Origin of the sequence: Pantoea sp. OVA07A (assembly GCF_019969975.1) — a bacterium.
Lineage (GTDB): Bacteria > Pseudomonadota > Gammaproteobacteria > Enterobacterales > Enterobacteriaceae > Pantoea > Pantoea agglomerans.
Genome location: NZ_JAHXYM010000001.1, coordinates 916,368 through 973,034 on the forward strand (window position 1 = coordinate 916,368; position 56,667 = coordinate 973,034).

General features: G+C 54.6%; 58 protein-coding genes, 3 tRNA genes, 1 other RNA gene and 1 other annotated feature (2 of these 63 running past the window's edge). Of the genes, 28 read left to right on the forward strand and 34 right to left on the reverse strand.

The features are described 5' to 3' along the window. Positions 1-60 carry the 3' end of an FUSC family protein gene (locus tag LC417_RS04360; RefSeq protein WP_223565531.1) on the forward strand. It extends 1,941 nt beyond the left edge of the window, so the window shows 60 of its 2,001 coding nt (coding positions 1,942-2,001); its start codon lies off the left edge, out of view; it ends in the stop codon at positions 58-60. Here the strand turns inward: LC417_RS04360 and LC417_RS04365 are convergent, their stop codons facing one another. From LC417_RS04365 to LC417_RS04380, 4 genes are all read right to left on the reverse strand, one after another. After that, positions 61-528 carry a hypothetical protein gene (locus tag LC417_RS04365; protein ID WP_010245563.1) on the reverse strand — a complete coding sequence of 156 codons (468 nt, stop codon included), beginning with the start codon at positions 526-528 and terminating at the stop codon, positions 61-63. Between the two features lie 130 nt (positions 529-658). Further along, positions 659-1,177 (reverse strand): superoxide dismutase family protein, encoded by a 519-nt coding sequence (sodC, locus tag LC417_RS04370; protein WP_010245567.1) that lies wholly within the window; start codon positions 1,175-1,177, stop codon positions 659-661. An 84-nt stretch (positions 1,178-1,261) separates the two neighbouring features. Then, a complete protein-coding gene (locus LC417_RS04375; protein ID WP_033757493.1) occupies positions 1,262-2,158 on the reverse strand; it encodes an aldo/keto reductase family oxidoreductase in 897 nt (298 codons plus the stop codon). A gap of 68 nt (positions 2,159-2,226) precedes the next feature. Continuing rightward, positions 2,227-2,466, reverse strand: coding sequence for a DUF1289 domain-containing protein (locus LC417_RS04380; protein ID WP_010245573.1), 240 nt, complete (start codon positions 2,464-2,466; stop codon positions 2,227-2,229). 174 nt (positions 2,467-2,640) lie between these two features. On the opposite strand from LC417_RS04380, the gene LC417_RS04385 reads away from it, so the two are divergent. From LC417_RS04385 to rnt, 4 genes are all read left to right on the forward strand, one after another. Further along, positions 2,641-3,237 (forward strand): TetR/AcrR family transcriptional regulator, encoded by a 597-nt coding sequence (locus LC417_RS04385; protein ID WP_010245576.1) that lies wholly within the window; start codon positions 2,641-2,643, stop codon positions 3,235-3,237. Positions 3,238-3,287: 50 nt separating this feature from the next. After that, positions 3,288-4,385: an alkene reductase gene (locus tag LC417_RS04390; RefSeq protein ID WP_045140411.1), complete on the forward strand. Its 1,098-nt coding sequence runs from the start codon at positions 3,288-3,290 to the stop codon at positions 4,383-4,385. 116 nt (positions 4,386-4,501) lie between these two features. Beyond that, positions 4,502-4,909 (forward strand): lactoylglutathione lyase, encoded by a 408-nt coding sequence (gene gloA, locus LC417_RS04395; RefSeq protein ID WP_010245580.1) that lies wholly within the window; start codon positions 4,502-4,504, stop codon positions 4,907-4,909. A 120-nt stretch (positions 4,910-5,029) separates the two neighbouring features. Beyond that, positions 5,030-5,698, forward strand: coding sequence for a ribonuclease T (gene rnt, locus LC417_RS04400; RefSeq protein ID WP_010245582.1), 669 nt, complete (start codon positions 5,030-5,032; stop codon positions 5,696-5,698). Between the two features lie 43 nt (positions 5,699-5,741). Here rnt and LC417_RS04405 read toward each other — a convergent pair whose 3' ends face one another. Beyond that, positions 5,742-6,077 (reverse strand): Grx4 family monothiol glutaredoxin, encoded by a 336-nt coding sequence (locus LC417_RS04405; RefSeq protein WP_170933470.1) that lies wholly within the window; start codon positions 6,075-6,077, stop codon positions 5,742-5,744. 365 nt (positions 6,078-6,442) lie between these two features. Between LC417_RS04405 and LC417_RS04410 the strand changes: the two genes are divergently transcribed. After that, positions 6,443-7,240 carry a C40 family peptidase gene (locus LC417_RS04410; protein WP_010245589.1) on the forward strand — a complete coding sequence of 266 codons (798 nt, stop codon included), beginning with the start codon at positions 6,443-6,445 and terminating at the stop codon, positions 7,238-7,240. Positions 7,241-7,286: 46 nt separating this feature from the next. Here LC417_RS04410 and LC417_RS04415 read toward each other — a convergent pair whose 3' ends face one another. Continuing rightward, on the reverse strand, positions 7,287-7,376 hold the full coding sequence (locus LC417_RS04415; RefSeq protein WP_010245592.1) for a YnhF family membrane protein: 90 nt from the start codon (positions 7,374-7,376) through the stop codon (positions 7,287-7,289). A gap of 280 nt (positions 7,377-7,656) precedes the next feature. On the opposite strand from LC417_RS04415, the gene purR reads away from it, so the two are divergent. Next, positions 7,657-8,682, forward strand: coding sequence for an HTH-type transcriptional repressor PurR (gene purR / locus LC417_RS04420; protein WP_010245595.1), 1,026 nt, complete (start codon positions 7,657-7,659; stop codon positions 8,680-8,682). On the opposite strand, the gene punR is transcribed toward purR, so the two are convergent. Beyond that, positions 8,679-9,584, reverse strand: coding sequence for a DNA-binding transcriptional activator PunR (gene punR / locus LC417_RS04425; RefSeq protein ID WP_010245598.1), 906 nt, complete (start codon positions 9,582-9,584; stop codon positions 8,679-8,681). The two genes, purR and punR, sit on opposite strands and share 4 nt — an antisense overlap. A 107-nt stretch (positions 9,585-9,691) precedes the next feature. Here punR and punC point away from each other — a divergent pair, with 107 nt between their 5' ends. Together punC and cfa are read left to right on the forward strand one after the other, a co-directional pair. Then, positions 9,692-10,894: a purine nucleoside transporter PunC gene (punC, locus tag LC417_RS04430; protein WP_223565532.1), complete on the forward strand. Its 1,203-nt coding sequence runs from the start codon at positions 9,692-9,694 to the stop codon at positions 10,892-10,894. Between the two features lie 310 nt (positions 10,895-11,204). Beyond that, positions 11,205-12,353 (forward strand): cyclopropane fatty acyl phospholipid synthase, encoded by a 1,149-nt coding sequence (cfa, locus tag LC417_RS04435; RefSeq protein WP_022625742.1) that lies wholly within the window; start codon positions 11,205-11,207, stop codon positions 12,351-12,353. A gap of 336 nt (positions 12,354-12,689) precedes the next feature. Here cfa and LC417_RS04440 read toward each other — a convergent pair whose 3' ends face one another. Beyond that, positions 12,690-13,349: a riboflavin synthase gene (locus LC417_RS04440; RefSeq protein WP_010670039.1), complete on the reverse strand. Its 660-nt coding sequence runs from the start codon at positions 13,347-13,349 to the stop codon at positions 12,690-12,692. 202 nt (positions 13,350-13,551) lie between these two features. On the opposite strand from LC417_RS04440, the gene LC417_RS04445 reads away from it, so the two are divergent. The 6 genes from LC417_RS04445 to LC417_RS04470 all read left to right on the forward strand — a co-directional run bounded on the left by LC417_RS04445 (position 13,552) and on the right by LC417_RS04470 (position 17,620). Further along, positions 13,552-14,925, forward strand: coding sequence for an MATE family efflux transporter (locus tag LC417_RS04445; RefSeq protein ID WP_223565533.1), 1,374 nt, complete (start codon positions 13,552-13,554; stop codon positions 14,923-14,925). Between the two features lie 152 nt (positions 14,926-15,077). Beyond that, a tRNA-Val gene (locus LC417_RS04450) sits at positions 15,078-15,154 on the forward strand. Between the two features lie 3 nt (positions 15,155-15,157). Next, positions 15,158-15,234: transfer RNA gene (locus LC417_RS04455), tRNA-Val, on the forward strand. Between the two features lie 11 nt (positions 15,235-15,245). Beyond that, positions 15,246-15,322: transfer RNA gene (locus tag LC417_RS04460), tRNA-Val, on the forward strand. A gap of 344 nt (positions 15,323-15,666) precedes the next feature. Continuing rightward, entirely contained in the window at positions 15,667-17,079 is a 1,413-nt protein-coding gene (pykF, locus tag LC417_RS04465; protein ID WP_010245613.1) for a pyruvate kinase PykF, read from the forward strand. Between the two features lie 304 nt (positions 17,080-17,383). After that, a complete protein-coding gene (locus tag LC417_RS04470; protein ID WP_003853216.1) occupies positions 17,384-17,620 on the forward strand; it encodes a major outer membrane lipoprotein in 237 nt (78 codons plus the stop codon). 81 nt (positions 17,621-17,701) lie between these two features. Here the strand turns inward: LC417_RS04470 and LC417_RS04475 are convergent, their stop codons facing one another. Genes LC417_RS04475 through sufA form a run of 7 tightly spaced genes read right to left on the reverse strand, consistent with a single transcriptional unit; the run spans position 17,702 to position 24,364 of the window. After that, positions 17,702-18,727, reverse strand: coding sequence for a L,D-transpeptidase family protein (locus LC417_RS04475; protein ID WP_223565534.1), 1,026 nt, complete (start codon positions 18,725-18,727; stop codon positions 17,702-17,704). 56 nt (positions 18,728-18,783) lie between these two features. Further along, the gene (gene sufE, locus LC417_RS04480; RefSeq protein WP_010245623.1) at positions 18,784-19,200 is read right to left on the reverse strand and encodes a cysteine desulfuration protein SufE; all 417 of its coding nucleotides are present in this window, start codon (positions 19,198-19,200) and stop codon (positions 18,784-18,786) included. Positions 19,201-19,221: 21 nt separating this feature from the next. Then, positions 19,222-20,445, reverse strand: a complete 1,224-nt coding sequence (sufS, locus tag LC417_RS04485) for a cysteine desulfurase SufS (RefSeq protein WP_223565722.1) — start codon at positions 20,443-20,445, stop codon at positions 19,222-19,224. Next, the gene (gene sufD, locus LC417_RS04490) at positions 20,445-21,725 is read right to left on the reverse strand and encodes a Fe-S cluster assembly protein SufD (protein ID WP_052271702.1); all 1,281 of its coding nucleotides are present in this window, start codon (positions 21,723-21,725) and stop codon (positions 20,445-20,447) included. The genes sufS and sufD overlap by 1 nt, the downstream gene beginning before the upstream one ends. Next, complete coding sequence (gene sufC / locus LC417_RS04495; protein WP_010245631.1) at positions 21,700-22,446, reverse strand: Fe-S cluster assembly ATPase SufC; 747 nt, start codon at positions 22,444-22,446, stop codon at positions 21,700-21,702. Before sufC ends, sufD begins: the two co-directional genes overlap by 26 nt. A gap of 42 nt (positions 22,447-22,488) precedes the next feature. Continuing rightward, positions 22,489-23,982, reverse strand: coding sequence for a Fe-S cluster assembly protein SufB (gene sufB, locus LC417_RS04500; protein WP_223565535.1), 1,494 nt, complete (start codon positions 23,980-23,982; stop codon positions 22,489-22,491). A 7-nt stretch (positions 23,983-23,989) separates the two neighbouring features. After that, positions 23,990-24,364, reverse strand: a complete 375-nt coding sequence (sufA, locus tag LC417_RS04505; RefSeq protein ID WP_010245637.1) for a Fe-S cluster assembly scaffold SufA — start codon at positions 24,362-24,364, stop codon at positions 23,990-23,992. A gap of 389 nt (positions 24,365-24,753) precedes the next feature. On the opposite strand from sufA, the gene LC417_RS04510 reads away from it, so the two are divergent. Further along, positions 24,754-25,158, forward strand: coding sequence for a hypothetical protein (locus LC417_RS04510; RefSeq protein WP_010670035.1), 405 nt, complete (start codon positions 24,754-24,756; stop codon positions 25,156-25,158). A 33-nt stretch (positions 25,159-25,191) separates the two neighbouring features. Here the strand turns inward: LC417_RS04510 and LC417_RS04515 are convergent, their stop codons facing one another. Continuing rightward, positions 25,192-28,245 carry an FAD-binding and (Fe-S)-binding domain-containing protein gene (locus LC417_RS04515; protein WP_223565536.1) on the reverse strand — a complete coding sequence of 1,018 codons (3,054 nt, stop codon included), beginning with the start codon at positions 28,243-28,245 and terminating at the stop codon, positions 25,192-25,194. A gap of 205 nt (positions 28,246-28,450) precedes the next feature. Here LC417_RS04515 and ydiK point away from each other — a divergent pair, with 205 nt between their 5' ends. Next, positions 28,451-29,569 carry an AI-2E family transporter YdiK gene (gene ydiK, locus LC417_RS04520; RefSeq protein WP_010670033.1) on the forward strand — a complete coding sequence of 373 codons (1,119 nt, stop codon included), beginning with the start codon at positions 28,451-28,453 and terminating at the stop codon, positions 29,567-29,569. A gap of 292 nt (positions 29,570-29,861) precedes the next feature. After that, an RNA gene (rprA, locus tag LC417_RS04525) (antisense sRNA RprA) lies at positions 29,862-29,969 on the forward strand. A 69-nt stretch (positions 29,970-30,038) separates the two neighbouring features. Here rprA and ppsA read toward each other — a convergent pair. Next, positions 30,039-32,423 (reverse strand): phosphoenolpyruvate synthase, encoded by a 2,385-nt coding sequence (gene ppsA, locus LC417_RS04530; RefSeq protein WP_010245649.1) that lies wholly within the window; start codon positions 32,421-32,423, stop codon positions 30,039-30,041. Between the two features lie 437 nt (positions 32,424-32,860). On the opposite strand from ppsA, the gene LC417_RS04535 reads away from it, so the two are divergent. Together LC417_RS04535 and LC417_RS04540 are read left to right on the forward strand one after the other, a co-directional pair. Further along, entirely contained in the window at positions 32,861-33,688 is an 828-nt protein-coding gene (locus tag LC417_RS04535; protein ID WP_010245652.1) for a pyruvate, water dikinase regulatory protein, read from the forward strand. A gap of 151 nt (positions 33,689-33,839) precedes the next feature. After that, positions 33,840-34,886, forward strand: a complete 1,047-nt coding sequence (locus LC417_RS04540; protein ID WP_010670032.1) for a 3-deoxy-7-phosphoheptulonate synthase — start codon at positions 33,840-33,842, stop codon at positions 34,884-34,886. A 7-nt stretch (positions 34,887-34,893) separates the two neighbouring features. Here the strand turns inward: LC417_RS04540 and LC417_RS04545 are convergent, their stop codons facing one another. From LC417_RS04545 to LC417_RS04615, 15 genes are all read right to left on the reverse strand, one after another. Beyond that, the gene (locus tag LC417_RS04545; RefSeq protein WP_010245658.1) at positions 34,894-36,345 is read right to left on the reverse strand and encodes a YdiU family protein; all 1,452 of its coding nucleotides are present in this window, start codon (positions 36,343-36,345) and stop codon (positions 34,894-34,896) included. An 80-nt stretch (positions 36,346-36,425) separates the two neighbouring features. Next, positions 36,426-37,172, reverse strand: a complete 747-nt coding sequence (locus tag LC417_RS04550; protein WP_010670031.1) for an EAL domain-containing protein — start codon at positions 37,170-37,172, stop codon at positions 36,426-36,428. A 295-nt stretch (positions 37,173-37,467) separates the two neighbouring features. Next, a complete protein-coding gene (locus LC417_RS04555) occupies positions 37,468-37,926 on the reverse strand; it encodes a C40 family peptidase (protein WP_010245666.1) in 459 nt (152 codons plus the stop codon). A gap of 68 nt (positions 37,927-37,994) precedes the next feature. Beyond that, positions 37,995-38,744, reverse strand: a complete 750-nt coding sequence (gene btuD, locus LC417_RS04560; protein WP_223565537.1) for a vitamin B12 ABC transporter ATP-binding protein BtuD — start codon at positions 38,742-38,744, stop codon at positions 37,995-37,997. Continuing rightward, complete coding sequence (locus LC417_RS04565; RefSeq protein ID WP_010670029.1) at positions 38,745-39,290, reverse strand: glutathione peroxidase; 546 nt, start codon at positions 39,288-39,290, stop codon at positions 38,745-38,747. Between the two features lie 50 nt (positions 39,291-39,340). After that, the gene (gene btuC, locus LC417_RS04570; RefSeq protein WP_010670028.1) at positions 39,341-40,324 is read right to left on the reverse strand and encodes a vitamin B12 ABC transporter permease BtuC; all 984 of its coding nucleotides are present in this window, start codon (positions 40,322-40,324) and stop codon (positions 39,341-39,343) included. Positions 40,325-40,503: 179 nt separating this feature from the next. After that, positions 40,504-40,806 (reverse strand): integration host factor subunit alpha, encoded by a 303-nt coding sequence (gene ihfA, locus LC417_RS04575; protein WP_003853259.1) that lies wholly within the window; start codon positions 40,804-40,806, stop codon positions 40,504-40,506. Between the two features lie 4 nt (positions 40,807-40,810). Continuing rightward, complete coding sequence (pheT, locus tag LC417_RS04580; protein WP_223565538.1) at positions 40,811-43,198, reverse strand: phenylalanine--tRNA ligase subunit beta; 2,388 nt, start codon at positions 43,196-43,198, stop codon at positions 40,811-40,813. Positions 43,199-43,212: 14 nt separating this feature from the next. Continuing rightward, positions 43,213-44,196, reverse strand: coding sequence for a phenylalanine--tRNA ligase subunit alpha (gene pheS, locus LC417_RS04585; RefSeq protein WP_010245680.1), 984 nt, complete (start codon positions 44,194-44,196; stop codon positions 43,213-43,215). Between the two features lie 71 nt (positions 44,197-44,267). Beyond that, positions 44,268-44,393, reverse strand: a sequence feature (Phe leader region). Then, positions 44,344-44,388 carry a pheST operon leader peptide PheM gene (gene pheM / locus LC417_RS04590; RefSeq protein WP_106120997.1) on the reverse strand — a complete coding sequence of 15 codons (45 nt, stop codon included), beginning with the start codon at positions 44,386-44,388 and terminating at the stop codon, positions 44,344-44,346. It overlaps the preceding feature by 45 nt. 117 nt (positions 44,394-44,510) lie before the next feature. Beyond that, complete coding sequence (gene rplT, locus LC417_RS04595) at positions 44,511-44,867, reverse strand: 50S ribosomal protein L20 (RefSeq protein WP_003853267.1); 357 nt, start codon at positions 44,865-44,867, stop codon at positions 44,511-44,513. Positions 44,868-44,909: 42 nt separating this feature from the next. Next, complete coding sequence (gene rpmI, locus LC417_RS04600; RefSeq protein ID WP_010245683.1) at positions 44,910-45,107, reverse strand: 50S ribosomal protein L35; 198 nt, start codon at positions 45,105-45,107, stop codon at positions 44,910-44,912. A 99-nt stretch (positions 45,108-45,206) separates the two neighbouring features. Next, entirely contained in the window at positions 45,207-45,758 is a 552-nt protein-coding gene (infC, locus tag LC417_RS04605) for a translation initiation factor IF-3 (protein ID WP_029519030.1), read from the reverse strand. A gap of 3 nt (positions 45,759-45,761) precedes the next feature. Next, entirely contained in the window at positions 45,762-47,690 is a 1,929-nt protein-coding gene (gene thrS / locus LC417_RS04610; RefSeq protein ID WP_010245687.1) for a threonine--tRNA ligase, read from the reverse strand. A gap of 246 nt (positions 47,691-47,936) precedes the next feature. Further along, entirely contained in the window at positions 47,937-48,698 is a 762-nt protein-coding gene (locus tag LC417_RS04615) for a YdiY family protein (RefSeq protein WP_010245689.1), read from the reverse strand. A gap of 350 nt (positions 48,699-49,048) precedes the next feature. Here LC417_RS04615 and ghoS point away from each other — a divergent pair, with 350 nt between their 5' ends. Together ghoS and LC417_RS04625 are read left to right on the forward strand one after the other, a co-directional pair. Next, positions 49,049-49,366, forward strand: a complete 318-nt coding sequence (gene ghoS, locus LC417_RS04620) for a type V toxin-antitoxin system endoribonuclease antitoxin GhoS (RefSeq protein WP_159226373.1) — start codon at positions 49,049-49,051, stop codon at positions 49,364-49,366. Positions 49,367-49,444: 78 nt separating this feature from the next. Further along, positions 49,445-50,338: a fructosamine kinase family protein gene (locus tag LC417_RS04625; RefSeq protein WP_033757473.1), complete on the forward strand. Its 894-nt coding sequence runs from the start codon at positions 49,445-49,447 to the stop codon at positions 50,336-50,338. Between the two features lie 12 nt (positions 50,339-50,350). Here LC417_RS04625 and LC417_RS04630 read toward each other — a convergent pair whose 3' ends face one another. Beyond that, the gene (locus LC417_RS04630; RefSeq protein ID WP_010245694.1) at positions 50,351-50,887 is read right to left on the reverse strand and encodes a YniB family protein; all 537 of its coding nucleotides are present in this window, start codon (positions 50,885-50,887) and stop codon (positions 50,351-50,353) included. A 146-nt stretch (positions 50,888-51,033) separates the two neighbouring features. On the opposite strand from LC417_RS04630, the gene hxpB reads away from it, so the two are divergent. The 6 genes from hxpB (at position 51,034) to LC417_RS04660 (ending at position 56,345) form a co-directional block, all read left to right on the forward strand. Then, the gene (hxpB, locus tag LC417_RS04635; protein WP_223565539.1) at positions 51,034-51,702 is read left to right on the forward strand and encodes a hexitol phosphatase HxpB; all 669 of its coding nucleotides are present in this window, start codon (positions 51,034-51,036) and stop codon (positions 51,700-51,702) included. Between the two features lie 173 nt (positions 51,703-51,875). Then, positions 51,876-52,712, forward strand: a complete 837-nt coding sequence (kduI, locus tag LC417_RS04640; RefSeq protein ID WP_010245701.1) for a 5-dehydro-4-deoxy-D-glucuronate isomerase — start codon at positions 51,876-51,878, stop codon at positions 52,710-52,712. 16 nt (positions 52,713-52,728) lie between these two features. Then, positions 52,729-53,490 carry a 2-dehydro-3-deoxy-D-gluconate 5-dehydrogenase KduD gene (gene kduD, locus LC417_RS04645; protein ID WP_010245706.1) on the forward strand — a complete coding sequence of 254 codons (762 nt, stop codon included), beginning with the start codon at positions 52,729-52,731 and terminating at the stop codon, positions 53,488-53,490. Positions 53,491-53,630: 140 nt separating this feature from the next. Continuing rightward, positions 53,631-54,221 (forward strand): metal-dependent hydrolase, encoded by a 591-nt coding sequence (locus tag LC417_RS04650; protein ID WP_010245708.1) that lies wholly within the window; start codon positions 53,631-53,633, stop codon positions 54,219-54,221. Positions 54,222-54,372: 151 nt separating this feature from the next. Next, the gene (locus LC417_RS04655; RefSeq protein WP_010670021.1) at positions 54,373-55,764 is read left to right on the forward strand and encodes an L-cystine transporter; all 1,392 of its coding nucleotides are present in this window, start codon (positions 54,373-54,375) and stop codon (positions 55,762-55,764) included. A gap of 188 nt (positions 55,765-55,952) precedes the next feature. Then, positions 55,953-56,345: a DUF6515 family protein gene (locus LC417_RS04660; protein WP_033757987.1), complete on the forward strand. Its 393-nt coding sequence runs from the start codon at positions 55,953-55,955 to the stop codon at positions 56,343-56,345. A gap of 66 nt (positions 56,346-56,411) precedes the next feature. Here the strand turns inward: LC417_RS04660 and osmE are convergent, their stop codons facing one another. Next, a protein-coding gene (gene osmE / locus LC417_RS04665; protein WP_010245718.1) for an osmotically-inducible lipoprotein OsmE crosses the window boundary here: on the reverse strand, positions 56,412-56,667 show its 3' portion. It continues 80 nt past the right edge of the window; only the last 256 of its 336 coding nucleotides appear in the window; the start codon falls outside the window, past its right edge; its stop codon occupies positions 56,412-56,414.

Below are 56,667 nucleotides of genomic sequence, written 5' to 3' on the forward strand. Positions count from 1 at the left end.
GGGATTATCTGGCGGTTACGCTGTTCACTGGCACAGCTGAAGCAGGCGGTGCCGGAGTGATCACTGGCAATATTGCTGCTGTTGCCGGTTAAAATCATCCTGCAGCTGTTGCAGCGTTTTATGGCCTTCGAAGCGGGTTTTATCCATTTCGGTCATCGGTTCAATCACCAGCACTTTCTCATCGGGTGAGAAGATAAACCGGCGTGTCAGTTCGGTACCGGTAAAACTCTGACCATGAATTCCACCGCACACCATCGTCATGGTGCGGCGATAAATAGTGCTATCCGTGAAATTGGTTTCGGTGGCGCTGCGAAAGACCTGATCGCAACCCTGCGCTTCCAGCTTACGCACCATGTTGCGGCTCAGCCATTCACGACCCTTCGCGATCTTTTCACAGGTGATACGCATTGGGTTGGTATCGATGGTGCGCTGCAGTTCGCGTCCGGTTTCGGTGACCAGTTGCGTATCATTGGGTTTATCGCATCCCACCAGCAGCAGACACAGCAGTAATGCGCCCTTGAATTTCATTTTCCTGCTCCTTTCCCGATCACGCTTTCTTACCTGAATCAATATCATAGGGGGGAAATGTCAGGGATGGTACAACAATTCATAAACAGGCAGGAGAAAAGCGGGCGGCCATCGCCTGCCGCCCGGAAACTCAGATGACACCGCAGGCGTAGCGTGCCCCGCCACCGCCCAGCGGTTTAGGATGGTCGGCATGATTGTCACCGCCGACGTGCACCATCAGCGCTTTGCCTTTGATCTCTTTTAACGATTTCAGACGCGGCGCCAGCACCGGATAAGTGGCGCTGCCTTTGTCATCGACATAGACCGCGGGCAGGTCGCCCAGGTGCCCCTCTGCATAAGGCCCCAGATGTTTGCCGCTGTTGGCCGGATCAAGGTGACCACCCGCCGCACCGGCGGCGACCACTTTGCCTTCAGACTCGCCAGGCTCACAGCTACCTTTGGCATGGACATGGAAACCATGAATGCCCGGCTGAAGCCCCTGCAGATCCGGCGTGAACTGCAGACCATACTGTGTCTCGTCAATCTTAACGGTGCCCAGCGATTTCCCAATCCCTTCAGCGGTAACCTGATGGATCGTAACCTGCTCGCTGGCAGCCTGTGCTGAGCCGCAGGCGATCAGTGCGAATAGGGCAACTGCTTTCATTTTCATGGTGACTCCATTTGCATACCAGGGTTTAAGATAAGTCTGGTCGCTGTTGCACTATTTTGCCGGAGATTGACGCAGTTTTACGCTTCAGGGCACATCAAATCCCAGCGCCGCCTTGCGAATACGGAACCACTGCTGACGCGACAGGGATAAGTTCAGTGCTCCGGCGGCTTCGCTGACCCGCGCCGTTTTACCTGAGCCGATGATTGGCAGCGGGCGCGATGGCAGCATCAGTATCCAGGCATAGACCACCTGCTCAAGGCTGGTGGCACCGGTTTCCTGCCGCACGGCTTCCAGTTCGTCACGCAGCGGCTGGAAATGGGGATCGTTAAACAGGCGACCACCACCCAGACAGGACCAGGCCATCGGACGAATACGCAGCTGCTGACACTGATCCAGCGATCCATCCAGCAGCACACTTTGCTGCACCGGTGAGATCTCCAGCTGATTTGTCACCAGCGAGAACGGCAGACGGGATTGCAGCAGGGAAAACTGTGATGGTGTGAAGTTAGAGACGCCAAAATGCAGAACCTTGCCGCTGTGATGCAGCGCCATAAAGGCTTCGGCCACCTCGTCAGCCTCCATCAGCGGATCGGGACGATGGATCAGCAGCAGGTCGAGACGGTCGGTATGGATATGGCGCAGTGAGTTTTCAGCACTCTGCAGGATATGACGTTTGTCGGTAATGTAGTGGCCTATCTGATGCTCAGGCTGGGCGCGGGTGGCGATGCCGCACTTGGTGACAATCTGTAGCTGGTCGCGCAAACCGGGTGCCAGTTTCAGTGCCTCGCCAAACGCCGCCTCACACTGGTAGTCACCGTAGATGTCCGCATGGTCAACGGTAGTGATGCCGAGCCTCACGTGGTGCTCAATAAAGGCGACCCGTTCCTGTGGCGACATCCCCCACTCCATCAGACGCCAGTACCCCATGACCAGCGGTGAAAAATCGGGCCCCTGTGAAGCGATGGCTTGCGGTTCTAACATGACGTTCTCCCTGTTGCGCGTTGGCTGAAATTAGCGTGTCAGAGAGTATAACGGAAAGCGCAAAGTCGTCAGAATAACTCCGGCTGTTGTGGCGCGTGCGGCTCCTCGCCTTTCTGTTGCCGTTGCAGACGCTGACGCCGCTGCTGACAAAGACGAATGACCTCACGCTTTTGCGCATCGCTGAAGCGCAGCCAGTTGAACCGCTCATCGCGGCTGCGTAAACATCCCAGGCAGTAGCCGCGCGCATCCGTCTGGCAGATGCCGCGACAGGGGCTGGGAACCGGGAAAAACTCAAGCTGCTCGGCCACCACGCCTCCGGATTCACAGAATAAACAGTCCAGTAAAAAGCGTAGCCTGGTTGCGCAGGAAGTAAGCCCCACCCGGTCAGAATTATCCTGTTCTTTGACTCAGGAGTGAACACTCTGTGCCAAATAGAGAGGGTTGCGTTGCATTAGACCGACTGGTCTACTAATCTCACTGCCATGAATAAGACGCTACAACGCAACGAAACCCGCGAACACCTGCTCCAGACAGGTGAGCAACTCTGTCTGCAACGCGGCTTTACCGGAATGGGCCTCAGCGAACTGCTGACGCAGGCGGCGGTGCCGAAAGGCTCCTTCTACTACTACTTCCGTTCTAAAGAGGCGTTTGGCGTGGCGTTACTGGAACGCTATTTTGCGCGTTTCCTGCAGGATGTGGCGTTGCAGCTTAACCAGACCGAAGGCACGCCGCGTGAGCGTCTGCTTAACCATTTTCGTGCTGCCGTTGATCTGTTTGTTCAGCAGGGCCACATCGTAGGCTGTCTGGGCGTCAAAGTCTCCGCGGAGGTGTGCGATCTCTCAGAGCCGATGCGTGATGCACTGCAGCAGGGTGCCGGAAAGATCACGGCACTCTACGCCCGGACCCTGATTGCCGCAGAGCAGCAGGAGTCGCTGAGCCTGCCGCAGCCCCCCGCGCAGATGGCGGAATTGCTGTCGCTGCTGTGGCTGGGTGCCAGCCTGCAGAGCAAAATTTCCCGCGAGGCGCAGCCACTGCGTCTGGCATTGAGTACCATCGAACAGTGGCTTGAACGCCGCTGATTTTTAAAAAACATGTTTGTAGACGACTGGTCTACTAATCAGGAGCTATTATGGCGAGTACCCAGCTGTTTCGTCCGCTAAAAGTCGGTGCAATTACTGTCCCAAACCGCGTATTTATGGCACCGCTGACCCGTCTGCGCAGCATTGAGCCAGGCGACATCCCTACCCCGATGATGGCTGAATATTATCGCCAGCGCGCCAGCGCCGGTTTGATCATCACCGAAGCGACCCAGATCTCTTTCCAGGCGAAAGGCTATGCCGGTGCGCCAGGCTTACATACTCAGCCACAGATTGCAGCGTGGAAAGCGATTAACGAAGGCGTGCATCAGGCTGGCGGTCACACCGCAGTACAGTTATGGCACACCGGTCGTATCTCACATAACAGCGTGCAGCCGGAAGGCAAAGCACCGGTTGCGCCATCGGCGATTGCCGCTGGCACCCGTACCTCACTGCGTGCTGAAGATGGCAGCGTCTATCGCGAAGATACCTCAACGCCGCGTGAGCTGACAGTGCCAGAGATTAAGCAGATCGTGGCAGATTTTGGCCAGGCTGCGGCCAACGCGCGTGAAGCGGACTTTGACCTGCTTGAGCTGCACTCGGCGCACGGTTACCTGATGCACCAGTTCCTGGCTCCTGGCTCAAACCAGCGTACTGATGAATATGGCGGCAGCATCGAAAAACGCGGTCGCTTTGCGCTGGAAGTGGTTGATGCGGTGATCGCTAACTGGTCAGCCGATCGCATTGGTATTCGCGTCTCACCTATCGGCAGCTTCCAGAATCTGGACAACGGCCCGGAGGAAGAGGAAGCGGCGCTGTGGTATATCGGCGAGCTGGCAAAACGCAACATCGCCTATCTGCACCTCTCCGAGCCAGACTGGGCCGGCGGTCAGCCTTATACCGACGCTTTCCGTCAGAAAGTACGTGATCTCTTCCCGGGTGCCATCATTGGTGCCGGTGCCTATACCGTTGAGAAAGCGGATGACCTGATTGGTCGCGGTCTGATCGATGCGGTTGCGTTTGGTCGCGATTACATTGCTAACCCGGATCTGGTTGAGCGTCTGCAGCAGGATGCCCCACTCAATCCACAGCGTCCGGAAAGCTTCTACGGCGGCGGCGCGGAAGGTTATATCGACTACCCGACGCTGTAACCGGTTCGGGCTGCCGTCCGGGATGATGACGGCAGCCATTATTCAATGGCGATTTTCATCGCTATACTTAGCGCCTGGGTCATCGGGCGATGGCGTTTTATTTAAAAGAGGATGTTATGCGTTTACTTCATACCATGCTGCGCGTTGGCGATCTGCAACGTTCAATCGATTTCTACACCCGTGTGCTGGGCATGCGCGTGTTGCGTCAGAGCGAAAACACCGAATACAAATATACCCTGGCATTTGTGGGCTACACCGACGAGAGCGAAGGTGCGGTGATCGAACTGACCTACAACTGGGGCGTCGATAAGTATGACCTCGGTGATGCCTATGGTCATATTGCGCTGGGCGTTGATGACGCAGCAGCGGCCTGCGAACGTATCCGCAAAGATGGCGGCAACGTGACGCGTGAAGCTGGCCCGGTTAAAGGCGGCTCCACCATTATTGCCTTTGTTGAAGATCCTGATGGTTACAAAATCGAGCTGATCGAAAACAAAGATGCCGGTAACGGCCTCGGCAACTAAACCTGCCTGTCAGCCTGCCCGATCGGGTGGGCTGAATCCCCTTCTCTGCGCTTCATCTGCTGCACCCGGCCCCGTTTTTTGCCATAATACGCGCTGCCCTTTTTCTGCAACGAGATCCTGATGTCTGAATCGAATTCCCCTAATGCACTCAATCAACGTTTCCGTGGCTTCTATCCGGTGGTGATCGACGTTGAAACCGCGGGTTTCAATGCGCAAACCGATGCGTTACTGGAGATTGCCGCTATCACGCTGAAAATGGATGAAGAGGGATGGATTCAGATTGACCAGACGCTGCATTTCAACGTCGAACCTTTTGTCGGGTCGCTGCTGCATCCCGAAGCCCTGGCCTTTACCGGCATCGATCCCAGCAATCCGCTGCGCGGCGCAGTCAGTGAATATGAGGCGCTGCACGCCATTTTCAAAATGGTGCGCAAGGGCATTAAAGACAGCGGCTGCAATCGCGCCATCATGGTGGCGCACAATGCCACCTTCGACCTGAACTTTATGTCAGCGGCGGCGGAACGAGCCAGCCTGAAGCGCAACCCGTTTCACCCGTTTGCCACCTTTGACACCGCGGCCCTGAGCGGGCTGGTTTTAGGGCAGACGGTGCTGGCGAAGGCCTGTATTGCGGCGGGAATGGAGTTTGACAGCACGCAGGCGCATTCGGCGCTCTATGATACTCAGCAGACGGCAACGCTGTTCTGCGAGCTGGTGAACCGCTGGAAACGATTAGGCGGCTGGCCGCTGCCCTTCGCGGAAGGCGATGCAGAAGCCACGACATCCGCATAAGGGATGCCGCAATGAAAAAGGCCGACGTGATGTCGGCCTTTTTTTATTCTGCTTCTTTAAATTTTTCTGCGGTCTCTTTGATCAGCGTCTGCAGTTCACCACGCTGTAACATCTCAACGATGATGTCGCATCCACCGACCAGCTCGCCATCAACCCACAGCTGCGGGAAAGTTGGCCAGTTAGCGAATTTCGGCATCTCGGCACGAATGTCCGGGTTCTGCAGAATATCCACGTAAGCAAAACGCTCACCGCAGGCTGACAGCGCCTGCACCGCCTGTGCAGAGAAACCGCAGCTTGGCAGTTTCGGGGAACCTTTCATGTACAGCAGGATCGGGTTTTCTGCGATCTGGCGCTGAATTTTTTCTACAGTACTCATAATTGCCTTCCTTAATTCGTCACATCGTGTTTGTTTATTGTAGCGACTTCGCAGCGTGACTGAAAACGAGATTTTGATCGCTGCCCGATTAAATCGCCATCATTGTTAAGTCCTGCTCCGGGACACCTGAATTCCTGATTATTAACAGCAGGTAACAGATTAATAATTCGTAATAATTTCGTTGATATAAGACGCTGAAAATGTTCATTTTCAGCACAATTGCGTGGGTTGCAAAGATTAATATTAAAAGGCATTACAGTTTTTAAAAGAACTGGACTAGAATGGCCTGGGCGCTGATCCTGGATCAGATTAATCTCAACTTTGTCGCGGTGCGTAGTGGCCCTGACAACTTAACTAATCAACGGACTATGCGTTTAATCATTACGTTTTTCATGCTGGCCTTTGCGCAACTGTTTTTCAACATCGCCGCTGCGTCGCCTCACGCGCCGGTGAACGTCAGTACGCATAAAGCAGAGAAAAAGAGTGCGCGCGACGATGAGCGTCGCAAGCGTCGCCCGGTCAAAACGGTGACGAAAAAGACTCGCCTCAGCCCGGTTCAAAAACTAAAAACAAAAAAACTGAAAAAAGTCGAACTCACCGCAAAACAGACGCCTGCTAAAAAGACCTCGCTAAAAACCGCCCGTCTCAGTAAGAACAAAGAGAAAAAACGTTATGGTCATCAGCGCCTGCTGAAAACCGCTGAGGTCACCACCAGCGAAACCGGCACGATTAAGATGAGCAAATCTCACCGTCAGCGCTACCAGAAGGCCCGCGAAACCGCGATGACCAAGCTGATGGGTCAGTTGGGTAAACCCTATCAGTGGGGCGGCACCTCTCCCCATACCGGTTTCGATTGCAGCGGCCTGGTCTGGTACGCCTATAAAGATCTGGTGAAGTTTAAGATCCCACGTACCGCTAACGAGATGTACCACCTGCGTGACGCCGCGCCGATCAAGCGTGAGTCGCTGGAGAAAGGCGATCTGGTCTTCTTCCGTATCAATGGACGCGGTACTGCGGACCATGTCGGCGTTTACCTGGGTGATGGCAAGTTTATCCAGTCGCCACGCACCGGCAAAGATATTCAGATCAGCGCGTTAGGAGAAGATTACTGGCAGCGCCACTATATTGGTGCCCGTCGGGTGATGACGCCTAAAACCATACGCTGAGCAGCAGAACAACCAGAAGAGAGCCGGGATAATCCCGGCTTTTTTATTAGTGCAGAATAGCGGTAAAACTAAAGGCCACAATCATCAGCAGACAGCCCGCGGTGGTCATTAAAGCCAGTTTAAGATCGGTACTCATTGCTTGCTCCTTAGTCACACAATCAGTAGGGGTATCGCATTTTCCCACAGGGCCCGGTAAAAATCTCGTTTTATCCGTTCAGCCTTGTTAGAATCCCGCCTTTGTTGCGCAACGCGCGCAACCCTGATTCCGTTTGCGCACGTTTTCAGGCGCTTTTACGCCGCCAGCGGCCTGTTTACTGGCCAGGAAAGCTGCATTTTGCGGAAAAAACCCTGAGCAGACGCAAACGTTTAACACTACGCTTATCATAGAGTTAGATAAGCACCGGAGTCCGATTTCCATGGCAACAATTAAAGATGTGGCGAAACGCGCTGGCGTCTCAACGACCACCGTTTCGCACGTCATCAATAAAACCCGCTTTGTGGCTGAAGAGACGCGCAACGCGGTCTGGCAGGCGATTAAAGAACTGCACTACTCGCCGAGCGCCGTGGCGCGCAGCCTGAAAGTGAACCACACCAAGACGCTGGGCCTGCTTGCCACCTCCAGCGAAGCGCCCTATTTCGCTGAAATTATCGAGGCGGTTGAAAATCACTGTTTTGACAAAGGCTATACGCTGATTCTGGGTAATGCGCATAACGATCTGCAAAAACAGCGCGCCTATCTCAGCATGATGGCGCAGAAACGCGTCGATGGGCTGCTGGTGATGTGCTCTGAATATCCGGACGATCTGCTGCAGATGCTGGAAGAGAACCGCAATATCCCGATGGTGGTGATGGACTGGGGCGAGTCGCGCGCCGACTTCACCGACACGGTACTGGATAATGCTTTCCAGGGCGGCTATCTGGCGGGACGCTATCTGATTGAACGCGGACACCGGGATATTGGTGCAATCCCCGGCCAGATGGAGCGTAACACCGGTGGCGGACGTCATGCCGGTTTCCTGAAGGCGATGGAAGAAGCGGGTATTCAGCCACGCGCCGAGTGGATTGTGCAGGGTGACTTTGAGCCGGAGTCAGGCTATCAGGCGATGCAGCAGATCCTGTCGCAGAAGCAGCGTCCGACGGCGGTGTTCTGTGGCGGTGACATCATGGCGATGGGCGCAATTTGCGCCGCCGACGAGATGGGTTTGCGTGTCCCCCAGGATATTTCGGTGATCGGCTATGACAATGTGCGCAACGCCCGCTATTTTGCACCGGCCCTGACCACAGTGCATCAGCCTAAAGCCCAGCTGGGTGAGAAAGCGCTGGAAATGCTGCTGGACCGCATTACCAGTAAGCGCGAAGTGTCACAAACGATTGAGGTCCATCCCACGCTGATTGAGCGCCGTTCCGTGGCCGATGGCCCGTTCCGCGACTATCGCCGTTAATGCTCGCTTAACCACTCCTGATTAAGCGTTTGCGCATCACCCAGATAGCTGAGCAACCAGCCTGTCGCGGGTGATGCGCGATCTTCTGCCCAGCTGACGCAGCATGGACTGTCCGGAAACGCCACCGGCAGCGTCAGTTCTACCAGCTCGCCGCTGTCGAGCAGTGGCCTGGCCAGGTGACCGGGCACCATCGCCACACACAATCCCGCCTGCACGCACTCCAGCCCGGTTTGCCACTCCGGCACCACCAGCCGGCGCTGGTTATCCAGCGTCCATGTCATACGACGCGGCAGTGCGCGAGAAGTATCTTCCAGCACCAGGGAGGGCCAGCTCCGCAGCGTGTCATCATCTATCTGGCTCGCCTGTGTCAGAGGATGGTCGGGCGCAACCACGCAGCGCCAGTTAAGTGTGCCCATATCCCGAAAAGCAAAACGTCCGCCCACCGGTATCGCCTGAGTGGCACCAATCGCCACTTCCACCCGGCCATCGGCCAGCGCATCCCAGACGCCGTTAAAGACTTCATAGCTGATAATCAGCTCCATATCGGGAAAGTGGCGATAGAAATCTTTGACCAGTTGTCGGGTGCGCTGAGGTTTAGCGATACGGTCAACGGCTATGCTTAGCTGGCCGCGCCAGCCGTTAGCCAGCTGCTGACACTGTCGCCGGGTGGCAAGCATTTTTTTGATGACGCTGCGCCCTTCCCGGACAAAATGCTCACCCGCCGGGGTCAGAACCACTTCGCGATGCTGCCGTTCAAACAGCGGTACCGCCAGCCAGTTTTCCAGCTGACGCACCGTATAGCTGATGGCAGAGGGCACCCGATGTAACTCCTGCGCGGCGGCGCTGAAGCTCCCCCCACGGGCGACAGCGTCAACCACCTCTAATGCATATTCTGACCACATAATCTGCCTTCAAAAATTTTAACAGCAATCGGCAAATATTACCGTTTCACAGCAGCAAACGCACCTTTTACACTCTGCCGCGTTTATCCTGCAAAAATGAGAATCAGATGCTGTCGAATAAAGGGTTTATGCCCTACCTTGCCCTGCTGAGCATGCTGGGCTTTTTAGCCACTGATATGTACCTGCCCGCCTTTGGTGCGATGCAGCAAACCTTTAATACTTCACCCGGCCTGATCAGCGCCAGTATGAGTCTCTTCCTGGGCGGCTTCGCCGTGGGTCAGCTCTTCTGGGGACCGCTTTCCGATCGCATCGGTCGTAAACCGGTGCTGCTGTCCGGACTGGCCATGTTTGGCGCCGGCTGCGCAGGCATGCTGTGGGTGAGTGATATCTATCTGATGCTGGCGCTGCGTTTTGTCCAGGCGATTGGCGTCTGTGCCGCTGCCGTAAGCTGGCAGGCGCTGGTGGTGGATCGCTATCCTGCAGCGCGCGCTAACAAAGTCTTTGCCACCATTATGCCGCTGGTTGCGCTCTCTCCGGCGCTGGCTCCGCTGCTGGGTGCCTGGCTGATCGGCCACTTCCACTGGCGTTCGATTTTCCTGGTGCTGACCCTGATTGCGGTGGCGTTGATTCTGACCACGCTGCGTCTGCCCACCGTGCGCAAGGCAGCGGGAGAAAAAGGTGCGCAGCCCGGCTTTTTCACGCTGCTTAAATCCCGGGTCTACAGCGGCAACGTGCTGATCTATTCCGCCTGCTCCGCCAGCTTCTTTGCCTGGCTGACCGGATCGCCCTTTATTCTGGCGGATCTGGGTCTGTCGCCCGCCGATATCGGTCTGAGTTATGTGCCCCAGACGCTCGCCTTTTTAATTGGCGGCTTCGGCTGTCGCACCCTGCTCAACCGCTTTAACGGCGCACAGTTGCTGCCCTGGCTGCTGGCCGTCTACAGCCTGAGCATTCTGGCGCTGTTTGCTGTTGCGCTTGCTGGCAGCAGCACGCTGGTGAGTCTGATGGTACCGTTCTGCGGTATGGCGCTGGCTAACGGCGCGATCTATCCGATTGTGGTGTCCAGTGCGCTGATGCCCTTCCCGACCGCTACCGGTAAAGCCGCCGCGTTGCAGAATACACTGCAGTTAGGACTCTGTTTCGCTGCCAGCCTGGCGGTGTCGGCCGGCTTAACTCAGCCGCTATTAACCACCACACTGATGATGACGGTGACAATTGTGCTGGCGCTGTTGGGTTACGCCATGCAGCGTGTCGCAAGCGCACAAACTGTTGTTGCCTCTGCGCAAACTGCCTGCCAGGATAATCAGTGACACACTGACTTTTTAGTTAGCGCCCTAACAATAAGTTATTGAATATTGACCCGCGTGAGCATATACTCATCCGGGTCAACAAATCTGTAATAAATCAACAATATAATAACGTAATAATCTGATTGGCACCCTGCTGCCGGGACGGTATTCGCGCGCGTTATTCTCACCTTACCCGACCTGCTGCAGGCTGTTCCAGTCCTCTGTATCACACAGATAATCGGTTTGCGGAGCCATCCGCATCGTTTCTCATTGCCTGAATAAATTGGCTACTCTTTGTTCAGGTTCAGATTGGACAGGTGGTGGAAAATCTATGAGTTCATCTTATGCAGAAGAAGTGAGCCTCGAAGAAAACCATTGGTATCGCATCGTTCATGAACTGCTGGAAAAAGCGGATATCGAAATTAATGGTTCACGTCCCTGGGATATTCATATTAATCATCCTGGTTTTTTTAAACGTGTTCTGCAGGAGGGCTCTCTTGGGCTCGGTGAGAGCTATATGGATGGATGGTGGGAGTGTGACCGGCTGGATATTTTCTTCCACCAGGTACTTAAACATAAACTCGATCAGCAGCTGCCTCATCACTTCAAAGATACGCTGCGCATTGCCGCCGCACGCTTAACCAATCTGCAGTCAAAAAAACGGGCTTGGATTGTCGGTAAAGAGCATTACGACCTGGGCAACGATCTCTTTTCACTGATGCTCGATCCGTACATGCAATACTCCTGTGGCTACTGGAAAGAGGCGACGACACTGGCGACGGCGCAGGAAGCCAAGCTGGATATGATCTGCCGTAAATTAGCGCTGGAACCTGGAATGTCACTGCTGGATATCGGCTGTGGCTGGGGCGGACTCGCGGAATTTGCCGCACGTCATTATGGCGTTAAAGTGCATGGCGTGACGATTTCCGCCGAACAACAGAAACTGGCGCAGCAGCGCTGTAGCGGATTAGACGTCACGATTCTGTTGCAGGATTATCGCGATCTGAATGAGCAGTTTGATCGTATTGTTTCGGTGGGTATGTTTGAACATGTCGGACCGAAAAATTATGCGACCTATTTTGACGTGGTCGATCGTAATTTAAAGCCTGACGGTATTTTCCTGCTTCACACCATCGGCGCGATTAAAACTGATATGAGTGTCGATCCCTGGATCGATAAATATATCTTCCCCAACGGCTGCCTGCCTTCGGTGCGCCATGTGGCCGATGCCAGCGAACCCCATTTTATTCTGGAAGACTGGCACAACTTCGGCGCAGACTACGATAAAACACTGATGGCCTGGCATGAACGCTTTTTGCAGGCCTGGCCAGAGCTGGCCGATAAATATGGCGAACGCTTTAAGCGGATGTTCTCCTATTATCTGAATGCCTGTGCCGGTGCCTTCCGGGCGCGTGATATTCAGCTGTGGCAGATCGTGTTCAGTCGCGGTATTGAGGGGGGATTACGGGTGGCGCGGTAGGGGTTAAAAAGCGGGCAATTAAGAAAGCGCTACCCCGGCCAAAGACTTTATAAGAGTGGCCTGTTTTGCTTTAAGAGGAAGCGTTGCGCAAGGAACAGGGTCAGATCGGAAAGTCGCAAAACCTGTCATTCCTGACACGCCCGGCCCACGCGATTACGCACCTCATCCCTGAGGTGCGCCAATATCCGGGCCAACGCTTTGCGTTGTTCAAAAACGCTCCTGACGTTTTTGTCCATGGCGTGGGACGCTTTCCTCTTCTGACCCGGCGCCCTGCGCTTTTATAATGCTGACAGAGTAAAACCGATTGGGCCGTCTGCAGTGCTTAAGCGCCTTTTATTAACTCTCTGTCGTTGACTGGCCGGTCAGCATGCTCATCGCCGCCGCGGCATCGCGCTGTGCTAACACCCGCTCAACGGTCTCCACGATTGCCTGCGTGTGCGGATCGATTTCAATATTCACCCGATCGCCAAAGGTCTTCGCCCCCAGCGTGGTACGCTCCAGCGTTTCCGGGATCAGATAGACGCAGAACTTAGTCTTAGTCACATCGCCTACCGTCAGGCTGATACCGTCGATGCCGACAAACCCTTTATGCAGAATATATTTCATCTGCGCCGCATCCTGGATTTTAAACCAGACCTCGCGGTTATGTTCTGACTGGATAATCTTGCAGATTTCAGCGGTGGTCATAATATGACCAGACATCAGATGTCCGCCTATTTCATCGCTGAATTTCGCTGCACGCTCAATATTGACCACATCGCCCTGACGTAAATCGCCAAGGTTAGTCACCCGCAATGTCTCTTTAATTAAATCAAAACTGACGCGGTCGCCTTCAATTGCTGTTACGGTTAAACAGCAACCGTTATGGGCTACGGATGCGCCCAGCGCCAGACCCGGTAAGAGCTCTTCCGGCAGGCGGACAGTGTGGGTGCGAAACAGTTCTTTCTCTTCAATGGACACGATTTCTGCGGTGCCCTGCACAATACCGGTAAACATAGTCTTTGCCTCTGCGAAGTTTACGCTAGTTTATCACAGCTCAGGTCGGCTGTTAGATTTCAGCCCGCACCGCCGCTTTATAGCGGAGCAAATCGCATTGTGTGACAAAGATTGGCGAATTCTGTTACGCCAGTTACACTAGCTCGCGAAATTCCCCGGGCTTCCTGCCCCTTTTAATTCATTCAATAAGTCAGGTGTTAACGTGCAGAAGTATTTAACAGAAGCGCGTCAATTGCTGGCCCTTGCGATTCCGGTCATCCTTGCTCAGGTGGCTCAAACCGCAATGGGATTTGTGGATACCATTATGGCCGGCGCAGTCAGCGCCACGGATATGGCCGCCGTTGCTGTCGGCACCTCTGTCTGGCTACCGGCCATCCTGTTTGGTCATGGTCTTCTGCTTGCATTGACGCCCACCGTTGCGCAACTCAATGGTTCTGGCCGCCGCGAACGCATCGGTGAACAGATCCGCCAGGGATACTGGCTCGCCTTTTTCGTCTCCCTGCTGATTATGGTGCTGTTGTGGCATGCCGGTTATCTTATCCGGGCGATGCATGACATCGATCCAGTGCTGGCGCTGAAGGCAGAAGGCTACTTGCATGCCCTGCTGTTCGGCGCGCCTGGCTACCTCTTCTTCCAGGTACTGCGCAATCAGTGCGAGGGGCTGTCGAAAACCAAACCCGGCATGGTGCTGGGCTTTTTAGGCCTGATGTTCAACATCCCGCTCAACTATGTCTTTATCTATGGTCACTTCGGCATGCCTGCCCTGGGCGGTGTCGGCTGCGGCGTGGCGACCGCCTCGGTCTACTGGGTGATGTTTATCTGCATGCGCTTCTGGGTGCGCCGGATGGGTAGCATGCGCGATATCCGTATGGAGAGCCGCTGGTCACCCCCTTCCCGTCCGATTCTGAGCCGCCTGATGACGCTGGGATTGCCGGTGGCGCTGGCACTCTTCTTTGAGGTCACGCTGTTCGCCGTGGTCGCCCTGCTGGTTTCGCCACTGGGCATCGTTAACGTGGCCGGTCACCAGATTGCGCTCAATTTCAGTTCACTGATGTTTGTATTGCCGCTGTCGCTGGGTGTCGCGACCACCATCCGCGTCGGTTATCGTCTGGGTCAGGGCTCCACCGAGCAGGCACGGGTCGCGGCCTGGACCGCCCAGGGGGTTGGCATCAGCATGGCGGCGCTGACCGCCATTTTTACCGTGACATTTCGTCATCAGATTGCCCTGCTCTATAACGACAACCCTGAAGTGGTGACGCTGGCGGCACAGCTGATGCTGCTGGCCGCAATTTATCAGTTCTCAGACTCGATACAGGTGATTGGCAGCGGGATCCTGCGCGGCTATAAAGATACGCGGTCAATTTTCTTTATTACCTTTATCGCTTACTGGCTGCTGGGGCTGCCCGCCGGTTATCTGCTGGCGCTGACCGACTGGCTGTTGCCGCGCATGGGACCTGCGGGCTTCTGGTGCGGCTTTATTATCGGTCTGACCTCGGCTGCGGTGATGATGCTCTGGCGCATCAGACGGTTACAGCAGTCACCGGCGGAAATTATTCTGACGCGTGCAGCACGATAACGTTCGAGGCGGGTCATTCATGGCCCGCAATGACGAAAAAAACGACGGTTAGCACAGTTGCTGTGCAGTCATGGCGAAAAAACTATTTTCCCCTTGCCAGCCTCACACGCTGCCGTTAATATTCGTCCCCGCTGTCGCCCAGACAGCATGTTGCGCTCTTAGCTCAGTTGGTTAGAGCACCACCTTGACATGGTGGGGGTCGATGGTTCGAGTCCATTAGAGCGCACCAAGTGCGTCCGTAGCTCAGTTGGTTAGAGCACCACCTTGACATGGTGGGGGTCGGTGGTTCGAGTCCACTCGGACGCACCAATATTCAGAATGCGCTCTTAGCTCAGTTGGTTAGAGCACCACCTTGACATGGTGGGGGTCGATGGTTCGAGTCCATTAGAGCGCACCACTTTCAGAATTTCTTCAGCTTGCGCAACTCCACTTTTATTGATCTGCATCGCTTCCCCCTTCTGCTTTTTGATTGGTTTTCGCATACTTAGCGTCTATACTGTCCCGCGTTGCTTACTTGAAAGGTTTCAGCGATCACGTGCTTACTGCGATAACTCAAATGATTTGCGCAACAACAGCGTGGTGGTTACCAACCGTAACCGCACAACTTCCCTGCACGCCTGGCCTTCGTCACCTATTCTTACTCAGTACTGCCCTTTTCAGTCTCAATCAGAAATTTCACTTCGATGCGCTGCCATCGGATTCCGCCCTTATTCATCCATCACAACTTACAGAAAATCCGTCATGAAAAAGACTAAAATCGTTTGTACAATCGGCCCGAAAACCGAATCCGAAGAGATGCTGACTCAGCTGCTTGAAGCTGGCATGAATGTTATGCGTCTTAACTTCTCTCACGGCGACTACGCTGAGCATGGTCAACGCATCACCAACATGCGTGCCGTTATGCAAAAAACCGGCCGTCAGGCCGCTATCCTGCTGGATACCAAAGGCCCTGAAATCCGCACCATGAAACTGGAAGGCGGCAACGATGCGGCTCTGAAAGCGGGTCAGACCTTTACCTTTACGACAGACCAGAGCGTGATTGGCAACAGCGAGCGCGTTGCGGTGACCTACCCGGGCTTCACTGCTGACCTGAAAATCGGCAACACGGTGCTGGTCGATGATGGCCTGATTGGTATGGAAGTGACCGAAGTCACTGAAAATACCGTGGTGTGTAAAGTCCTGAACAATGGCGATCTGGGTGAAAACAAAGGCGTTAACCTGCCAGGCGTCTCTATCCAGCTGCCAGCACTGGCCGAAAAAGATAAGCGCGACCTGATTTTTGGTTGTGAGCAGGGTGTAGACTTTGTCGCCGCCTCTTTCATCCGTAAACGTTCAGATGTGCTGGAAATTCGCGAGCACCTGAAACAGAACGGCGGCGAGCATATCCAGATCATCTCCAAAATCGAAAACCAGGAAGGCCTGAACAACTTCGACGAAATCCTCGAAGCGTCAGACGGCATCATGGTTGCGCGTGGCGACCTGGGTGTTGAGATCCCGGTTGAAGAAGTGATCTTCGCGCAGAAGATGATGATCAAAAAATGTAATAAAGCACGCAAAGTGGTCATCACGGCTACCCAGATGCTCGATTCCATGATCAAGAACCCGCGCCCTACCCGCGCAGAAGCCGGTGACGTGGCAAACGCCATTCTTGACGGTACCGATGCTGTGATGCTGTCAGGTGAGAGCGCTAAAGGCCGTTATCCGCTGGAGTCGGTCACCATCATGGCGACCATCTGTGAGCGTACCGATCGCGTGATGAAGTCCCGCATCGACAGCCAGAGTGATAACCGCAAAATGCGTATCACAGAAGCTGTCTGCCGTGGTGCTGTAGAGACCGCTGAGAAGCTGGAAGCGCCACTGATTGTGGTTGCTACTGAAGGGGGTAAATCTGCTAAAGCCGTGCGTAAATACTTCCCGAACGCGACTATCCTGGCGCTGACCACCAATCCGATGACTGCCCGTCAGCTGATCCTGAGCAAAGGGATTGAGACACGTCTGGTGACTGAGATCGCTTCAACCGACGATTTCTACCGTCTGGGTAAAGAAGCGGCGCTGGAAAGTGGCTACGGCCAGAAAGGCGATGTCGTGGTGCTGGTGTCAGGCGCATTAGTACCAAGCGGAACTACCAACACCGCTTCTGTACACGTTCTGTAAAACTCTCTCTGACCATTATTTTGAAGCGCCTTTATCGGGCGCTTTTTTTTATTTCTACTTAAACCAAATGTCAGAAAATTCCAATCGAAAATAACTATTCAAATACTCTTAATATTAAGGTTAATCCGATTAAATCTCTCTGTTTTCGCTAAATTTTTTTATCATATTCTGTGATTCGCTGCTTCTTTGAGCGAACGATCAAATTTAAGCATCTTCTCATCAAAAATTTATTCTCAACTTAAAAAGCTTTGTGTAATACTTGTAACGCTACATGGAGATTAACTCAATCTAGAGGGTATAAATAATGAATCGTACTAAACTGGTACTGGGCGCGGTAGTTCTGGCTTCAACTATGCTGGCTGGTTGCTCAAGCAACGCTAAAATCGACCAGCTGTCTTCAGACGTTCAGACTCTGAACGCTAAAGTTGACCAGCTGAGCAACGACGTGAACGCAGTGCGTTCAGACGTTCAGGCTGCTAAAGATGACGCAGCACGCGCTAACCAGCGTCTGGACAACCAGGCTCACTCTTACCGTAAGTAAGAGTTCTGGTTTAAAAATGGCGCCTTTATGGCGCCATTTTTTTTGCTCCGAATTCAGTGCCCTTCACAGGCACTTATCCGGTCAGGGCTGAACCGCGTTGCCCTCAGCCTGTGTCACCGGGCTATCAGCTCCCACAGATGCGCTCTCCAGCCCCGCAGGCGGCAAGGTATCACTCTGCACCGGCTCCCCACTGCTGACCAGCACAGGCATGCCTGAGCGTCGCGCTAAGCTGGCTTTAATCAGCGCACTATCACTCTTCTCACTTTTCATAAACTGCTTCACTCCGGCAGTGAGTGCAATCGGCATGGTCTGTGGATCGTCCTTGTCGTTGCGTGACAGCGGCTGATGGACTTCCACGTAGCGTTTCCCATCCGGCTCTACAGCGTACTTCACCGGCTGATTGATGATCTGTACCCGCGTCCCTTTCGGGGCTGAATTAAACAGCGCTTCGATATCTTCTGAACGCAGGCGGATGCAGCCTGAACTGACGCGCATGCCGATGCCGAATTTCGCATTAGTGCCATGGATCAGATACTGGCCGGTGCCGCGCGCCAGACGCATGGCAAACTGCCCCATCGGGTTATCCGGTCCGGCGGGGACCACGCCAGGCAGCGTAATGCCCTCTTTGGCGTAGCGTTTGCGGATGTTCGCCGTGGGCGTCCAGGTAGGATTAGGGATCTTCTGGCTGATCTGCGTCACCATCACTGGCGTGGCCGCACCCAGCTGGCCAATGCCGATGGGATAGACAATGACCTTATCCTCCCCTTTGGGATAGTAATAGAGACGAAGCTCGGCCAGATTCACCACAATCCCTTCGCGCGGCGTATCGGGCAGGATCATCTGTAGCGGCACCGTCAGCTGGGTGCCCGCTTTGGGCAGCCAGGGATCGGTACCGGGATTTGCCTCCAGCATGCTCAGCAGGCCGACCTGGTAGCGCGCCGCAATCGCTTCCAGAGGTTGTTTATTGTCAGGAACCTGAGTCAGGACGTTTTCGCCAATCAGGCGACTGTCAGGTGGTGGCAGCGGATATTCGGTGGCGAACGCGGGTGCAGAGAGCCCAAAGCAGGTCAGCAGCAATGCACCGGCTAAACGTAAAGCAGGTTTCATGCAATTTTCTCGTCAGATAAAAAAACAGACGCCGGATGGCGTCTGTGGAGTGTAACTTAGCTGAGGTTCTGAGCGGTATGGCGAATAGACCGAATCATCGCCTCCAGCCCCTGCGACCGGGTGGGCGTCAGGTGCTGCATCAGTGCCAGTTCGCCAAACCAGTGGCGCACATCCAGCGCCAGGATATCGGCGGGCGGCAGGTTCTGATAGAGGCTAAATACGATAGCAATCAAACCCTTAACGATAGCGGCATCGCTGTCGCCTTCAAACGCAATGGAACCATCCGCCTGCGGGGTCATTCTGATCCACACCTGACTCTGACAACCCGAAATCACGTTCTCCGGCTGGTGTAAGGTTTCAGAAGATTCCGGAAGCTTTGAACCCAGCTCAATAATGTAGAGGTACTTCTCTTCCCAGTTAGCGCAACGGTTGAAGTTGCGAACCAGTTTCTCTTTTTCAGGCAAATTCGCCATCAGTGACTCCGTTAAAACTGTTCAGCCGCCCAGCAGACGATGAATGCGCGTCAAACCGGCAGCCAGACGATCCACTTCCTCTTCACTGTTATAGAACGTGAAGGAGGCACGGCACATCGCCGGTACATTGTAATGCTGCATCAGCGGCATCGCGCAGTGATGTCCGGTGCGGATGGCAATGCCATATTGATCCAGGAAGCTGCCGACATCGTAGGCGTGGTGTTTACCGAGATTGAAGGCGATAACGCCAGCTCGTGACTGCGGACCGTAGATCTGGATATCCGGAACGGTGCCCAGTTTATCGAGCGCATAGTTCATCAGTGCCGTCTCGCGCTGATGAATCGTATCCAGTCCCAGCGCCTGCACATAGGCCATCGCCGCACCAAAGCCGATAATACCGCCGGTATTCGGCGTACCCGCTTCAAAGCGCCACGGCGCACTGTTCCAGGTGGTGCCGGTAGGCAGCATGACGCGCTCAATCATTGAACCGCCCCCTTCCCATGGTGGCATCTCATCCAGCAGCGCTTTGCGGCCGTAGAGAATACCCACGCCGTTCGGTCCATAGAGTTTATGGCTGGAGAAGGCGTAGAAGTCGCAGCCGATATCCTGCACATCAACCTTGTCATGCATCACCGCCTGGGCACCATCCACCAGCGTTACCACGCCAGCGGCTTTTGCCTGAGCAACGATCGCCTTAACCGGATTAACCGTGCCGAGCACGTTTGAAACATGCGTCACCGCCAGCAACCGCGTACGGCTGTCGATCAGCCCCGCCAGTTGCTCCAGCGCCAGCTCACCGTTGTCATTTAATGGCAGGACACGCACTTCTGCGCCGGTGCGCTGGGCCAGCATCTGCCATGGAACAATATTGGCGTGATGCTCCATCTCAGTGATGATCAGGTTATCGCCAGCCTGGAGGTTACTGCTGCCCCAGGTGTTCGCCACCAGATTGATGCCTTCGGTGGTGCCTTTGACGAAGACAATCTCTTCCTGTGACTGCGCATTGATAAAACGGGCAGCCTGATCGCGCACGTTCTCCATGTCGCTGGTCGCCTGCTGGCTCAGCGTATGGATACCACGATGCACGGCCGCATAGCCGTGCTGATAGAAATGACTCTCGGCGTTAATCACCGAGAGTGGACGCTGTGCGCTGGCAGCACTGTCAAGATAGGCCAGCGGATGACCGTTGACCTCACGCTTCAGGATAGGAAAATCAGCCCTGATGCGTTCGAGATCGAAGTTCATCATATGTCGCCTCCGGGAAAACGTTGCGCGATACGCTGCAGCACGGCCTGACGCATCACCTCATTTTCCAGTGTCTCGGTCAGTTCTGCGGCAAACGCATGAATAATCATGGTCTGTGCAGCATCCTGCTCAATACCGCGCGAACGCAGGTAGAACATCTGCTCATCATCAATACGACCGATGGTGGCACCGTGGCTGCACTTGACGTCATCCGCATAAATTTCCAGCTGCGGTTTGGTATCGACTTCTGAGAGCTTGCCCAGCAACAGGTTGTTGTTGGTCATCTGCCCGTCTGTCTTCAGCGCATGCTGTGCCACTTTAATGTGGCCGTTAAACACCGCACGGCCTTTGTCACGCACGATGGTTTTATGCATCTGGCGGCTGACGCAGTGGCCCTTGTTGTGCTCCAGGTAAGTACGGGTATCCGCCACTTCCTGTTTCACTGGCAGCACCAGGCTGTTGATCGCCAGCGTGGTGTTTTCGCCGTTCAGCTGGGTACTGGTGTTGTGACGCGACAGCCCGGCACCCAGCAGGAAGCTGGTGCTGCTGACCTGGCCATCGTTACCAATGACCAGATCGTTATGCGCAAAGTGATAGCTGGCGCTGCTTTCAAAGGCCAGCTTCGTGTGCGTCAGTTTGGCATTGTCGCCTACCGCAAAGGTAAAGCGCGTGCCGGTGAAATGGGCACGCTCATCCAGTGAAACGTAGTGCTCAATCACTTCCGCTTCGGCACTCTCTTCCAGCTGCAGGTGATGACGATAGTGAACCGTGTTCATACCCGTCTGCTGACCGCTGGTGATGTGCAGCAGATAGACCGGACGCGCAGCGGATTTACCGCGTGCCAGACGCAGGGTCGTCACCTCTTCTGCCAGACTCTCTGTCAGATGCAGGAAGACTTCAGGCTGAACCGCAGCAGGCAGCGGACGGCGCTCGGCGGCCACGCTGTGCTGAACCTCAAACAGTTCGCAGTCGCGACTGCTGAAGGCTGGCTGGAACTGACCGTCAACATAGACCAGACGGATCGCATCCAGCGGCAGCGCCAGTGCATCAACCTGTTCAGCGCTCAGGGTCTGCGGCGCGTCAGGCAGTACAAACTGCTGTGACAGTAAGGTGTCCAGTGGCGTATACTTCCAGTTTTCGTGCTTGCGGGTTGGCAGGCCAACGCGCATCAGTTGCTGCCAGTGCTGCTGTGCCTGCAGAGAACGCACGTCGCCACGCGACTCAAACAGGTGATGCCACTGTTGCAGCGCAGAATCACTCTTCGTCGGTAAGCCAGCCATAACCTTGCTCCTCCAGCTGTTTCACCAGCGAGAAGTCGCCAGATTTCACGATTTTGCCCTGATACAGAACATGAACGAAGTCTGGCTTGATGTAATCCAGAATACGCTGGTAGTGGGTCACGATGATAAAGGCACGCTTCTCGTCGCGCAGGCTGTTTACGCCATTCGCCACGATTTTCAGCGCATCGATATCCAGGCCTGAGTCGGTCTCATCCAGGATGCAGAGTTCTGGCTCCAGTGCCGCCATCTGCAGGATGTCGTTACGCTTCTTCTCACCGCCGGAGAAGCCAACGTTGACTGAGCGGGTCAGCAGATCTGCCGGCATCTTCAGCAGCTCAATTTTCTCTTCAATGAAGTCCTGGAAATCGAAGCGATCCAGCTCTTCCTGCTGACGATATTTGCGTACCGCATTGACCGAGGTCTGTAAAAAGAACTGGTTGCTGACGCCCGGAATTTCTACCGGATACTGGAATGCCATAAAGATGCCTTCACCGGCGCGCTCTTCAGGGGCCAGTTCCAGCAGATCTTTACCTTTGAAGCTGACCGAACCGCCGGTTACTTCATAATCTTCACGGCCTGCCAGCGTCGCTGACAGGGTGCTTTTACCTGAGCCGTTCGGGCCCATGATGGCATGCACTTCGCCGGGTTTAATTTCGAGATTCAGGCCACGCAGAATGGCTTTATCTTCAACACTGACCTGCAAATCTTTAATGCTTAACATACTTATTCCTTCACATTGCTTCCGGCAACGCGTGTGACGGCATCAGCCCACACTGTGCTCAAGGCTGATGGCTAACAATTTCTGGGCTTCCACAGCAAATTCCAGTGGCAACTCCGAGAATACGTCTTTACAGAAGCCGTTCACGATCATCGAGATGGCGTCTTCTTCACTGATACCGCGTTGCAGACAGTAGAACATCTGATCTTCGCCGATACGTGATGTCGTGGCTTCATGCTCAAGCTGAGCGGTATTGTTGCGGGTCTCCACATACGGGAAAGTATGTGCGCCGCAATCAGGACCGATCAGCATCGAGTCACACTGCGTAAAGTTACGGGCATTGGTCGCGGTTGGCATGATTTTCACCAGCCCGCGATAGGTGTTCTGACTTTTACCGGCCGAAATCCCTTTAGAGATGATGGTCGACCTGGTGTTTTTACCAATGTGGATCATCTTGGTGCCGGTATCGGCCTGCTGACGACCGCTGGTCAGTGCCACTGAGTAGAATTCACCCACCGAGTAGTCCCCGCGCAGAATGCAGCTTGGGTATTTCCAGGTGATAGCAGAGCCGGTTTCAGATTGCGTCCAGGACATCTTACTGTGGTCGCCTTCACACAGCGCGCGCTTGGTCACGAAGTTCAGGATACCCCCCTCACCTTCGCCGCCTGGGAACCAGTTCTGAACCGTCGAATATTTCACTTCGGCATTTTTGTGGATGATGACTTCCACCACGGCCGCGTGCAGCTGATAGGTGTCACGCACTGGCGCTGAACAGCCTTCGATGTAGCTGACGTAGCTGTCTTCATCGGCAATCAGGATGGTGCGTTCGAACTGACCGGTTTTCGCTGCGTTGATGCGGAAATAGGTCGACAACTCCATCGGGCAACGCACCCCTTTCGGGATATAAACGAAGGTGCCGTCAGAGGCGACTGCCGAGTTCAGCGCCGCAAAGAAGTTATCGTTCGCCGGAACAACCGTGCCGAGATACTGCTTCACCAGCTCCGGGTGCTCCTGGATCGCTTCGCCAAAGGAACAGAAGATAATCCCCTGCTCCGCCAGCTTGCCGCGATAGGTGGTCGCCACCGAAACGGAGTCAAAAATGGCGTCAACCGCCACTTCACGGCCTTCACGCACCGGGACACCCAGCTGATTAAAGGCGTTTTCCACTTCCTGCGTCAGATAATCGCTGGCTGGCGCGCTGCCTGAAGCCTGCATTGCGCCGGGTTCTGATGCGCAGCTGTCATCACAGTTGCCGCAGGAAGGCGCGGAGTAGTAGCTGTAATCCTGGTAGTCGAGTTTTTCGTAGTGCGCTTTCAGCCAGTGTGGCTCTTCCATTTCAAGCCAGGCACGAAACGCTTTAAGACGAAACTCCAGCATCCACTCTGGCTCGTTACGCTTGGCCGAGATCGCCCGCACCACATCTTCATTGATGCCGTTGGCAAATTCTTCGGTTTGCAGTTGGGTAAAGAAGCCCTCTTTGTAGTTGAGCTTGCCTTCCCAGATTTGTACATCGTCAGATGTTTCGCTGTGTCGTGACATATTTCACTTACTCGACGCCAAAGCTCTCACCGCACCCGCAGGCGTGCTGAGCTTTAGGGTTATTGAATTTAAAAATCTGATTCAGGCCTTCACGAACGTAGTCCAGTTCGGTGCCATCAACGAATGGCATCGCCTGTAGCGGCACAAACAGCGTTGCGCCATGGAATGAGAACTGCAAATCATCCTCGACTGGCTCTTTCACCAGATCCATGACGTAACCAAAACCGGCGCAGCCGGATTGTTTTACGCCGAGCCGCAGACCCTTGACATCGGGGTCCTGAGCCGCCAGATTGAGAATTTGTTGCGCTGCGGTTTCAGTCAGCGTCAGCCCTTTCCAGACAAAATCGTCGGGTGAGAAAGAGTCTGTATTAACGGATGCCATGTTGATACCTCTTGAGTCCGGACCTTTTCAGGCTATCCCCCCTATGGTAGTGATCTGACCAATCACTTCAACCTCTTGTTTTGCAGGGATAATCATCTTGTGCGGTTTTATTTGCTTAATTATTAAGCATAGCCTCTTCAGCTCACCTTGTGGTGAGCGCGTCAGCATAAATAAGCCAGTGTTAACCTATTAATAAATCACTCTTTTTTAAATAACCATTTTTGATAAAAATGCTTATTGATAGGTTACGCCTTTCTGCGATGTAAACAGATTGTTATTTCCGATTATACCGACAGGCAGGATAAATCGATAAATTTTTCTGCCCGCCAATTGCAATCACAGCCCAATTGAATATGATAATTATTATCATTCACATTCAGGGTGGCATTATGACGCTTTCTGTCTCAGCCTGGCTGCAGCACAAAATCGACGAATATCAGTTTGCGGTGCGTGATATCACCGTCGACTTTTATATGGCGCAGGCAAAGCTCGACCGGGCCGACTGCACGATTCATCAGCTACGTCAGTTTAACGATGCCTGTCAGGATATGGCAGAAATCTGCCAGTTGAACGGTGACGACCAGAGTTACCTGCATGCCATGGGTAAACTGCATCACCGACTGGTGCAGGAGATGGGAAACAGCGATCGCGATCGCCTGTTTCGCCTTCAGGCTTATCAACTGGCGCGATTGTCCCTGACCCGCCTCTGCCATCAACTGGCAATGGTCGGAGAGTGGAACCAGGCCACTGCGCTGCAAAGTGACTTTATGCGTCACGCAGGCTGGATATTCTAATCCAGCCAGGGCGTGACGTCGCGCACAATTTTTTTACATTAGCTCTAACAATGCCTGAAGCGGATGACGCATTCCGTTGCCCTCTACACGCTTGACCTGACTGCGGCACGAATAGCCGGTGGCCAGGCAGCGCTGGCGTGGCAGTCGCTGAAGCTGGGGATGCCAGGAGAGCGCGTAGATCCCCAGCGAGTTTTCAAGGTTCTTACTTTCGTGACCGTAGGTGCCTGCCATACCGCAGCAGCCAACATTGATGTTCTCCAGCTTCGCGCCAAAACGGGAGAAGATCGCCTGCCACTGATTCGGTGTGGAGGGCAGCGCGGTCACCTCGGTGCAGTGTGCAAACAGATACCAGGATTCTCCGCCCGTGGCCTGCACGTCACGCTCTGCCAGTGCACGCTCTAACCACTCATGTACCAGCAGGACGTTAAAGTCGCCGCGTGATTCGCCCAGCGTCTGACGATACTCATCGCGATAGCAGAGCACCGTGGCCGGATCGACACCGACCATGGGCAACCCCAGTTTTGCCACCCGATTCAGGAAATCGGCGGTGCGGGATGCCGTGCGGGCGAAACGTTGCAGGAAACCTTTCACATGTTGCGCTTTGCCATTTGGCGAGAATGGCAGGAGCACGGGCCGGTAGCCCAGTTTCTCAATCAGCCTGACAAAATCGTTAACCAGCTGCGCCTCATAGAAACTGGTAAAGGGATCCTGCACCACCAGCACAGAGTTTGCGCGTTCAGTGGCTGACAGCCCTTCCAGCTGCTCCAGCGTCATGTTCATGGCGGGATGACCACTGAGCTGCTGTTTCAGATTTGGGGCCGAAAGCAGAGGCAGATCGACCATACCGATATGGGTTTTACTTATCTCTTTCAGCCACGGCTGGCGCAGGAAGAAGTTAAACACTTTCGGTGCTTTTGCCATCAGCGGCGCGTAGCCCTCCACTGCAGCCACCAGGTGATCGCTGACCGGACGCAGATAACGGGTATGGTAGAGCTGTAAGAAGCGCGAGCGGAAAGCGGGCACGTCAATTTTAATCGGACACTGGGTAGAGCAGGCTTTGCAGGCCAGACAGCCCGACATCGCCTCTTTCACCTCGTGCGAGAAGTCATACTCCCCTTTGCTGGCGTGCCAGCTATTGCGGGTACGGGCAATCAGAGTGCGAAGCGACAGCCGATTTTCGGGCAGCTGCTTTTCCAGGGTGAGCGGATCGACGCCCTGCCCGGCCAGCAGCCGCAGCCACTCCCGCGTCAGTGTTGCCCGCCCTTTGGGCGAGTGAATGCGGTTGCGGGTGATCTTCATGGAGGGACACATCGGGCTGCGGGCATCAAAGTTAAAACACAACCCGTTGCCGTTACACTCCATCGCGCCACGCCATTCATCCCGGACCGTTAACGGAATCTGACGATCATAGGTTCCGCGCTTCACCGCATCGACCTGCATCATTTCATCATTACTGTTAAATGGCGTACAGATCTTGCCCGGATTCAGGCGATTGAGCGGATCAAAGGCCGCTTTGATGCGGCGCAATTCGTTAAACAGCGTCTCACCGAAGAATGCCGGACTGTACTGGGCTCGAAATCCTTTGCCATGTTCACCCCACAGCAGACCGCCGTAGCGCGCTGTCAGCGCCACGACTTCGTCGGAGATCTGTTTCATCATCATCTCCTGCTGCGGATCGCACATATCCAGCGCCGGACGCACATGCAGTACACCTGCATCAACATGACCAAACATGCCGTAGCTCAGCCCGTGGCTGTCGAGCAGCGCGCGAAACTCGACGATGTAGTCCGCCAGTTTTTCCGGTGGGACCGCGGTATCTTCCACAAAGGGAATCGGTTTAGCCCGGCCTTTGGCATTTCCCAACAGACCCACCGCTTTTTTACGCATGTTATAGATGCGTTCAATGCCATCCAGGTCGTTACAGAACTGATAGCCAATCACGCCGCCCTGCTGCTGCGCCATCAGTGCGTCAAGGCGGCCACAAAGCTGTTCAATCTGCTGATCGATCAGCGCGGCGTTGTCACCGGCAAACTCAACAATATTCAGACCCAGCATCTCTTTGTCGGGTACATCGGCGATCAATTCGCGCACCGAGTGCCAGACAATGTCTTCACGCGCCAGGTTCAGCACCTTAGAGTCAACGGTCTCTACCGAGAGCGCCTGCGCTTCCACCATAAAAGGCGCATTGCGCAGGGCGGAGTCAAAGGAGTCATATTTGATATTCACCAGTCGGCGCACTTTAGGCAGCGGCGTGATATCAAGCCGCGCTTCCGTGACAAAGGCCAGCGTGCCCTCTGCGCCGCACAGCAGGCGCGTCAGGTCAAAGGTTTGCATATCGTCGCTGAAGACATGGCGCAGGTCATATCCGGTCAGGAACCGATTCAGCTTTGGAAACTTTTCCAGAATCAGCGCACGATGCTCGCGGCAGCGCGTCAGCACCTGCTGATAGAGCCGGCCTTCGGGCGTCGCCGTCTGCGCCAGGGTTTCAGCCAGCGCGGTGGCCATTGGCCGCGTATCAAGGATATCGCCGCCCAGCAGCACGGCGCGCAGGCCCAGCACATGGTCCGAGGTTTTGCCATAGACCAGTGAGCCCTGGCCGGACGCATCGGTATTAATCATGCCGCCCAGCGTGGCACGGTTACTGGTGGATAACTCCGGCGAGAAGAAAAAGCCGAATGGCTTCAGCCAGACGTTAAGCTGATCTTTGATCACCCCCGCTTCAACCCGCACCCACCCCTCATCCGTATTGATCTCCAGGATACGGTTCATGTAGCGCGACATATCCACCACAATCCCCTGATTCAGCGACTGACCGTTGGTGCCGGTACCGCCGCCGCGCGGGGTAAATATCAGACTGGCAAAGCGCGCTTCTCCGGCCACGCGGGCGAGCAGCGCAACATCCGCAGTCGAGCGCGGAAAGAGCGCCGCGTCGGGCAGCAATTGATAGATGCTGTTATCGGTGGAGAGTGAGAGACGATCGGCATAGCTGGTTGCCATGTCACCGGTAAAACCCTGCTCTTTCAACGACTCAAGGAACGTCAGCACCAGTTGAACGAGGCCCGGTGCCTGCGAAATCTGTGGGATCATGATTGTCTGACCGAAGGTGTTGTAAACGTTTGCGTTTATAGATTAGCGATTTCTCGTTTTATCATATTTTTCCTGCGCCTGCCCTTTTTTCAGAAAAGGCAAAAACCTTTCTCCGCGACTCTGTTTAATCCTCAGCAAATAGATCATGATAAAAACCGGCATCCGAATGCCTGAAAATGAAGGATTAAGACGAGGTTATGAGTCAATGATGAAAAGCCAGTACCGGGATATGGATTTACCGCAAATACTCTTCACCCTGATGTTCATTCTGCTGCTGATTGTCGCCTGTTTATGGGTCGTGCAGCCGTTTATTCTGGGCTTTGCCTGGGCCAGCATGGTGGTGATTGCCACCTGGCCATTGATGCTGAAATTCCAGCGACTGTTATGGGGACGCCGTTCCCTGGCGGTGATCGTGATGACACTGCTTCTGCTGCTGCTGTTTATTATCCCTATCGCCCTGCTGGTCAGCAGCCTGATTGATAACAGCGCGCCGGTGATTGCCTGGGTTACCCAGGGGCATATGATGCCGCGACTGTTATGGCTCAACGATGTACCGATGGTCGGCAAAAAGCTTTATGTCAGTTATGACACACTGGTAGCAAGCGGCGGTGCCGGCGTCATGGCGAAAATACAGCCCTATATCGGCCGTACCACCGGTTTTTTCGTCGCGCAGGCCGGTCATTTCGGACGCTTTATGATCCATCTGGGCGTGATGTTACTGTTCAGCGTGCTGCTCTACTGGCGTGGCGAACAGGCTGCCCAGGGCATTCGTCACTTTGCTTTCCGCATGGCGGGACGGCGCGGTGATGCCGCCGTACTGCTGGCGGCGCAGTCCATTCGTGCCGTGGCGCTTGGCGTAGTGGTGACGGCGCTGGTGCAGGGCGTGCTGGGCGGTATCGGTCTGGCGATCTCCGGCATTCCTTACGCCACGCTGTTGACGGTGCTGATGATCCTCTGCTGTCTGGTACAGCTCGGCCCGCTACTGGTGCTGGTTCCCGCCATTATCTACCTCTACTGGAGCGGAGATACGACATGGGGAACGGTGCTGCTGGTCTGGAGCTGTGTGGTCGGCACGATGGATAACGTGCTGCGCCCGATGCTGATCCGTATGGGTGCCGATCTGCCAATGATCCTGATTCTTTCTGGAGTTATTGGTGGACTGTTTGCGTTCGGGATGATTGGTCTGTTTATCGGGCCGGTGGTTCTGGCGGTCTCCTACCGTCTGGTTTCCGTCTGGGTTCATGAAGCGCCTGCCCCGGATAGTGACCAACTGGCCGTGGCTGATGCCCTGGCGGATCACGATGATACCCCGCCTGCTGTATGATGAGATGCAATAACCCGCTGCGCCGCTAGCCCCCATAAGCATTGATTAGTGCGGTTAATGATGATTAACCGCACCCCTTCTCTCAGATCAGATAAATTCTGTTTTCCATTAGCGATTTTTAAGAAAAAAGCCACCTTTGGCCTGAAAGTGACCTTTTCGGGCCAAAAAAGATTACTTTCTGCACTGTTTCTTAAGCCAAATGGCGAAGTAAAGGTCACAAAAGATTATTGGCTTTAAACTAATAAGAGGATTCTTAAAGACGACAGCCAGCCGTATGAATAACATGTTTCCTATGTTCGAAATCAACCTGATGATTTTCAGACAATCTCATTCCCCTGAGTAGAGTAAAGAATTGCTGTGTGTAGTCTTTGCCCATCCCCTGTGATGGGCTTTTTTTTTGCCTGAATCTGACCAGATATAAACAGAAAAGGCCCGCATAGCGGGCCCTGAAGAGTGCTAACAACCCGTATCAGGCTGTTTTATTTAACTGCGCCAGACTCACCCAGGTCTCCACCACCGTGTCCGGGTTCAGTGACAGACTGTCGATGCCCTCTTCCATCAGCCATGCGGCGAAATCCTGATGGTCTGACGGTCCCTGCCCGCAGATTCCGACATATTTCCCCTTCTGCTTCGCGGCCCTTATGGCCATTGAAAGCAGCATCTTCACGGCCTCGTTACGCTCGTCAAACAGCGCGGAGACGACGCCAGAGTCGCGGTCCAGCCCCAGCGTCAGCTGAGTCATGTCGTTTGAGCCAATAGAGAAGCCATCGAAGTGCTCCAGGAACTGATCCGCCAGCAGGGCATTTGACGGGATCTCGCACATCATAATGATCTTCAGCCCGTTCTCGCCGCGCTTCAGTCCCTGACGCCCCAGCTCTTCCACCACAGCCTTCGCCTGCTCAACGGTGCGCACAAACGGAACCATAATCTCGACGTTTGTCAGGCCCATCTCGTTGCGAACACGTTTCACCGCTTCGCACTCCAGTGCAAAGCAGTCCCGGAAGCTGTCAGCGACATAGCGACCCGCACCCCGGAATCCCAGCATCGGGTTTTCCTCTTCCGGCTCGTAGCGTTCTCCACCCACCAGGTTGGCATATTCATTGGTTTTAAAGTCAGAAAGTCGGACAATTACGCGTTTCGGCGCAAAAGCGGCGCCAAGCGTGGCAATTCCTTCAGTCAGGCGAGCGATGTAAAACTCCACCGGATCATCAAATCCTTTCATCATTTTACGGATCTGCTGCTGCAGCTCCGGCGTCTGTTGGTCAAACTCCAGCAGCGCTTTAGGGTGGACGCCGATCATACGGTTAATGATAAATTCCAGCCGCGCCAGACCCACGCCTTCGTTAGGCAGACAGGCGAAATCAAAGGCGCGATCGGGGTTGCCCACGTTCATCATGATCTTCAGCGGCAGTTCAGGCAGTGAATCGACCTGCGAACTGGTGACGTCGAAGTCGAGCAGTTGATCATAAACGTAGCCGGTATCACCTTCGGCACATGAGACCGTGACGTTATGCCCCTCTTTCAGCCGGTCGGTGGCGTCACCACAGCCCACCACTGCCGGAATGCCCAGCTCACGCGCGATGATCGCAGCATGACAGGTCCGTCCGCCACGGTTAGTCACAATCGCTGATGCTTTTTTCATGATCGGTTCCCAGTCCGGGTCGGTCATGTCGGTCACCAGCACATCGCCTTTTTCAATGCGATTCATTTCGCTGATATCGTGGATGACCTTCACCACGCCTGCGCCAATACGATGACCGATAGCACGACCTTCCACGACGACGCTGCCCTGCCCCTGCAGCGTGTAACGCTCCATTACCTGACCATTTGAGCGTACGGTTTCAGGGCGCGCCTGAACAATAAACAGTTTGCCGGTGTGCCCATCTTTGGCCCACTCAATATCCATCGGGCGCTGATAATGCTGTTCAATCAGCACCGCCTGCTTCGCCAGCGCCTGCACTTCCTCATCGCTCAGGCAGAAACGGTCGCGTTCGGCCTCAGGCACATCTTCGATCCGCACCTGCTCGCCATGCGCCTGTGAATCGGCATAGACCATGCGAACCTTTTTCGAGCCCATATTGCGGCGCACAATCGACGGACGATCGGCTGCCAGGGTTGGCTTGTGCACATAGAACTCATCCGGGTTAACGGCACCCTGCACCACCATTTCCCCCAGCCCCAGTGCAGCGGTGATAAAGACCACCTGATCAAAGCCGGACTCGGTATCAATGGTGAACATCACACCCGAGGCGGCCAGGTCTGAACGCACCATGCGCTGTATTCCCGCAGAGAGCGCAACGCCACGATGGTCATAGCCCTGATGCACACGGTAGGAGATAGCGCGGTCATTAAACAGCGAGGCGAAGACATGCTTTACCGCCACCATGACGGCGTCGATGCCCTGTACATTCAGGAAGGTTTCCTGCTGGCCGGCAAAAGAGGCATCAGGCATATCTTCTGCGGTTGCAGAGGAGCGCACGGCAAACGACGCGGCATCATCATCAGCAGAAAGCTGCTTATAGGCGTCCAGAATGGCGGACTCCAGCTCGGGCAGGAACGGTGTCTCCACGACCCACTGACGAATTTGCTTACCCGCTTTTGCCAGCGCATCAACGTCATCAATATCGGTCTCATCCAGCAGCGCATAAATGCGCTGATTCAGCCCGCTTTGATCGAGGAACAGGTTAAAGGCGTAGGATGTGGTCGCGAAACCGTTGGGCACGGAAACGCCCAGCGACGACAGATTAGTAATCATTTCACCCAGAGAGGCATTTTTGCCCCCCACCCGGTCAACATCATGCATGCCAAGCTGGTTATACCAGAGCACGAGTGGCTGTTCGCCTTTACTGGACATTGAGCTTATCCTTTATCAATTATCAATGAATGGACACAGGGAGTAATCTGTTTTCAGCCTGGCATATCACCCTCTCAATAACGATCTGTTGAATCGTTAAAGCAGAATTTCAGCCACAGTTTCGGAATTGTGAGCGCTTTATTTTGCTGTTGCGCAAAGTCGCCTTTTTTCTCTAAATGATTGATGCCACAGGAAATGGCAGATTTTCAGCCACTTAAGCATTCTGTTTTGTTGCGCAACAACTGCGTGGCTACTTGCGGCTTAACGACGGATTAAAAAGAATGCTGGCTCAACGAGCCACCCTTTCATTTTTAGTATCATGATGAAACGACAGACAAATAATCCGGACAGACATTCCAGAAATTAAAATCAGAGATGATTTATTTAATCGCATGGCCCATGCTGAATGCTCACTCTTGTCTGAGGCTGATTTCGTTATGACAACTGACAGAAGCGTTTTTTATATCTCCGATGGTACGGCCATTACGGCTGAGGTGCTGGGTCATGCGGTGCTGTCGCAGTTTCCGGTCAATATCACCAGCCTGACGCTGCCGTTTGTGGAAAATGTTCAGCGGGCGCTGGCGGTTAAAGCCCAGATTAACGCGCTCTATCAGCAGAGCGGTGTCCGGCCGCTGGTCTTTTTCTCCATCGTGACGCCGGAAGTGCGCGACATCATCGTACAGAGTGACGGCTTTTGTCAGGATATCGTCCAGGCGCTGGTCGCCCCGCTTCAGCAGGAGCTGGGGTTATCGCCCGCGCCGGTGGCACACCGTACCCATGGACTGGATGCCAGTAACCTGGGTAAATATGACGCACGTATCGCGGCCATCGATTACACCCTGGCGCATGATGACGGCATCTCGCTGCGCGGGCTGGAAGATGCGCAGGTGATTCTGTTAGGCGTCTCGCGCTGTGGCAAAACACCCACCAGCCTCTATCTGGCAATGCAGTTTGGTATTCGCGCCGCCAACTATCCATTCATTGCCGACGATATGGATAACCTTAAACTCCCGCCCGCGCTGCGCGCGCATCAGAATAAACTGTTCGGGCTGACCATCGACCCGGAACGGCTGGCTGCGATACGTCAGGAGCGGGCGGAAAATACCCGTTACGCCTCGATGCGTCAGTGCCGGCTGGAGGTGGGCGAAGTGGAAGCGCTGTTTCGCACTCATCAGATCCGCTATCTCAACAGCACCAACTACTCCGTGGAGGAGATTGCGACCAAAATTCTCGACATTATGGGCCTGACTCGCCGCATGTACTGATGGGTAACTGGCGCTGAACTGTAAAGCGGCGCTGCCGTCGCTTTTGATTTCATTATTAAATTCCGGGTTGAATTCGCAGACTAATGGTTTATTGTGACCACCATCACTTCCCGGTATTTCACCGCTGCGAAGAACCGTTTTCGAGAAACCCATGAACAAAACCGACGAACTGCGTACCGCACGCATTGGTAGTCTGATTACCCCGGCCAGCCTGGCGGCCGAGCATCCTGTCTCTCCGGCAATTGCCGACAATGTCACCGCTGCCCGTAAACGTATTGCCCGTATTCTGACGGGTGAAGATCCCCGCCTGCTGGTGGTGATTGGCCCCTGCTCGCTGCACGACCCGAAAGCGGCACTGGAATATGCTGAGCGTCTGAACGCGTTACGCCGCCGCTATGAAGATCGGCTGGAGATTGTGATGCGCGCCTACTTTGAAAAGCCGCGCACCGTAGTGGGCTGGAAAGGCTTAATCTCCGATCCGGATCTGGATGGGAGCTACGATGTGAACCGCGGCATAGGCATCGCCCGCCAGCTGCTGATTGATATCAACGCGCTGGGCCTGCCTACCGCCACGGAATTCCTGGATATGGTGATCGGCCAGTTTATTGCCGATCTGATTAGCTGGGGCGCGATTGGCGCACGCACCACCGAAAGCCAGATCCACCGCGAAATGGCATCGGCCCTCTCCTGCCCGGTCGGCTTTAAAAACGGCACCGATGGTAACGTACAGATTGCCGTGGATGCGATTCGCGCCGCGCGAGCCAGCCACATGTTCCTTTCGCCCGATAAGCTGGGCCAGATGACTATCTATCAGACCAGCGGCAACCCGCATGGTCATGTGATCCTGCGTGGCGGCAAACAGCCTAACTATCATGCCAGTGATGTCGCCGCCGCAGCCGAAAGTCTGTCGGCATTTAATCTGCCACAGCAACTGGTGATCGACTTCAGTCATGGTAACTGCCTGAAGCAGCATCGTCGTCAGATGGATGTCGCGGCAGAGGTGGCAGAACAGATTAAAGCGGGATCGCAGGCCGTTGCTGGTGTGATGATTGAAAGCTTCCTGGAAGAGGGCAATCAGAAAGTCGTCAGCGGCGAACCGCTGGTCTATGGCAAGTCGATTACCGATCCCTGCCTCGGCTGGCAGGAGAGCGAAAAGGTGCTCGCCCTGCTGGCCGAGGCGGTTTCTCACCGCCTCTGAGTCTGCATCAGCTGGAGCAGCTCACTTCCAGGGTTTTGCCCCAGTCTGGCGGCCGCTGACGATATTCAGCGGCTGTCTGATCGCTAAAGGGTTGCTGTAACGCCTGATGCAGACGTGCCAGCGCCCCCTGCTCTCCCCGCTCCGCCTCTTCAATCGCCTGCTGCGCCAGATAGTTGCGCAGAATCACCGCCGGATTGGCCGCCTTCATCACGGCCTGACGTTCTGCATCGCTGACCTGCTCATCCATCAGACGGCTGCGGTAGCGCTGATACCAGCTATCAAACGCCTCACGATCGATAAACTCATCCCGCAGCGGTGAACGGCTGTCAGCCTGTTGCGTCTCACTGAGCAGGCGGAACGTCAGGGTGTAATCGCTATGCTCCTGCGTCATCAGTGCCAGCAGATCGGTCAGAATCTCATTATCGCTGCTCTGCTGCGTCAGCAGACCGAGTTTCGCCCGCATCCGTTCGCCCCAGACCCGCATCAGTTCAGGTTCGTAGGCGCTCAGTGCCGTCCGCAACTGCTCGGTGGTCAGCAGACCCGACAGCGCATGTGCCAGCCGGTTAAGATTCCACATGCCGATCATTGGCTGATTTTCAAAGCTGTAGCGCCCCTGATAGTCGCTGTGATTACAGATGAAGTCAGGCTGATAATCATCCAGAAAACCAAAGGGGCCATAGTCGATGGTCAGACCCAGAATCGACATGTTGTCCGTGTTCATCACTCCATGAGCAAAGCCCACGCTCTGCCACAGCGCAATCAGACGCGCAGTGCGTAACACAATGTCGGTAAACCACTGTTGATAGCGGTCTGCTTCAGCGTCCAGATGCGGCCAGTGATGGCGAATGGCGTAGTCGGCCAGTTGCTGCACTTTCTCCTGCTGCTGGCTGTAAAAGAAATGCTCGAAATGACCGAAACGCAGATGACTCGGTGAAATGCGCATCAGCATCGCGCCACGCTCTGTTGTTTCGCGGTAGACCGGTTCATCACCTATCGACAGGGTCAGCGCACGCGTGGTGGGAATGCCCAGATGATGCAGCGCTTCCGAGGCGAGAAACTCACGCACGCTGGAGCGGATCACGGCACGTCCATCACCCATGCGGGAATAAGGCGTCAGGCCTGCGCCCTTGAGATGCCAGTCCAGCTTGCTGCCATCCTCCAGACGCTGCTCACCCAGCAGAATGCCGCGCCCGTCGCCAAGCTGGCCCGCCCAGACGCCAAACTGATGGCCGCTGTAGACCTGCGCCAGCGGCTGCATGCCGGGCAGCAGTGCGGCACCGTGCCAGACGGCATGCCCCTTATCGGCAAAGAGCGCGCTATCCAGCCCCATTGAGGCTGCAAGCGGTGCGTTATGATACAGCAGGCGTCCGCCTGCAAGTGGCGTGGGGTTCAGCGCGGTGTAACACCCGGTAAGTTCACGGAACCAGGTGTTGTCAAAAGAGGCCTTGCCTGAGGACATTGTTTCTCCCATGCGATGCTCAGCGTTACTTAAGGTTAGTCCTCTAGTGTAACGCTGATAGCGGGGATTAACAGGAAGTATCAGCCGGGATGCTGCGCGGATGGCACACGATCGTCGGCGCAGATCAGCGAACGCAGCGCGTCAGATTTTACCACCGGGAAGAGCGCACCCTGAAACTCAGCACCGCTCAGCTGGCTGACTTTATCCAGCAGCACGTCGTCATCAATGCCACAAATAATGAGCCGGTCACAATGGGCGCGGAAATTATCGATAATGCTCTGAATAAATGGCACGAATGAAGCGCGCTTTGCCAGCGAATGAATAAACTCTTTGTCCAGGCAGATGCAGCTGAATAAATTATCGTAGACCGCATTAGAGGGGGTCTTACCCGCGCCGAAATGAGAAATCGCTAAATTAAACTCAGCATGCAGGCTTGCCAGCAGGGGATTATTTTTCCCCAGTTTTAGTTGCGGAAACGTTTCAGTGATATTCAACAGAATGAATGGCAACTGCTTTATTTTGCGCATCACTAATTCGCTGGCCAGCAGCGTCCGGGCCATGCCTTCATCAATACGTATAAATGCTGACACGGAATGCGCTTCAAAAAAGCCGCGATTCTGCTCCAGCAATCCAATCTGACTTTGCAGCAGGCGCAGCTGCTGCGACTCATCGAGCTGCGGCAGCAACAGATCCTGCGGCAGGGTGATGGGGGCACTTTCATGCACAAACTGCGTGACCAGCTCGACAGCGGTCAGTCGCCCATTAACATCACAGACAGGATAAAACCAGATTTCCGACTGATAGTCGGCCGAAAGATGAATTTTCATTTTAATGCCAGAATATGCGGCGATGGGGATATCGTATAGTAATGGTCAGGCGCAGGCAATAGTGCCAAATCATTGAAGAGACGAACTTCTTTACTCTTCCATTGCCGTTTGGCAGCAGGCGATCACCCTTAAGCCAAATAGTAGCGATGAAACAGCGGTTATTAGTGGAATTAAATAAGCGTTTATTATGTTTATTAAAACCCACGCTCAATAACTGTCATTTAAAATAAACCTTTTACTCTCTGTTTTAACTCTATTTAAAATTGGACTTAAGTTTGATTCCCCGGACCTGCGTTTAAATACGACGCGCCTGCCAGAACACTTTTCGCCAGTAGACATTGTCGAGCGAGGAGCGGATGACGCCCTGGCTGGTTGAGGCATGAATAAAAGCATTATCGGTGTCATAAATGCCCACATGCAGGCCATTCTCCCCGCGACCGGTTTTGAAGAAGACCAGATCGCCTGGCAGCAGCTCGTCTTTGCTGATTCGGGTGCCGATATCGCTTTGAGCTGAGGTGGTGCGCGGCAGTTGCAGCGCAAATTTATCGCGGAAAGTCAGATAGACAAAGCCGGAGCAGTCAACCCCGTTACGACTCATGCCGCCATAGCGATAAGGCGTCCCACGCCAGTTACCGAGCTGATCGTTCAGTTCCGCAATCACGGTGATCGAATCGGAAAGACGGCCATTAATCGGCGGAGCGTGATGACTGCATCCCGTCAGCAGCAGAACTAAAATCAGCAAACCCAGGCGCATCGCCAAATGTCCTTATCAGAAGTTGCAACCGGCTTAATGTAGCGGTAAAGCCCGCCGGGTAGCAAGTGTCAGGGCAATACGGTCAGCAGCGTGCGTCCTTCAAGTTCAAGCTGCCGGAAAGCAATCTGGTAGATCGGTGTCAGGCGCTGCGGCGTCAGAACCTCAGCCGGTTCACCCTGCGCAATCAACGCTCCCTTATCCATCAGCCAGACCCGATCCGCCTGTTGCAGGCTGTGGTTGAGGTCGTGACTGCTGGCGATAACGCTGATGCCCGCCGCGCACAGGTCGGCAATCAGATCGTCCACCGCTTTTTGCTGGGCGATATCCAGCGCGGTCATGGGCTCATCAAGGATCAGCAGCCGCCCGTGTGGATTGATGTGGGGATCAATCTGCACACAAACCGCCGCCAGCCTGACGCGCTGCCATTCACCACCGGAGAGCCGGGTCAGTGAACGCGATAACTTATCCTGCAGCTGAAGCCGTTTCAGCAGCGTGCTGAGGCGATCGTCTGTCTGCCCCCCCGCCTGTTTCAGATGCAGACGCAAATAGTGCCAGACCGGCATCTGGCTCAGCGGTGCCTGCTGCTGAGGCAGCCAGCCGCGAACCCGGGCCATCGCCGCGCCGTTCCAGTCACTCAGCGGCTGTTCGTCCAGCAGCACCGTGCCGGAGGCGGGTTGCAGTCCCGCAATCACACTGAGTAAGGTGCTTTTGCCTGCACCGTTCGGGCCTGCCACGTGCAGCAGCTGAGCGGCGGCAAGCTCACCGGTCAGAGGCAGCAGCCGTCCGGGGACGGCGGCCTGTTGCAGGCGCAACAGCATCTATTTTGCCAGCGCCTGCTTAATGGTTTCCAGAATGATCGGATCTTCCGGCGTCATGTCAGGTGCAAAACGCTGGATCACGCTGCCGTCACGGCCAATAAGGAATTTTTCGAAGTTCCACAGAATGTCGCCCTGCTCTTTCGGCGCGCGTCCTTTGCTCTCCATACGCTCGTAAAAGCCGCTGCCTTCCGGGCGCACCGCGTCAGGTCGGGCCGCAATCAGCTGAGCATAGAGCGGATGACGGCCTGCGCCATTCACCTCGGTTTTGGCAAACATCGGGAACGTGACGCCATACGTGGTGCTGCAGAAGGTTTTAATCTCCTCACTGCTGCCCGGCTCCTGCTCCAGAAACTGGTTGCAGGGAAAACCGAGTACGCTGAAGCCCTGATCCTGCCAGGCTTTCTGCAGGTTCTCCAGCTCTTCATATTGCGGCGTCAGACCACATTTCGAGGCAACATTGACCACCAGCAGTACCTTGCCCTGCCATTGTGACAGCGTGGTTTTTTCCCCATCGAGCGTAACCAGTTCAGTTTGATAAATGTTCATGCTGTTTCCTGTTGTGGATGCTGTTGTGGATACAGAGTCGCCAGCCGAAGCTAGCGTGAAGATTTCACCAGTAAAATAATAAACAGCGGCGCGCCCAGTGTCGCCGTCACGACGCCTATCGGTAATTCCGCCGACGTCAGCGCCAGGCGTGCCACAATATCGGCTGCCAGTAATACACCGGCGCCAGCCAGCGCCGATGCCGGCAGCAGATAACGGTGATCGCTGATGCCGCTCATACGCAGCAGATGCGGGATCACCAGTCCGACAAAGCCAATAGCACCGGCCATCGCAACACTGATGCCGACCAGCCAGCCCATGGCGAGCACCAGCAGGTTACGCCAGTAGAAGAGAGACAGTCCGAGCTGGCGGGCGGATGTCTCGCCCAGCGCCAGCAGATTAAGAATCTGCCCGGTCGCCCCCAGGGCCAGCATCACCGGCAGCAGCGCCAGCATCATCCAGCCATAGCGCCAGTCAATCCCGCTGAATCCCCCCATCATCCAGTACATCAACTGACGCAGATCGAGGCTGGTGCTGAAGTAGACCGCCCAGGTCATGATGGCACTACAGATAATCCCCAGCGCCACGCCGGTAAGCAACAGTCGGGTGACCGAGAGCTGACGATGGGCAAAATGAAGCAGGATGAGCGTAATAATCAGCGCACCGGCCATCGCCGCCAGCCCAAGGCTCCACAGCGAGCCGCTGCCTAGCAGCACGCCAAGCACCAGGCCAATACCGGCACCATTCGAGACGCCGAGCAGGCCGGGCTCCGCCAGCGGATTTGTAAACAGCGCCTGCATCACCACACCGCATACCGCCAGCGACGCACCGACCAGCACCACCGCCAGGCTGCGGGGCAGCCGCAACTGCCAGACAAAGAGCCTGCCGCTTTCCGTGAACCAGTCTGAGGGCGCGATCCAGCTGTCACCGGCACACAGGCTGAGACAGAGCAGTGCAGAGAGCATAAGTGCTAACACAATAAGCCATTTCTGGCCGCGCTGGTCGGCCTGGCGCGCGAGCTGGTCGAGCAGAGACATAAGCGGGATTAGCTGAGAAAACAGAGATTTGATTGTAGAGGGATTGCAGAAAAAAGAAAGGCAGATGAGGCGGTTTGCTCTTTGCCGTCAGGGAGAATAACGGGCGCGGGAAGCGGGATTACTGCGTACTGAAACCATGAAAAAAGGCCGCTTGCGCGGCCTTTTTGAAACGCTGAAATTCAGTCAGTCTCTTTGGGTGTAGCGTTCTCTACGCGGCTTTTCAGCTTCTGTCCTGGGCGGAACGTTACTACGCGACGCGCAGTAATCGGAATATCTTCACCCGTTTTCGGGTTTCTGCCAGGACGCTGGTTTTTGTCACGCAGGTCAAAATTACCAAACCCAGACAGTTTTACCTGTTCTCCATTCTCCAAAGCGCGACGTACCTCTTCGAAAAACAGCTCTACTAACTCTTTGGCATCGCGTTTGCTCAGCCCGAGTTTCTCAAACAGGTACTCTGACATCTCAGCTTTTGTAAGCGCCATAGGTTCAATCCCTCAAGGTTGCCTGGAATCGCTCTTTTAATGCCGCAACGCATTTGCCAACGGTCGCGGCAATCTCCTCTTCTTCGAGTGTCCGGCTGGTATCCTGCAAAATCAGGCTGATTGCGAGGCTCTTGTAGCCCTCAGAAACGCCCTTACCGCGGTACACGTCAAACAAGTTTACGCCAACTACCTGATTTACGCCAACTTTCTTACACTCCGCGATGATATCTGCTGCGGGGACGTTTTCAGCCACCACAACGGCAATATCACGACGGTTCGCCGGGAAGCGAGAAATCTCGCGCGCGTCAGGCAGGACGCGGTCTGCGACCTTATTCCAAAGCAGTTCAAAGACTAAGGTGCGGCCATTGAGATCAAGCTTACGTTCCAGCTCAGGATGAACCACGCCGATAAATCCGATATGTTCATCATGCAAATAAATCGCCGCGCTCTGTCCTGGATGCAACGCCGGATTCGCTTCAGCACGGAAGCTGATGTCATCCAGTTTGCCGGTTAAATCGAGCAGCGATTCTAAATCGCCTTTCAAATCATAGAAGTCAACTGTCTGACGCGCCAGATCCCAGTGCTCTTCAACGCGGTTACCGCTGATGACGCCAGCCAGCATAAGATCCTGACGGATGCCTAAATCTGCCTGGGTATCCGGCACAAAGCGTAAGCCGCTCTCAAACAGGCGCACGCGGCTCTGCTGACGGTTCTGGTTGTAGACTACCGCGCTGAGCAGGCCGGTCCAGAGTGAGAGACGCATGGTCGACATATCGCTGGAGATTGGGCTCGGCAGCAACAGCGCCTCTTCACCCGGGTGCAGCAGCTGCTGAATTTTCGGATCGACGAAGCTATAGGTAATCGCTTCCTGATAGCCCTTATCCACCAGCAGGTTTTTCGCGCGCTTCAGCGACAGATTCGCTTCGCGATGCTGAGTCATCACCAGACCCGCCTGTACCGGCACATCCGGAATGTTGTTGTAGCCATAAATACGGGCCACTTCTTCAACCAGATCTTCTTCAATCGCCATATCGAAGCGCCAGCTCGGGGCGACGGCCTGCCACTGCCCTTCTCCCACGGTCACTTCACAGCCGAGACGCGTCAGAATGTCAGTCACCTGCTCATCCGCGATCACGTGGCCAATCAGACGGTCCAGCTTTTCACGACGCAGCGTGATCGTCGCTGGCACAGGCAGGGCTGCCTGATGGGTCTGATCGATGATCGGGCCCGCTTCACCGCCGCAGATTGACAGCAGCAGCTGGGTAGCACGCTCCAGTGCGGTATGTTGCAGCGCCGGATCAACACCACGCTCGTAGCGATGTGACGCGTCGGTATGCAGACCATGACGACGGGCGCGGCCGGTAATAGAGAGCGGATCAAAGTAAGCGCACTCGAACAGGATATTCTGCGTTTCGCCGTTCACGCCCGAATGTTCGCCACCAAAGATACCAGCCATCGCCAGCGCTTTCTGATGATCGGCGATCACTAAGGTATCACTCTGCAGGCTGGCTTCAGTGCCATCCAGCAGCGTCAGCTTTTCGCCTTCTTTCGCCATACGCACCACGATACCGCCGTCGATGCGGTCGAGATCGAAGGCGTGCATCGGCTGACCCAGCTCCAGCAGAACGTAGTTAGTGATATCCACCACCGGATCGATAGAACGAATACCACAACGACGCAGCTTCTCTTTCATCCACAATGGCGTTGACGCCTTTACGTTAATCCCTTTTACTACACGGCCCAGATAGCGTGGACAGGCTTCTGTCGCGTCAACCTGAATCGGGAAAGTGTCGTTCAGCGTCGCAGCGACCGGCTGCATCTCCGGCACGTTCAGTGGCAAACCGTTGAGGACGGCGACATCACGGGCGATACCGATAAGACCCAGACAGTCAGCGCGGTTAGGCGTGACGCTGATTTCGATGGTGTTGTCATCAAGCTGCAGGTAGGCGCGGATGTCGGTGCCAATCGGCGCATCGGCTGGCAGTTCGATGATGCCGTTGTGGTCGTCGGAAATCCCCAGCTCGGAGAAAGAGCAGAGCATGCCTTCAGACGGCTCGCCACGCAGTTTAGCCGCTTTGATTTTGAAATCGCCTGGCAGCACGGCACCGACGGTGGCGACCGCGACTTTCAGTCCCTGACGGCAGTTCGGCGCGCCACAGACGATATCCAGCAGGCGATCGCCGCCCACGTTGATTTTGGTCACACGCAGCTTGTCTGCATTCGGGTGCTGGCCGCACTCCACCACTTCCCCGACCACGACGCCGTGGAAGGCACCGGCAACCGGATCAACGCCGTCGACTTCCAGACCGGCCATAGTGATTTGTTCAGACAGCGCAGCGCTGTCCAGGGCTGGTTTTACCCATTCGCGTAACCAGAGTTCACTGAATTTCATTGGATATCCTGCCCTTACTTAAATTGTTTGAGGAAACGTAAATCATTTTCAAAGAAGGCACGCAGATCGGTCACGCCGTAGCGCAACATGGTCAGACGCTCCATGCCCATACCAAAGGCGAAACCGGAGTAGACTTCCGGATCGATGCCGACATTGCGCAGCACGTTAGGGTGAACCATGCCGCAACCCAGCACTTCCAGCCACTTGCCGTTTTTACCCATGACGTCAACTTCTGCTGATGGCTCAGTAAACGGGAAATAGGAGGGACGGAAACGAATCTGCAGATCTTCTTCGAAGAAGTTGTTCAGGAAATCGTGCAGCGTGCCTTTCAGATTGGTAAAGCTGATGTTTTTATCCACAATCAGCCCTTCCATCTGATGGAACATCGGGGTATGGGTCTGATCGTAATCGTTACGGTAAACGCGGCCTGGCGCAATAATGCGAATCGGCGGCTGCTGAGCCTTCATGGTACGGATCTGCACGCCGGACGTCTGGGTACGCAGCAGGCGCGTGGCGTCAAACCAGAAGGTGTCGTGATCGGCACGGGCCGGGTGATGGGCAGGAATATTCAGCGCATCGAAGTTATGGTAATCATCTTCAATTTCTGGACCGGTTACGACGCCAAAGCCTAACTCACCAAAGAAGGTCTCAATGCGATCCATGGTGCGGGTTACCGGATGCAGGCCGCCATTCTCAATGCGACGACCAGGCAGAGAGACATCAATGGTCTCTTCAGCCAGACGGGCATTCAGCACCGCAGCTTCCAGGGCATCTTTGCGCGCATTCAGACGCTCGGTGACCTGCTGCTTCGCTTCATTGATTACCGCACCCGCTGCCGGGCGCTCTTCGGCTGGCAGCTCGCGTAACGTAGTCATCTGCAGTGTCAGATGTCCTTTCTTACCCAGGTATTCGACGCGCACCGCGTCAAGGGCGGCGATATCCGTCGCCCCGTCGATGGCCGCCGTGGCGCTGGCCACCAGTTCTGCGAGTTGGGACATAGTTTCCTCTTTTTCCAGTCAGGCTGGTCAGTTCTCGTTGGGACCTGCCGGTCCAATATGCTAGCGCCAGAAACAAAAAAGCCTCCACGAGGGAGGCTTTTAGCGCGATTTTTCGTTTCTTTTCTTATGCGCAAAAGCCCCTGGATGTCAGGCGCTAAAGTAAAAAAAGAAACGGAAAATAGCAGCATTCATGCTTGCGGTTACCTTGTCATGCGATACAGGGGGTCTATTGAAATGCTCAGCGACGAAAATGTCAATCTTTTGCGTAAGTTACAGGCAATAAAAAAGGGAGCAAGCTCCCTTTTCCATCTGACTTACGCCAGGGCTGATTTCGCTTTTTCGACCAGTGCAGAGAATGCCACTTTATCGAATACCGCGATGTCGGCCAGGATCTTACGGTCAATCTCAATGGCTGCTTTTTTCAGACCATTGATGAAACGGCTGTAAGACATGCCGTTCTGACGAGCCGCTGCGTTGATACGCGCGATCCACAGCTGACGGAACTGACGCTTACGTTGACGACGGTCACGGTAAGCATACTGACCAGCTTTGATAACAGCCTGGAAGGCAACGCGGTAAACACGTGAACGTGCACCGTAATAGCCTTTAGCTTGTTTTAAGATTTTTTTGTGACGTGCGCGAGCAACTACACCACGTTTTACACGAGCCATTTAGCTCTCCTGTTTAATATTCTGATTTAATGAAAAAATTACTTATGCGTACGGCAGGCAGGCAATTACCAGACCCAGATCGCCTTTTGACACCATGCCTTTAGGGCGCAGGTGACGTTTACGCTTAGTAGATTTTTTGGTCAGAATATGACGCAGGTTTGCGTGTTTACGCTTGAAGCCGCCAGAAGCGGTCTTGCGGAAGCGCTTAGCCGCACCACGTACAGTTTTAATCTTTGGCATTTTAAAAATATCCACTTCGCATTGTTAATAACATGACCCAGACAGGCGAACAGTTAACCGCACAGCGCGAACGCTGCGCGGTTAGTGTTACTTGAAAGCCTACTGTTTCTTCTTAGGAGCGAGCACCATGATCATCTGGCGGCCTTCGATCTTCGAAGGGAAGGATTCGACAATGGCCAAATCCAGATCTTCACACAGGTCTTTACGGACGCGGTTAAGCACTTCCATACCGATCTGCTGGTGCGCCATCTCACGACCGCGGAAACGCAGCGTGATTTTGGCTTTATCGCCTTCTTCCAGAAAGCGAATCAGGTTGCGTAGTTTGACCTGATAGTCGCCATCATCGGTTCCAGGACGGAATTTGATTTCCTTAACCTGAATAACTTTTTGCTTCTTCTTCTGTTCCTTAGAAGATTTGCTTTTTTCATAGAGGAACTTGCCGTAATCCATGATGCGGCAGACCGGCGGTTCGGCATTCGGGCTGATTTCGACTAAGTCGCCGCCCGCTTCCTCGGCTTTTTCCAAAGCTTCGCGTAATGTGACAATGCCAATCGGCTCGCCATCCATGCCTGTTAAGCGCACTTCAGTTGCGCGGATTTCACTGTTGATTTTGTTCGGACGCGTCGGTAGTACTCGTTTTCCGCCTTTAATACTTTATTCCTCCAATTGTTGAAGATTTCGGCTGCGAATCTCTTGTTGAAGTTTCTCAACAAACACATCGACATCCATCGACCCAAGGTCTTTACCACGGCGGGTGCGAACGGCAACTTTGCCAGATTCCACCTCTTTATCACCGCAGACCAACATATAAGGGACGCGACGTAATGTGTGCTCGCGGATTTTAAAGCCTATCTTCTCATTTCTCAAGTCTGCCTTCACACGAATGCCAGCATTCTGCAGCTTACGCGTCAAAGACTCAACATATTCTGCTTGTCCGTCGGTAATATTCATTACCACGACTTGCAGCGGTGCCAGCCAGGTTGGGAAGAAACCGGCGAATTCTTCGGTAAGAATACCGATGAAACGCTCCATTGATCCCAGAATCGCACGGTGAATCATCACTGGCGTCTGACGATCATTGTTTTCACCCACGTAGGTTGCTTCAAGGCGTTTTGGCAGGGAGAAGTCTAGCTGAACTGTTCCGCACTGCCAGGCGCGATCAAGACAATCGTACAAAGTAAACTCAATTTTAGGACCGTAGAACGCGCCTTCGCCTGGCTGGAACTCAAACTCAATATTGTTTTCGTTCAGCGCCGCAGCCAGATCTTCCTCGGCACGATCCCACATCTCATCCGTACCGATGCGCTTCTCAGGACGGGTGGATAACTTCACCACAATCTTTTCAAAGCCGAAGGTGCTGTACATGTCATAAACCATGCGGATACAGCTGTTCACTTCGTCACGCACCTGCTCTTCAGTACAGAAGACGTGTGCATCATCCTGGGTAAAGCCACGAACACGCATCAAGCCGTGCAGTGCGCCTGAGGGTTCATTACGGTGACAGCTGCCGAACTCTGCCATACGCAGCGGCAGGTCACGGTAGGATTTCAGACCCTGATTAAAGATCTGAACATGCCCAGGACAGTTCATCGGTTTGATGCAATATTCACGGTTCTCAGATGAGGTGGTGAACATTGCTTCTTTATAGTTTTCCCAGTGCCCGGTTTTTTCCCACAGGACGCGATCCATCATGAATGGACCTTTAACTTCCTGGTACTGGTACTCTTTTAACTTGCTGCGGACAAACACTTCCAGCTCGCGGAAGATGGTCCAGCCGTCATTATGCCAGAAGACCATGCCTGGTGCTTCTTCCTGCATGTGGTAGAGATCCAGCTGCTTACCAATCTTACGATGGTCACGCTTCGCCGCCTCTTCCAGACGCTGCAGATAGGCTGCCAGCTGCTTTTTGTCTGCCCATGCGGTGCCATAAATACGCTGCAGCATTTTGTTGTTGCTGTCGCCGCGCCAGTAGGCACCGGAGATCTTCTGCAGTTTAAAATGATGGCAGAACCGCATGTTCGGCACGTGCGGACCGCGGCACATGTCGACATATTCTTCGTGATGATACAGGCCAGGCTTATCGTCATGGCTGATGTTTTCATCAAGAATGGTGGTCTTGTAAATTTCGCCGCGCGCCGCAAAGACGTCGCGAGCTTCCTGCCAGCTGACCTTCTTCTTCACCACATCGTAGTTGGTTTCAGCCAACTGATGCATGCGTTTTTCCAGCAGGTCGATATCTTCCTGGGTCAGGGTACGATCGATGTCGACATCATAATAGAAGCCGTTATCAATGACCGGGCCAATCGCCATTTTGGTATCCGGCCACAGCTGTTTAATCGCATGCCCTAACAGGTGCGCACAGGAGTGACGGATGATTTCCAGACCCGCTTCATCTTTAGCGGTAATGATCGCTACGGCGGCATCTTCAGTGATGGGATCAACAGCATCAACCAGTTCACCGTTAACACGGCCAGCGATACAGGCTTTCGCCAGACCAGGACCGATGTCCAGCGCAATATCCATCACACTGACAGGGCGGTCAAACACGCGCTGGCTGCCATCAGGAAGCGTAATTACAGGCATTTCATATCCTTATTTGCAGTGGTAAGCCACACGAAAGCCTACATGCAACGTAATGTAAAATTAGTGACCCGGCGTGATATCAGACCCACATTGTCGGAATGTCGCCAGGATTTCAGTGCGGGGCCGATGATAGCAGTTTTCCCCGGCGAGAAAAACCCATGCCTTTTTCGCTAAGCCCTGGAGAAATCAAAAAAAAGCGGCCTGACACACTGTCAGGCCGCTGTGAATGCTGCTGCAAAAATGCGCTTACATAGCGTAAGAGAGCATGATTGAGGTTTTGGTATCGGTGCGATCAGGCGCAGATTCCGCCGGATTGTTGTTCCAGCTGACGTTGTAAGCCAGCTTCAGCGCGAAGTGGCTGTTAATCGCCACCTGCAGACCGGTTTCGGAGTTCACCGTGGTGTCTTCTCCAAAGCTGCTCAGCACTGACACGCCCTGAATAAATTTAGTGGTGTCGGTCAGCTGCCACTGATAGCTGACTGCGCCATAGCCCAGCGCTTTGGTCTGATGACCACCCGCGTGATAATCGTCATAACGTACACCCGGACCCAATTCCGCACGCAGCGAGTGCACCGGTCCATTCAGAATCTGACGACCGTAACCGGCTGTCAGCACGTCGCGTGAATCGTAACCATTGAAACGATCGCTTAACCAGCTCGCCTGTCCAAACAGGTAGTCATACGAGTTGAGGTTGTAACGTGAACGACCACCGATGTTGTAAGTTTCAGAAGAGCGCTCATCGTTTGACGAGGTGTTGGCTGCGTTACCCCACAAGCTGTAAGCCATAGATGACTGATACCAGGTCATATTGGTCTGAGCCGTCATTGATGAACTGGTGGTGTTACCGGTTTGCGCCAGATATCCCGCAGCAGCAGAACCTTCAAACGGCTTTTTAGCTGTTGAAGGGTCATCCATTGACGTAAATACGGCGTTATCGGCCATTGCCTGGTGACAAAAAGCTCCGGCGGAGAGCAAAAGAACAGCAGACAGCTTGTTATAGGCTTTCATTAAATGTGATCCGTGCGACTGTTTAAAAAACGGAGAGTCTGAAGCGTTTTGCCGGGCATTCAATGCAATTTACGGTAAGTTTTGTAAAAAATTATTAACTTACACAAAATGCCTGGAATCGCCCTGACAACCCCTGTTAATTGGGACTCATCTTATTAACGTCGCGCATTATAGTGCTGCCCAAACGAAAAGCCAGACGCAACGGCAGAAGATTTTTACGTTATGCTGCTGGCTCGTGACACGAATTTACGCTATGCATCACGTCACATACACGGCATCTCCTTCATAATTCGCCTGATTTTTCACCATGGTCTACGCTCAGTTCAGTTTCCCTTCCCCGGAGGTGCCTCATGAGCAACACCTTAACCCGCTATATCGTGACCTTTCACTATCAGGAGTCGGGCTTAAGTGACATCCTGGAGCTGACCAGCGCAATGACCGCCGCAGGTTTCACGACCACGATGACAGATGACGACGGCCATCCACATGAACTCGGTACGAACAGCTATGGCATCGTCAGCACGCTGGAGGCTGAGGAGCTGCGGCAGCAGGTCACTGCGGCCGGTGAAAGCGCGCTGGGTCAGGAACCCGAGGTGACCGTCACGACCTTCGAAGAGTATCTGCGCGATGCAGCCGATCATCGCCCTGCCACCTCAGCGCCAGAATAAAGGGTGCAATTGCGCGGTTTTTGGTGAATATTTACGCAATACAATCGAACTTACGCAGCGAATAACGAGGATAGCCCAATGTGGTCAGCCATTAGTCGTCTGTTAAGCGAGCAGTTAGGCAACGCCGAAATCACTCAACGTCACGCCCTCGCGGGGGGTGATATCCATCCCACCTGGCAGATCCGCTACGGTGATCACGACGTCTTCGTCAAAAGTAACAGCCGCGATATGCTGTCGCTCTTTACCTGGGAAGCAGACCAGCTGGATTTGCTGGCGCGCACCGGCACGGTTCGGGTGCCTAAAGTCTATGGTGTGGGTCATCATCGCGAGGAGAGCTTTCTGCTGCTGGAATATATCAGGCCACAGCCGCTTGATGAGCAGAGTGCATATCAGCTCGGTCAGCAACTGGCGCATCTGCATCAGTGGAGCGAGCAGACGCAGTTCGGCCTCGATTTCGACAATAACATCACCACGACGCCCCAACCCAATAGCTGGCTGCGACGCTGGTCGGTTTTTTTTGCTGAACAGCGCATTGGCTGGCAGCTGCAGCTGGCGGCAGAAAAGGGAATTCAGTACGGGGATACAGAGCTGATCGTTGCCTGCGTGCAGCGGGTGCTCGCGTCACATCATCCGCAGCCGTCGCTGCTGCATGGCGATCTCTGGCCTGCTAACTGCGCCAGCAGTGAGAGTGGCCCCTGGCTGTTCGATCCTGCCTGCTACTGGGGCGACCGTGAGTGCGATTTAGCCATGCTGAGCTGGTACCCTGACCTGCCTCGCCAGATTTACGACGGTTATCAGGCGGTGTGGCCGCTACCGGATGGTTTTTCGCAGCGTCTGCCGGTCTACCAGCTCTACTATCTGCTCAACCGGGCTAACGTCTTTGGCGGGCACTGGCCAGGCGATGCACAGTTCGCCATTGGCCAGTTGCTGGATGAGGATGCGCTGGGCGCCAGTCAGGCCAGACCGGCCTGACAAAGCTCGCGGTCAGATAAAGCCCAGCAGCGACAGCGCAAAATAACCGGCTATCGCAATCACCACCGGCAGGACATAGAGCGGGAAGATCTGCAGGAAGATGGTGTGGCGAGGTACGCGCACCTTCTCTTCCAGTTGCTGACGGCTACGCCCTTCACTGCCTTTTGCCTGCTCCAGAATCATCTGATCCTCAATGCCTTCTTTGACGTGACGCGCCTGACGTCCCATCCGCGCGCCTGACGACTCCAGCGCCAGCCCGACAAAAATCAGAATGTAGATTAGCCAGAAACCCAGGTTCATCTGACCGTTAAATTCCGGTACCGGCGAGTTATGCCAGAAGACATTCAGGAATGGCGTGTTAAAGCGCAGCATGTCGACGATGACGTGGACGAAATCGAGCATGACGGCATCAATGCCTGGCTGCTTTTCGCTATGCTTAAACATAAAGCTCAATACAGAAATAATGGTCGACAGCAGCGCCACTAAAAAGAGCACCCAGCCTGCCACTCGCTTGAGGATGGCGATACGGCCAGCCTGTTGATAGGTCATAATATCTCCTGAACCCGGAATCCAATTTGCCGTCAGTTTACCTGCCAACGGTGAAATTTCCCAAATAAAGCGTGGCCTGTCGGGCAGAGCGTGCGCCAGCAAAGAATGATGTTAAGGTAAAGCTGACTTTAAAAGGAGACCCCCTGATGCCTTATCACCGCCCTGTCCTTGCTGCCCTGTTTGATATGGATGGCTTACTGATCGATTCTGAGCCTCTGTGGGATCAGGCTGAGCTGGATATCTTTTCAACGCTGGATGTTGACCTGTCACGTCGCAGTGAAATGCCCGATACCCTGGGTCTGCGCATCGATCAGACTGTACGGATGTGGTACGAAACGCTGCCCTGGCATGGCCCCTCTCAGGAGGAGGTCACTGAGCGGATTATTACGCGCGCCATGACGCTGGTGGATCAGACGCGGCCACTGCTGCCGGGCGTGGAAACGGCGCTGCAACTGTGCCGGGAACAGGGGCTGAAAATCGGCCTTGCCTCCGCATCACCGCTAAAGATGCTGGAACAGGTGCTGGAGATCTTCAATCTGCGCCCTTATTTCGACGTACTGGCTTCAGCAGAAGCGCTGCCCTACAGCAAGCCCCATCCGCAGGTCTATCTCAATGCCGCCGCCAGCCTTGCGATCGATCCGCTCAACTGCGTCACGCTGGAAGATTCGTTTAACGGCATGATCGCTACCAAAGCAGCGCGTATGCGATCGATTGTGGTGCCCGCCGCTGAACACCTTGACGATCCCCGCTGGACGCTGGCGGATGTCCGGCTGGACAATCTGACCCAGCTTAGCCTGCAGCATCTGCAGGGATAATATCAGCCCGCTTATGGCGGGCTTTTTATTGCCTGTTGCACCTGTCACTTGATCTGACCCGCAAAAAATAAAACAACGTTTCATTTTTATTGAATTCCCATCCCGCTCTGCCTAAGATGCCAAAAGCGTCCCCGTTTGGGGCATGAATAACCTGACCTGCAGAGAGGCCTGAGATGGACGTTCGTCAAAGCATTCACAGCGATCACGCTAAGCAACTCGACACTGAAGCACTGCGCCGCGAGTTCCTGATTGAGAAGATATTTACTGCCGATGATTACACCCTGACCTACAGCCATATCGACCGCATCATTATTGGCGGCGTCATGCCGGTGAATAATCCGGTCACTATCGGTGATGAGATGGGAAAACAGCTGGGCGTCGCTTATTTTCTTGAACGCCGCGAGCTGGGTATGATCAATATTGGCGGCCCGGGTCTGGTAGAAGTTGACGGTAAAGCGTGGGAAATCGGTCACGAAGAGGCACTTTACATCGGCAAAGGTGCGCGCAACCTGCTGTTCCGCAGCCTGAACCCGGCACAGCCGGCCAAATTCTATTACAACAGTGCGCCAGCACACAGCACCTTCCCGGACAAGAAAATCACGCTGCAGGAAGCGGCCACCGCGACGCTGGGTGATGCCGCGACCTCCAATCGCCGCACCATTAACAAATTTATCGTGCCGGATGTGTTGCCCACCTGCCAGCTCACCATGGGCTTAACCAAACTGGATGAAGGCAGCCTGTGGAACACCATGCCCTGCCACACCCACGAACGCCGCATGGAAGTCTATTTCTACTTCGATATGAGCGAAGAGTGCGCCGTCTTCCACATGATGGGGCAACCGCAGCAAACCCGCCATCTGCTGGTACACAACGAGCAGGCGGTGATCTCACCCAGCTGGTCAATTCACGCCGGTGTCGGCACCCAGCGTTACACCTTTATCTGGGGCATGGTGGGTGAGAATCAGGTCTTTGATGACATGGACCACGTCAAAATCAGTGAACTGCGCTGAGCAGAGGAGAAATACCATGGTACTGAGTACGTTTAACCTGGAAGGTAAAGTCGCGCTGGTGACCGGCTGTAACACCGGTTTAGGGCAAGGTATGGCGCTGGGTCTGGCCCAGGCGGGTTGTGATATCGTCGGCGTTAACCGTGATGGCCCGGATGATACCCAAAGTAAAGTGGAGGCGCTGGGTCGCCGGTTCTGGCCGGTGCAGGCCGATCTGATGCAGACCAGCGTGGTGGCCTCAGTGGTTGAACAGGCGCTGGCCGCTGCCGGTAAAATTGACATTCTGGTCAACAATGCCGGCATTATCCGCCGTGAGGACGCACTGAATTTCAGCGAGCAGGACTGGGATGACGTGATGAATCTTAACAGCAAGAGCCTGTTTTTCCTGTCGCAGCAGGTTGCCCGTCAGTTTATCGCGCAGGGTAATGGCGGCAAGATCATCAATATCGCCTCCATGCTCTCCTTCCAGGGCGGTATCCGGGTACCCTCTTATACGGCGTCGAAAAGTGCCGTGATGGGACTGACCCGTCTGATGGCGAACGAGTGGGCAAAACATGGCATTAACGTCAATGCCATCGCTCCCGGTTACATGGCCACCAACAATACGGAACAGCTTCGTAATGATGAGTCGCGCAGTGAAGAGATTCTGGGCCGTATTCCGGCAGGCCGCTGGGGCGTGCCGGATGACATGATGGGCCCGGTAGTCTTCCTGGCCTCTTCCGCGTCTGACTACGTGAATGGCTACACCCTGGCGGTGGATGGCGGCTGGCTGGCGCGTTAATCTTACTGGCGGACAGTGTTTCATCGCTGTCCGCCTTGTTAATAATATTCATGCTTCGTTACAGCGTCACATGTTCTCATTTACTGGATAAATCCCTATACTGGATGCATCGACAGTTTTCTTTGCAACCAGGTTCTATCATGACGGGCGAAGGCCACATCATTTTTGCCATTGCCAGCGCTATCTTTGCGAAGCGTGCTGAGCTGACACCAGTGCTGGCGCAGGCCGACTGGTGGCATCTTGTCCCCTCAGCGCTGCTGACATGTCTGTTGCCCGATATCGATCACCCTAAATCTCTGCTGGGACAGCGACTACGCTGGCTCTCTCATCCTATTGCGCGCGCGTTCGGCCATCGCGGCTTTACCCACAGTTTGCTGGCGATAGCCGCCGGTTTGTGGCTTTTTCAGATAAACCTGCCCCAGTCGTCGCCGATACCGCCTGATGTCCTGCAGGGTCTGACGCTGGGCTACCTTAGCCATATTGTGGCCGATATGCTAACGCCTGCCGGGGTTCCGCTGCTGTGGCCCTGCCGCTGGCGCTTCCGGCTGCCGATTCTGCGCAGCCAGAAAGGCAACCAGCTTGAGCGGGCATTGTGCCTGGGACTGGTGGGATATGCGCTCTGGTTTCCGGTGGGCATGCCATCTTTTGGTGCAAACGGCTGGCCGTCACAGCTGTTCGATACGCTACAAAATGGCGTCGGACGGTTGATTTCCAGTCATACTGCACAATAAATCAGCACAAAACGCCTTTAAGTTATAAACCATGCCATTTGGATATAAGGCACCCTCTTCGCCTGCTGTTACCATTCCTGCTGTCTTAATTCGTGATTAACATTATGCGGCCTTTCCAGAGCGAAAGGCCGCATTACTCTGGAGTTTCAGTATGGACCTTCCTCTTACGCTTAATATCGTAGCCTTTGTGGTGCTGCTGGTATTGCTCTCTCGCTTCAGCCGTCAGAACTGGAGCCTGTCGAAAAAAGTGCTGACCGGTCTGGTAATCGGCGTACTGTTCGGCCTGGTTTTGCAGTTGATCTACGGCGAAAACAGCGCAGTGGTCAAAGAGTCTATCAGCTGGTTTAACATCGTCGGTAATGGCTATGTCCAGTTGCTGCAGATGGTCGTAATGCCGCTGGTGTTCGTTTCCATTCTGAGTGCGGTTGCCCGTCTGCATAACGCCTCGTCGCTGGGAAAAATCAGCGTACTGACGATTGGCGTACTGCTGTTTACCACCGCGATCTCGGCGCTGGTCGGCGTCTTCGTGACCGGCCTGTTTGGCCTGAGCGCTGAAGGTCTGGTTCAGGGCGTGCAGGAGACTGCGCGTCTCAGTGCGATCCAGAGCAACTATGTCGGCAAAGTGGCTGACCTGACCGTGCCGCAACTGGTGCTCTCCTTTATCCCGAAAAACCCGTTTGCCGATCTGACCGGAGCCAGTCCGACCTCGATTATCAGCGTCGTCATCTTCGCCGCCTTCCTGGGTGTGGCTGCACTGCAGTTGCTGAAAGATGATGAAGTTAAAGGTCAGCGCGTGCTGGTCGCGATCGATACGCTGCAGTCGTGGGTCATGAAGCTGGTGCGTTTAGTGATGAAGCTGACGCCTTATGGTGTGCTGGCGCTGATGACCAAAGTGGTTGCCGGTTCTAACCTGCAGGACATCATCAAGCTGGGCAGCTTTGTGGTTGCCTCTTACCTCGGTCTGGCCATCATGTTTGGTGTCCACGCCCTGCTGCTGTCGGTAAATGGTATCAACCCGATGCGCTTCTTCCGTAAAGTGTGGCCGGTTATTACCTTCGCCTTCACCAGCCGCTCCAGCGCAGCCAGCATTCCGCTGAGCGTGGAAACCCAGACCCGTCGTCTTGGCGTGCCTGAGTCGATTGCCAGCTTCGCGGCCTCTTTTGGTGCCACTATCGGCCAGAACGGCTGTGCCGGTCTCTATCCAACCATGCTGGCAGTGATGGTTGCGCCAACCGTCGGGATCAACCCATTTGACCCGCTGTGGATTGCGACGCTGGTCGGGATCGTGACGCTGAGCTCAGCAGGCGTTGCCGGTGTCGGCGGTGGTGCAACCTTCGCGGCGCTGATTGTCCTGCCTGCGATGGGCCTGCCGGTCACCCTGGTGGCGCTGCTGATCTCCATTGAGCCGCTGATCGATATGGGTCGTACTGCCCTGAACGTCAACGGTTCCATGACCGCCGGTTCTCTCACCAGCCGCTGGTTAGGTCTGACCGATAAGCGCGTCCTGGAAAGCGACGACAACGCCGAACTGGCGCACCGCTAATCTGCTCTGAACCTGGCGCGCCCGCGCCAGGTTATTCCCGCCCTTCTTCTCCATAATCTCCCCCATTAATGGCGACGCCGTTAAGAAAGCGTTAAGCATGGTAAACAGGCGAAAAAACGCCGCTTTAGTGCTTGTCTTTGCCCGATAAAAAGCGAATTCTGCAGCCAGTCTTATGAGGAGAACACCTGATGAAAAAGATAATCGCCTCGCTTCTGACGCTGACGCTTTTGACACCCGCTCTGGCTTTCGCCCATCCTGGCGACTGGGGCCCGCCGGGTGGATGGGATCGCCATGGCGGCCACGGGCCACACTGGGGCGGACCCGGGCCGGTGCGCTTTTTGCCTGAAGCCGCAACCGCGGTGCTGATAGGCGGACTGACCTACTATCTGCTCAACGGCAATTATTATCAGCGTCACGGCGATGAGTATGTGGTGGCAGAGCCGCCTGCAGAGTCGCGGGTCAGCAGTGAAATGCGGGTACTCGACTTTAACGGCAAACGCTTCTATGTGCAGGCTGGCCACTTCTACCAGCGGCAGATAGATGGCGATTATGTTGAGGTGCCGCGTCCGGCAGGTTTGTAGTCAGTGCCACAACGAAAAACGGCCCGTCATAATGACGGGCCGTTTGCTATTCAGGGGAGCTATGAGTTACTGCTGAACCTGCGGATCGGTGTCATATTCCGCACAGCTCTGGAAGCCGTAGTTCATGACACGGCCGGTGTCGTTATAGCTCACGAAGTAAGTCTGAGCTTTACCGTCGCGCTGACCCAGCACATAAGTCTGGCAGGTGCCGCGCGCGTGAACCATGGTGATTTCAGTAGAAGGCGTACCGGCGATCTGACGAACCTGATCACGGGTCATACCCTTTTTAACATCCTTTACCACTGGCTTAGTCACGTAGCTT

Coding starts and splice junctions, on each gene's coding strand:
- LC417_RS04365 (WP_010245563.1), bottom strand. CDS start 528: ATGAAATTCAAGGGCGCATTACTGCTGTGTCTGCTGCTGGTGGGATGC.
- sodC (WP_010245567.1), bottom strand. CDS start 1,177: ATGAAAATGAAAGCAGTTGCCCTATTCGCACTGATCGCCTGCGGCTCA.
- LC417_RS04375 (WP_033757493.1), bottom strand. CDS start 2,158: ATGTTAGAACCGCAAGCCATCGCTTCACAGGGGCCCGATTTTTCACCG.
- LC417_RS04385 (WP_010245576.1), top strand. CDS start 2,641: ATGAATAAGACGCTACAACGCAACGAAACCCGCGAACACCTGCTCCAG.
- LC417_RS04390 (WP_045140411.1), top strand. CDS start 3,288: ATGGCGAGTACCCAGCTGTTTCGTCCGCTAAAAGTCGGTGCAATTACT.
- gloA (WP_010245580.1), top strand. CDS start 4,502: ATGCGTTTACTTCATACCATGCTGCGCGTTGGCGATCTGCAACGTTCA.
- rnt (WP_010245582.1), top strand. CDS start 5,030: ATGTCTGAATCGAATTCCCCTAATGCACTCAATCAACGTTTCCGTGGC.
- LC417_RS04410 (WP_010245589.1), top strand. CDS start 6,443: ATGCGTTTAATCATTACGTTTTTCATGCTGGCCTTTGCGCAACTGTTT.
- LC417_RS04415 (WP_010245592.1), bottom strand. CDS start 7,376: ATGAGTACCGATCTTAAACTGGCTTTAATGACCACCGCGGGCTGTCTG.
- purR (WP_010245595.1), top strand. CDS start 7,657: ATGGCAACAATTAAAGATGTGGCGAAACGCGCTGGCGTCTCAACGACC.
- punR (WP_010245598.1), bottom strand. CDS start 9,584: ATGTGGTCAGAATATGCATTAGAGGTGGTTGACGCTGTCGCCCGTGGG.
- punC (WP_223565532.1), top strand. CDS start 9,692: ATGCTGTCGAATAAAGGGTTTATGCCCTACCTTGCCCTGCTGAGCATG.
- cfa (WP_022625742.1), top strand. CDS start 11,205: ATGAGTTCATCTTATGCAGAAGAAGTGAGCCTCGAAGAAAACCATTGG.
- LC417_RS04440 (WP_010670039.1), bottom strand. CDS start 13,349: ATGTTTACCGGTATTGTGCAGGGCACCGCAGAAATCGTGTCCATTGAA.
- pykF (WP_010245613.1), top strand. CDS start 15,667: ATGAAAAAGACTAAAATCGTTTGTACAATCGGCCCGAAAACCGAATCC.
- LC417_RS04470 (WP_003853216.1), top strand. CDS start 17,384: ATGAATCGTACTAAACTGGTACTGGGCGCGGTAGTTCTGGCTTCAACT.
- LC417_RS04475 (WP_223565534.1), bottom strand. CDS start 18,727: ATGAAACCTGCTTTACGTTTAGCCGGTGCATTGCTGCTGACCTGCTTT.
- sufE (WP_010245623.1), bottom strand. CDS start 19,200: ATGGCGAATTTGCCTGAAAAAGAGAAACTGGTTCGCAACTTCAACCGT.
- sufS (WP_223565722.1), bottom strand. CDS start 20,445: ATGAACTTCGATCTCGAACGCATCAGGGCTGATTTTCCTATCCTGAAG.
- sufD (WP_052271702.1), bottom strand. CDS start 21,725: ATGGCTGGCTTACCGACGAAGAGTGATTCTGCGCTGCAACAGTGGCAT.
- sufC (WP_010245631.1), bottom strand. CDS start 22,446: ATGTTAAGCATTAAAGATTTGCAGGTCAGTGTTGAAGATAAAGCCATT.
- sufB (WP_223565535.1), bottom strand. CDS start 23,982: ATGTCACGACACAGCGAAACATCTGACGATGTACAAATCTGGGAAGGC.
- sufA (WP_010245637.1), bottom strand. CDS start 24,364: ATGGCATCCGTTAATACAGACTCTTTCTCACCCGACGATTTTGTCTGG.
- LC417_RS04510 (WP_010670035.1), top strand. CDS start 24,754: ATGACGCTTTCTGTCTCAGCCTGGCTGCAGCACAAAATCGACGAATAT.
- LC417_RS04515 (WP_223565536.1), bottom strand. CDS start 28,245: ATGATCCCACAGATTTCGCAGGCACCGGGCCTCGTTCAACTGGTGCTG.
- ydiK (WP_010670033.1), top strand. CDS start 28,451: ATGATGAAAAGCCAGTACCGGGATATGGATTTACCGCAAATACTCTTC.
- ppsA (WP_010245649.1), bottom strand. CDS start 32,423: ATGTCCAGTAAAGGCGAACAGCCACTCGTGCTCTGGTATAACCAGCTT.
- LC417_RS04535 (WP_010245652.1), top strand. CDS start 32,861: ATGACAACTGACAGAAGCGTTTTTTATATCTCCGATGGTACGGCCATT.
- LC417_RS04540 (WP_010670032.1), top strand. CDS start 33,840: ATGAACAAAACCGACGAACTGCGTACCGCACGCATTGGTAGTCTGATT.
- LC417_RS04545 (WP_010245658.1), bottom strand. CDS start 36,345: ATGTCCTCAGGCAAGGCCTCTTTTGACAACACCTGGTTCCGTGAACTT.
- LC417_RS04550 (WP_010670031.1), bottom strand. CDS start 37,172: ATGAAAATTCATCTTTCGGCCGACTATCAGTCGGAAATCTGGTTTTAT.
- LC417_RS04555 (WP_010245666.1), bottom strand. CDS start 37,926: ATGCGCCTGGGTTTGCTGATTTTAGTTCTGCTGCTGACGGGATGCAGT.
- btuD (WP_223565537.1), bottom strand. CDS start 38,744: ATGCTGTTGCGCCTGCAACAGGCCGCCGTCCCCGGACGGCTGCTGCCT.
- LC417_RS04565 (WP_010670029.1), bottom strand. CDS start 39,290: ATGAACATTTATCAAACTGAACTGGTTACGCTCGATGGGGAAAAAACC.
- btuC (WP_010670028.1), bottom strand. CDS start 40,324: ATGTCTCTGCTCGACCAGCTCGCGCGCCAGGCCGACCAGCGCGGCCAG.
- ihfA (WP_003853259.1), bottom strand. CDS start 40,806: ATGGCGCTTACAAAAGCTGAGATGTCAGAGTACCTGTTTGAGAAACTC.
- pheT (WP_223565538.1), bottom strand. CDS start 43,198: ATGAAATTCAGTGAACTCTGGTTACGCGAATGGGTAAAACCAGCCCTG.
- pheS (WP_010245680.1), bottom strand. CDS start 44,196: ATGTCCCAACTCGCAGAACTGGTGGCCAGCGCCACGGCGGCCATCGAC.
- rplT (WP_003853267.1), bottom strand. CDS start 44,867: ATGGCTCGTGTAAAACGTGGTGTAGTTGCTCGCGCACGTCACAAAAAA.
- rpmI (WP_010245683.1), bottom strand. CDS start 45,107: ATGCCAAAGATTAAAACTGTACGTGGTGCGGCTAAGCGCTTCCGCAAG.
- thrS (WP_010245687.1), bottom strand. CDS start 47,690: ATGCCTGTAATTACGCTTCCTGATGGCAGCCAGCGCGTGTTTGACCGC.
- LC417_RS04615 (WP_010245689.1), bottom strand. CDS start 48,698: ATGAAAGCCTATAACAAGCTGTCTGCTGTTCTTTTGCTCTCCGCCGGA.
- ghoS (WP_159226373.1), top strand. CDS start 49,049: ATGAGCAACACCTTAACCCGCTATATCGTGACCTTTCACTATCAGGAG.
- LC417_RS04625 (WP_033757473.1), top strand. CDS start 49,445: ATGTGGTCAGCCATTAGTCGTCTGTTAAGCGAGCAGTTAGGCAACGCC.
- LC417_RS04630 (WP_010245694.1), bottom strand. CDS start 50,887: ATGACCTATCAACAGGCTGGCCGTATCGCCATCCTCAAGCGAGTGGCA.
- hxpB (WP_223565539.1), top strand. CDS start 51,034: ATGCCTTATCACCGCCCTGTCCTTGCTGCCCTGTTTGATATGGATGGC.
- kduI (WP_010245701.1), top strand. CDS start 51,876: ATGGACGTTCGTCAAAGCATTCACAGCGATCACGCTAAGCAACTCGAC.
- kduD (WP_010245706.1), top strand. CDS start 52,729: ATGGTACTGAGTACGTTTAACCTGGAAGGTAAAGTCGCGCTGGTGACC.
- LC417_RS04650 (WP_010245708.1), top strand. CDS start 53,631: ATGACGGGCGAAGGCCACATCATTTTTGCCATTGCCAGCGCTATCTTT.
- LC417_RS04655 (WP_010670021.1), top strand. CDS start 54,373: ATGGACCTTCCTCTTACGCTTAATATCGTAGCCTTTGTGGTGCTGCTG.
- LC417_RS04660 (WP_033757987.1), top strand. CDS start 55,953: ATGAAAAAGATAATCGCCTCGCTTCTGACGCTGACGCTTTTGACACCC.